This is a genomic window from Methanocorpusculum labreanum Z (assembly GCF_000015765.1).
GTDB lineage: Archaea > Halobacteriota > Methanomicrobia > Methanomicrobiales > Methanocorpusculaceae > Methanocorpusculum > Methanocorpusculum labreanum.
The window spans coordinates 1,079,512-1,136,572 of sequence record NC_008942.1 but is presented as its reverse complement, the minus strand read 5'-3'; the positions used below and the strand labels follow the sequence as shown (position 1 = coordinate 1,136,572).

The window sequence follows — 57,061 nt, the reverse complement described above, 5'->3', positions numbered from 1 at the left end:
CGCCGGTACAGGCACCATCAATGTAGGTCAGAGCTACACCCCGGTCTCCTACACGAACATGGATGTTGTCAGCTACGCAAAGGCTGAAGCAAGCGGAGTCCGCACCACCATCGAATCAGGCGAGATCAAAACGACTGCAACGGTTTCGATCGTGTACACCTACTAAAATCTGCAGAGAAAAATCTCTGCCGCCCCTTTTTTTATGAATATTTAATTGCCGGTCAGTTCCCTGATCACGGCAATAAATGTGTTCACTTCGCTTTCGGTATTATAGAAAGAGATGCACGCACGTGCCGTTCCTTTTTCTGCAGAAAGATACTGCATAAGCGGCTCGGCGCAGTGGAGACCCGATCTGATCTCGATTCCGTGTTCGTCATCCAGCCACTCGGCGATTTCGTGGGGCGCAAAGCCTTCGACCGTGAAGGAGACAACGCCGATACGCTGAGTTTTATCTCGACAGCAGTACAGGGTAACGCCGGGGATCGCGGCAAGTCCGTCGATCAGCATATCGGTGAGTTTTCGTTCATGGGCTTCGATATGGTCCATAACGATGCCGGAAAGAAATTCGACGGCGGCCCCAAGGCCGATACCGCCTGATACGTTGGGCGTGCCGGCTTCATATTTATGATACCCTTCGGCAGGCACATAGCCGTCTTCGGTGACGCTCTCGACCATACCGCCTCCAAGGAGCAGGGGTTCAAGGATCGGTTCCCTCATCCAGAGAACGCCGGTCCCCATGGGACCAAACATCTTGTGTCCTGAGAAAGAGAGGAAATCCACGCCGAGTTTCTCGACATCGACCGGCATTCGCGGGACCGACTGAGCTGCATCGACCGCAAGCAGCGAGCCGTATTTTTTGCACAGCCGTGAGATTTCAGCGATCGGCGTGATCGTCCCCGTAACGTTCGAAGCATGGGTCACGGCAACAAGCCGGACAGACGGATCCATCGCTGCTTCGAATTCATCCATATTCAGCGTCAGATCATCGTTGAGCCCGATGATGCGGAGTGTGACTCCTTTTGCTTCGAGCGCCCGCCAGGGAAGAAGATTCGAGTGGTGCTCGAGGATCGTCGTTACGATCACGTCCACTTCCTTGAACGAAAGACCGCGGGCGATCGTGTTGACCGCTTCGGTGGTGTTTTTCACAAACACGGTCGTTCCCGCAGAGCCGTTGATGAACTCGGCGACCTTTTCGTGAGCATGCCAGTATTTCTGTGTCGCGATCCTCGTCAGCCGGTGAACGCCGCGTCCTACGTTTGCACGATACTCCCGTTCAAATTCGTCCGTCGCCGCAAGAACGCACTCTGGCGACCAGGTCGTCGCTCCGTTGTCGAAGTACATCAGATCCCCCATCATGGGAAACTCGCCGCGAAGTGCGTCCCAGTCAGGTTCCGGTGTTTTTTCCGGCTCCGGCTCCTGCGTAACGCGGTCTTCGACGATGTCTGTTGTTTTGCCGGCCGGCATAAGATGAGCGACCGAGGCGGGCGTACTTCGTCTGATTTTTTTCTCCGTCAGATCGAGGCCCGCTTCTTTGACGAGCTCCTGCATTTTCGGCGGCAGCTCCTTCCAGCGCCAGAGACCCCAGGTAACGAACTCGGGCGGGAGACCGCGTTCCTCCGCCCATCGGGTAAGAAACTCATGCCAGCGGTCCGCCATCTCCGGGTGGGTAACGCGAAGCGTTTCAAGTTCCGACTCAAGCATCGCTGGACAAAGATAGCAGCCGATTCTTTCATACCCGCGTTCGTAAAGCGGATTGTAGGGAAGTTCGCGGAGCCACAGATAGAAGAAAACGTCCAGAGCCCGCCAGGATCTGATCGGCGAGAGGTTCAGCTGCAGAGGGTTCGTCGGATTCTGACTGAGAGCTTCGAGCGACGCCCGGCTCCATGATTCATACCAGCGGTTTCCCTGGATCGTCAGACACTCTCCTGTATCGTTGAGATGGACTTTCAGCGGGTTGAGTTTCAAGAGTTTGCAGCACCACCGGTGATCTTTTCCCGGAGGGCCGGCTTTTTCCACTGCCTGCCAGAAGTCCCCGGCCTTTTGGATGAGTTCGACGTCCTGTGACTTGACGAAATCAATCGTTTCCGGGAACTCGAGGCCGGTATCTATGAAAAACGCCTCGGTCACGCCGGCTTTTTTCGCGATGTTCCAGACGGCCGTGCTGTCTTTCCCGCCGGAGAACGAACAGTTCACCCTTGGTTTGAGCGGTGCATTCTGTCTGATCTCGCGGACGGCATTTCGCTCCATGTTTTTGATGTGGAACGCGTTCTTCTCGACCGCGTCCTCCCACGACGGGTTTGCCTTGGATTTTATCGGTGAAACGCTGATGAGTTCCTTTATTCTGACCGAGCCGTCTTTAAGAATGCCGGTCCCGTATTTATTTTTGTACCGCAGGATGACGACGCCGTCAGAGATCCCGGTCGTAGTGACCTTGACCTTTTTGCCGCCGAGTCTTCCTTCAGGCAGTCCGGGAGCGTCCTTTTCGAGATCGATGATCCCCTTCTCGGCTTTGCCGATCAGATAGGGCAACGCCTCGGCTTCGAGATCGAGATTGAACTTTCGTGCGACCGGATCGAACCAGAGCCAGGCAAACCGTACGCCGTTTGCGATGATGAGATCGTTACGGTCGAGACCTCCGGCTTTGTTGAGAACGAGGATCTTTGGGAGAGTCACCGCATCCCCGAACCGTTGTTTGATGAGGGAAGAGATGAGGTCATGATCGGCCTTCAGGGCCGGACGGACATCGTACGGCTGCTGAAGGGAGATCTTTATGCTCTCGTTCCCGCAGGCACAGGTCTTTGCAAGGAGGGGGATATTGCATGCCGGACACCAGTAGAGAAATTTAGTCACAAAGTCGTCGGTTTCCTTGATATAGTATCCAGGCTTGAGCTCCTTTTTCGGAACCGGTTTTTTCTCTCCACGTATGCGTGCTGGTTTTTCTGCCTTCTTTCGGTAATGCGGTTTCTTATATTCGTGCGGCACGATGCGTACCTATTTGTTTTCCGTGGTGAAAAAGAACTGCCCCGGGGACATTCCCAGCGTTTCTATTCTACAGGACAAACTCATAACCAAAGAAAACCAATACTAGTTTTACTATGGCAATACATCCGATAGATTTCCGGTACGGAACTCCTGAAATGAAACGTGTGTGGAGTGAAGACAACCGGTTTACCTGCATTGTCAGGGCCGAGGTTGCTCTGGCCCATGCTCAGGGAGTCGTCGGGATGATCCCGGCGGAGGATGCGGCGATCATCGAGAAAAACGCTCTTTCGGCTTCACGCGTCCGTGCAAAAGAGATCGAGGCGGAGATCAGCCACGATACGATGGCAATAACCCGGGCAATTTCGGAGGTCTGCGGGGATGCGGGACGCTGGATCCATTACGGGGCCACCTCGAACGATATTCTGGATACGGCGACCGGTCTTCAGCTCAAAGAGGCGTATGATCTCTTAGAGAAAAAACTATCAACGCTGATGGGTGTGTTGTTGAAACGTGCCGAGGAGACCAAAAATCTGATCTGCATTGCCCGGACCCACGGTCAGCAGGGTGTGCCGACGACCTACGGCCTTCGGTTTGCGATCTGGGCGTCCGAGGTCTCACGGCATCTCATAAGACTAAGAGAGAGCCGGCCGCGTGTGGTCGTCGGGCAGATGACCGGAGCGGTTGGAACGATGGCTGCCATGGGCGAACACGGCATTGAAGTCCAGGCTGAGATGATGAAGTATCTGGGCATTGGATCAGTGGATGTCTCGTCCCAGGTCATCTCACGCGACCGGTATGCCGAGTACATCTTCCTGCTCGCAAACATCGCAACGACGCTGGACAAAGTGGGAATTGAGGTCAGGACCCTGCAGCGGACGGAGATCGGCGAGGTCGAAGAGTCCTTCTCCAAAAAGCAGGTAGGATCTTCCACGATGCCGCATAAAAGAAATCCGATCAAGAGCGAGCAGGTCTGCGGTCTTGCACGGATCGTCCGCAGTATGGTCGAGCCGGCTCTTTTGAACAATACGCTCTGGGACGAACGGGATCTGACGAACTCGTCGGCCGAGCGTATCACCTTCCTCGAGACCAGCATTCTGTGCGATCACTGTCTGCAGGTGATGACGGGCGTCATCGAAAATCTGACCATCAACACGGAAGCGGTCGAACGAAACCTCAGATATCTGCACGGCATCAATCTTGCCGAGTCGGTGATGATCGAGCTGACGAAACGCGGGATGAAGCGCGAGGATGCGCACGAGACCATCCGCGAGGCAAGCATGGAGGCGCTTTCTGCAAAGATGCCGCTTGCCGAGATCCTTGCGGCAAAGCCGGAGGTCACTGAGTATGTCTCGGCTGAAGAGATCGCAAAACTGCTCAAGCCCGAAAGCTACGCCGGGCTTGCGGGCGTTCAGGTGGAAAATCTGATCCGAAAACTTGCGCCGTACTGCACGCTGTAATCGTGTCCTGAAAACAAGCGGGAAGTATTATTCCTCTCTTCTTTTTTTATCACTTAACCGGTATGTCCCAGTCTCTTCTCTCACGAAAAACCCTTCGGCCGTCATTTTATCCATGATCCTCCTGACTCGTGACGGATCCTCAGTCATCTCTTTTGCAAACATCTCCGGGTCACCGTTTTTTTGTTCGAGCATTTTTTTCAAAACATTGCCTCGTATCTTCCGGTCGGAGCCTTCGAAGGTCTTCTGTTTCGTGTAATGACGGCTTCGCTGATTCGGGTTCTGCACCGATGCTTTCAGCGCCGTTCCAAGATCCATCAAAGCCCAGTACCATTCACGGGAATACTCGGGAAGCATGGCCGCAACGAGTGGCAGCAGTTCTCTGTCGTCCACGACTTGGTCGTCTTCGAAAAAGTAATGGATGAACACTCTTCTTATGTTCGTTTCGATGAATACGACAGGCCGGTTGAAGGCGAATGCTGCGATCGAACAGGATGTGGCAGGCCCTATTCCCGGGAGATTCTTCAGGACGAGCGGATCCTCAGGCACCGTGCCGTTGTATTCATTCACGATAACGCCGGCAAGTTTCTGGAGATTCAAAGCCCGGCGGTTATAGCCCATTCCCTGCCATGCGGCGAGAACATCGGTCTGCTCCGCTTTTGCAAGCGCAATAAAATCGGGAAACCGTTCGATGAACTTTGGAAAGATCACTGCGACCCGCGGGACCTGAGTCTGCTGGAGCATGATCTCGGAGACGACGATTTTATACGGGTCGCTCGTATGCCGCCATTCCATATCATGCCTGCCTTTCGCTGCGTAAAACTCCATGACATGACGCTGGAAATCCGCAACAAGAGAGGGGGTGATTCCCTCTTCCCGGAAACGGGTCCGAAGATCGGTGACCAGCATATTTACTGCGAGACCATGCGGTTGATCAGGATCTCGGCGATATCGGAACTGTATTCGGTAATTCGGTGAAGGCTTTGGGTGATCTGCGTGACTGCCACTGCCTCGGGGACCCGCATTTTACGAATCGAGTCCGCCAGGCCGTGATACGCCGCTTCCATCTCTTCCACTTCGGTGATGATCTTGTTTGCTCCCGGAATGCTGCCAGAGTAGATAGCCTGTATGCTTTTATTGAAGATGTTCAGGGAAAACTCGCTCAGGCCCGTCAGTTTCGCAACGAGCGTCCGGTCAACGCCTTTTTCGATAAGGGTCGCGGCCGCCTCGGCAATGAGAACCGTGTGGTCCCCGACCCGTTCGATGATCCGGGAAATCTGGTAGTAGGTCGCAGCGATCCCTGGAGTGATCCCCATCTTTAAAGAGAGTGATGGATTATCGACGATCAGGGAAAACTGGCGGTGGACCAGCCAGTGAAGGCGGTCGACATCCGTGTCTCTTGCAATAACGTCTTCGGCGAGATCGAGTCTTCCCTGCTCGAGAGCATTCATTGCATCCTCGTGCATACCTTTCACGATCACGTACATCCTGCGAATGGTATTTTCAAACGGCATCTCTGTTGGGTTCAGGATGTCTTTGAGAACGATACTGTTGTCAGCCTCTTCCGAAACTTCCTGCCCGATCGTCATCTGGGAGAATTTGCGAACGACCATACGCACCTTTGGCGGGATCCTGCCGGCTGATGTGATTTTTATCGTCGTGAATCCGGATATGTATGCGCCGATAAGGGATCTAAGAAGCGTCGTCGGATCAGGATAATCCTTAAGACCGAACTCCTTCGTCCTTGACGTGCTGTCGTAATGCAGATTCGGTGTGATAAGCAGGGTTCCGTCTGCCTGTGAAACCACGCCGAGGGGATCGTTTTTCTGAATATTTCTCTCACGTATCCATCCTTTTGGAAGAGACAATACATAGGATGACCCGCCCGTCATCTGAACTTTCCGGATTTCCATTTATAGTATATTCGCCGGCACGGTATTTAACTTCTATGAAAAAACTATAGAGACATCATAGTTCAATTGAAATTATGAGTGCGTATAGTTAAATCATAATTTCCTCAATCTATGTCGAATATCACTATACCCGACAGTTTCCTATTCAGTTATGGTTATGAAACGAAAGACCATGAGTATTGTTGGAGCTGCGGCAATTCTTTTTGCTGTGTTCCTTGTGTTTGCTTCCGGCTGTGTAAGCCAAGGAGAAGAACCGGAGACCCTTACCTTAGCGGGATCCACAACCGTTCTACCGGTCGCCCAAACCGTTGCAGAAATTTACATGGATGAGCACGCGACTGCCGACATCCAGGTCAGCGGCGGCGGATCAAGCGTCGGCGCGACGGCAGCAAAAGAAGGCACGGCTGACATAGGCATGCTTTCGCGTGAACTCAAAGACTCTGAAAAAGAAGGAAGCGACCTGAAAGAATACGTCATTGCAAAAGACGGAATCGCTCTGATCGCCCACCCGTCGAACACGGTTTCGGACCTGACCCTTGAACAGATCAAAGACATTTATCAGGGAAAGATCACAAACTGGAAAGAACTTGGCGGAGCCGACATGAAAATTGTCCTGATCGGTCGTGACAGTGCATCGGGCACCCGGGAATTCTTTACCGAGTTTGTTCTGAAGAAGGAGGATGCAGCAAGCACCATGCAGGAGTTCAGTTCAAACGGAGCCGTGCAGCAGGCCGTAGCCCAGACACCCGGAGCTATAGGTTATGTGTCTCTCGAGTTCGTTGATGATTCCGTCAAAGCATTTACGCTCTCCGGCGTTGCCCCGACGGTTGAGAACGTTATCAACGGCAGTTACTCGATCAACCGTCCTCTTCTGATGATCACGAACGGTGAACCGACCGGCCTTGCAAAGAAGTTCCTTGAGTTCATTCTCTCGGATGAAGGTCAGACGATCATCGCAGAAAACGGTTTTGTTCCGGTTAACGCATGAACGTAAGGATTACAGCGGGATGGAAAGAGACAGGTATCAAATCGGTGTGGCTGGCAGCCGCACTGATCGCCGCCTCGGCAGTGGTGTTCATTCTCGGATACCTTGTCCTGACTTCTCTCCCGATTTTTTTTGAAACTGGTATCTCCGGATTTTTCTTTAATACAGTCTGGAATCCGACAGGCAGTACTCCGTCATATGGAATTGCCACTCTTATTATCGACACGCTTCTGGTAACATTCGGAGCGATGATTTTTGCCGTACCTCTTGGTATCATCAGTGCCGTTTTTCTTGCCTATCTTGCCCCGCAAAAGGTCCGTGATATCGTCAAGCCGGCAATAGAACTTCTTGCAGGAATCCCGTCGGTAGTCTACGGATTTTTCGGCATGGTCGTTCTCTGCAGTTTCCTGCAGAGTACTTTGAATATTCCAAGCGGTTTTTCCTGGCTTGCCGCCTCGATCCTTCTAGGAATCATGGCACTGCCGACGATCGTATCCGTCTCCGAAGATGCTCTCTATGTGGTTCCAAAGGATTACAAAGAGGCGTCGCTTGGTCTTGGAGCCACGAAATGGCAGACCATTTCGCGTGTGCTGATACCTGCCGCCGCATCGGGCATCTCGGCTGCGGTGATTCTTGGAATCGGCCGTGCGATCGGCGAAACAATGGCCGTGATGATGGTCGCCGGAAATGCGGCAGTGATTCCGTCACCAATTTGGGATGTCCTCTCCCCGGTCAGAACGCTGACGGCGACGCTTGGTATAGAGCTTGGCGAAGTCGCGACGGGCTCAATGCATTATTACGCTCTCTTCGGCGTTGCAGCTGTGCTCCTGTTGATCACTCTTCTGATCAACCTCCTCTCAGGCAGGATCACAAAAAAGATCCAGAGCGGCAGACCCGTCTTCAGCGTACCTGCCAAAATCAAAACATTCCTTAAGCTTTGCGGGGCGATACTTCTCATCAGCTTCCTGATGTATGCAATCGGGATCCTGCCGACGATCGTTCTGATGGCGATAGCCGGAGGACTGTTCTTCGTTCGGGGAGTTTTATCCCACAAATCGATCGAGCGAACAGCGTTTGGCCTAATTTATGCGGGAACGTTCATCGTTATCGGAATCCTGGTCCTTATTCTTGGAAACATTTTCATAAACGGGATCCCGGCAATTTCGTGGGAATTTCTGACGACTTCGCCGAGCAATATGGGACTGGAAGGAGGGATTTTCCCTGCGATCATCGGAACGCTCCAGCTGGTCGGCGGCGCTATTCTTATAGCCCTCCCAATTGGAATCGGATCTGCGATCTATCTGCATGAATACTCCAGAGATAACATCCTGACCCGCCTTCTTAGGACAGGGAACGATCTGCTTGCCGGCACGCCGTCAATCGTTTTCGGCGTGTTCGGGTTTGCCTTCCTTGTTATATTCCTCGGATGGGGTGTCTGTCTTCTTGCAGGTATGGTCTGTCTTGCTTTGATGATCCTCCCAACGATCATAAAAACAACAGAAGAAGCCCTCAAATCGGTTCCAAACTCTCTGCGGGAGGCATCGCTTGGACTTGGTGCGACCAAATGGCAGACCCTGAAAAATGTGGTCTTACCCTCGGCGGCCCCCGGAATTCTTACCGGAACGATCCTTTCGATCGGAAGAGCAGCCGGCGAAACAGCCCCGATCATGTTCACTGCAGTGGTGTTTTCCAAACGGTTCATCAGTATGGATCTCTTTGATCCGGTGATGGCGCTTCCCTTCCATCTGTATGTCCTCGCAACAAGTGTGCCCGGGTCACAAACCCAGCAGTATGGGACCGCCGTCGTTCTTATATCCCTTGTTATGGCGATATACCTCGTTGCGATCGTGATTCGAAAACGTTTCCAGAAGAGATTAATATGACATCCATTCTATCCACAAAAAACCTGAATCTTTCCTATGGATCGAAACAGACACTCTATGATATCGATTTTTCCTTTGAGGAAAAATCCGTAACAGCACTGATAGGTCCATCCGGGTGCGGGAAATCGACGCTGCTTCGGTGCATGAACCGCATGAACGACCTGATTCCCGACTGTAAAATAACCGGCGACATATCGTACCGCGGGGAAAACATAATGACAAGCGATCCGGTCCTTCTCCGGCGAAAGATCGGGATGGTCTTCCAGCGTCCAAACCCGTTTCCAAAATCCATCTACGACAACATCGCCTACGGCCCCCGTGCCCACGGAGAGAAGGACAAAAAAACGCTGGACGCGGTCGTCGAAAAAAGTCTGAAAGGCGCCGTTCTCTGGGATGAAGTAAAAGATCGTCTGCATGAGTCGGCCCTTGGACTTTCCGGCGGCCAGCAGCAGAGATTATGCATCGCCCGAACGTTGGCCGTAAATCCCGATGTGATCCTTATGGACGAACCTTGCTCAGCTCTCGACCCGATCGCCACCGCAAAGATCGAGAATCTGATCATGGATCTGAAAAAGGATTATACGGTCATCATCGTGACCCACAATATGCAGCAGGCTGCACGGGTAAGCGACATCACCGGATTCATGTATCTGGGAAAAATGATCGAAGCAGACAAGACCACGACGATCTTTTCCAACCCGCACGAAGAGCTTACAGAACGCTATATTACAGGACGATTCGGATGAACACCTATTTCCACGTTGAACTTGATTCATACAAAAGCGAAGTGACCTGGTATGGGAGATTTGCCCTTACCATGCTGAAAAACTCCCTGCTGGCATATGAGTCGGCCGATCTCATGATCGCCGCCGATATCATCCGGCAGAAGGAGTATGTGAACAATCAGTACGAGATGCTGAATGAACGGGGTCTTCTTTTGATAGCCCTGAACCAGCCGATGGCAAAGGATCTGCGCATGATCTCAAGCTGCATGGACATCGTTACCTCTTCAGAAAGGATCGGCCGTTATGCAAAAGACATTACTGAGTTAGTCGCTGCAAGCGTCCCCGATAAGATCCCGCCGGCCCTTCATAGAGAAGGCGAGGCCACCGTCTCGATCCTCAATGAAGTGTATACAGCGTTCGAGTCAGGAGACGTTTCCCGCCTGCAGGGTTGTGCAGATATCGAAGGCGAGATCGATACGCTGTATGCCTCCCTCTACAAAGAGATCGTAACGGCGATGGAAGGCGGCAGTATGACGATCCCCTTTGGGAGCGCCTGCCATCTCGTGAACAGGTATCTGGAACGCTGCGGCGATCATGCCTGCAGAATGGCTGAAAAGGTGTATTATCTCCAGACCGGCAAACGCGTGCCCCTGGAAGAGATCAGCCAGCAATGATCTCATTGAATACCCTTTTTATCACTCCCGTGTAATAGAATTCATAATTCATGAACCAGATCACCGGTTCTGCAAAATGCAGTTCATACGATCGGGAAGAGGTCTGTCGGGCAGTGGAGAACGCGATCGAAGCTGCCGGCGGACTCCCCCCGCTAGCAGGAAAGAAGGTACTTCTCAAACCAAATCTTCTCTCGGATGCCGGATATGAAAAGGCGGTAAGTACACAGCCTGAAGTACTCTATGCCGTTGGGAAACTGGTTCTGGAAGCAGGCGGCGTTCCATTGATTGCCGACAGTTCCGGGGCGGGAATATTATATACGCCCCGCGTGATGAAACGCGTCTATCAGAAATGCGGGATCACCCGTATCGCGGGTGATCTGGGCATCACTTTGTCAAACGAAACGGGATCCCAAGACCGTGCATTTCCCGAAGGAAAGGTGATGAAACATTTCACGGTCATCGATCAGGCGTGCGAAGCCGATGTCATCATATCGGTCTGTAAATTAAAGACCCACATGTTCACTCAGTATTCCGGTGCGGTGAAAAATACGTTTGGAGTCGTGCCTGGACTCGACAAACCGGTGTTTCATTCCAGGTTTCCGGATCCTGCTGATTTTTCCGAGATGCTGGTGGACTTAAACGAACTGATCCGGCCAGATTTTGTTGTAATGGATGCGGTCGTCGGCATGGAGGGGAGCGGGCCGATGAGCGGCGATCCAAGACACGTCGGCTATATTCTTGCATCAAAGTCGGTGTATACGCTGGACGTCACCGCACAAAGACTCATCTCTATGGATCCTCTGCGGATCCCAACAACAGCGGCTGCCGCCGCCCGCGGTCTCGTGGATCCGGAAAGCGTCGTAACGGCCGGCGATGCTATTATTCCGCTCACCGATTTTGTGCTGCCTTCGACATACAGTTCTCCTTCACGAAATACCTGGTTCCGGCGAAATGTACTGCGCAGGTTCCAGACGATGGGGAAGTATTATGCTCCCGCTCCTGTTGTAAAAAAGGAGATATGCGTGGGCTGCGGGCAGTGCGTGAGGATATGCCCAGTGGGAGCCGCCGCGATGAAAGGACAAAAAGCGTCCTTCGACCATAGAAAATGCATACGATGCTACTGCTGTCATGAGATGTGCCAGTATCACGCGATCGAAATGAAAAGAAGTATGGCAGGAAGATTCCTGCATATGTTTCTCAGGTGAGCCGACCCGTTCGGCTCACGTTTTTCTGCGGCAGAAGAACGTGCATGTATCGCGGTTACATCTTCCGTCGCAGGGGTCGAGGTGCACGATCACCGTGACCCGCGGGATCTCTGCTTTGAGTTCATCCTCGACCTCCTGCAAAACCTTGTGAGCATCTGAAAGGGGTGTTGCATGCGGCATCATGAGATGGAACTCGACGAACTTGTCGGGTCCGGCTTTTCGCGTTTTGAGACTGTGATAGTTGGTATATTCATCCTGATGTCTGCAGATGATCTCGCATATCTTTTCAACTTCTTCTTCATCGAGACTCTGATCCATGAGATCGCTGAACGAGCGCCGGATGAGTGAATATGCTTCACGCAGGATCAGCAGCGCAACGAGTATGGCGATGACCGAATCGAGGAACGTGAGTCCGGTGATCCTGATCAGAATAAGTCCGGCCACGACCCCGACCGAGGTGAAGACATCAGTCCGTAAATGCCAGGCATCACTTTCAAGGGCGATGGAATCCGTCGCTTTAGCTACTTTCATCAGTTTCTGCGACACGAAGAAGTTCAGACAGGCTGAAACTCCCATCACGATCATACCGATGAAGAGAAGATTGGTAGAGAGGGTGTCGCCTCCGTAAATCAGTTTGGTCACCGCTTCCCAGATGATGATGCCTGCTGCAAGGATGATCAGCAGAGCTTCGATGAGACCCGATGCGTCTTCATATTTGCCGTGACCGAACGCATGGTCGGTGTCAGGAGGCATCGCGGATTTTCGAACGGAGAAGTAGGCGATGAATGAGGCGAACAGGTCCATTCCCGAGTGAATGGCCTCGGATATTATACTGACCGATCCTATGCTGAGGCCGACGATCAGCTTAGCTATCGTAAGAAATGCATTCGAGAGTATGGAGAGGCGTGCAACGTTTTTTTTGGCAGTATTATCTGACACGATTACGGTATAATTGTTGAACTGAAGTACCCAAAAGGTATTCGTATGATGTCTTGGGCGTTTTCCAGTCCCGTTATGAAGAATGGCTCTCAGAGGACGATAAACCCTTCATTAATCTGAAAAAAAGAACAAAGCCTGAGAATTTAGGTTCTCAGCTTTTTATCGATCGCGACGGCCGCTTCTTTCGCGGTCCCCATTGCGAGAATCACGGTGGCCGCGCCGGTTGCAACATCCCCGCCGGCGTAGACTTTTTGAATGCTCGTTTCGCCAAGACAGTTCACGGCAACGCTGCCGTTTCTGTTTCTGGTAAGTTCGGGCAGCATTCTGAGGAGAAGCGGGTTTGGTCCCTGACCGATTGCTTCGATCACGACATCCGCCTCGACCACGAACTCGCTTCCTTCTACGGGATAGAAGGAGCAGCGTCCGTCGTCTCCGGGCGTGCCGAGTTCCATTTTGATGGCCTTGACGCCGGAGACGGCGTTGTTCTCGCCGAGGATCGCGATCGGGTTGGTCGCGGTCATGAAGAAGACACCTTCCTCCTTTGCATGACGGACCTCATCGAGTCTTGCCGGCATATCTGCCTCGCCTCTGCGGTACATCAGCGTTACGTCTGCGCCCATACGCCGGGCGACACGCGCCGCATCCATCGCGACGTTCCCGCCGCCGACGACGACCACTTTTTTGCCGACTTTTACCGGGGTGTCGTTTTCAGGGAACTTGTTTGCTCCCATCAGATTCACGCGGGTAAGGAACTCGTTTGCCGAGTACACGCCGGGCAGATTCTCTCCCTGAATGCCCATGAAGTACGGCAGGCCGGCGCCTGTTCCAAGGAAAACGGCGCTGTAGGAGAGAAGCTCTTCGACCGAGACCGACCGACCGACGATATGGTTCGTTTTGATCTCGACACCGAGCTTTTTCACCTGATTGATCTCGTACTGGACGATGTCTTTGGGCATACGGAACGCCGGGATACCGTACATCAGCACGCCTCCCGCCTCATGCAGGGATTCGAAGATCGTCACCGAATGACCGCGGCGTGCAAGCTCGGCTGCACAGGCAAGACCTGCCGGACCCGAGCCGACGACCGCCACTTTTTTATTGGTCGGCTGGGCGCACTTCGGGCACTTCGCTCCCTTCTTTCGTTCGATGTCGGCAACGTACCTTTCGAGCTGACCGATCGCGATCGGCGTGCCCTTTATGCCGAGGACACAGACTCCCTGACACTGGGTTTCCTGCGGGCAGACCCGTCCGCAGACGGCAGGAAGCATGTTGTCTTTTTTGATGATGTCCACGGCATCCTGGAGCTTTTCATCGGCGATCGCCTGGATGAATGCCGGAATGTCGATTCCGACCGGGCATCCGCTGATGCATTTCGGTTTTTTACACTGGATACACCGTTTTGCCTCGGCAATGACCTGCTCTTTGGTGAGTCCGAGATCCACTTCTTCAAAGTCGGCTACTCTGAGATCTGCATCGCGGTCCATTTACTCCACCTTCCTGCAGCGGCATTCATGATGTTCTTCACGGAAATCCATCGACTGTTTCTCTTCGGCAAGGTACATTCTCTGTCTGGTCATAAGATCGTTCCAGTCAACTTCGTGCGCATCGAACTCGGGTCCGTCTACACAGGCGAACTTCATCTCGCCGCCGACGGTCACTCTGCAGCTCCCGCACATCCCGGTTCCGTCCACCATCACCGGGTTGAGGGAAACATAAGTCTTGATGCCGAAGGGACGGGTCACTTCGCTGGTGACCTTCATCATCATGCCCGGGCCGATGATCCAGACCTTGTCGATTTTGCGCCCTGATTCGCAGAGATCTTTTAAGGGGCCGCTTGCGAACCCTTTGATCCCGTATGAACCGTCATCCGTCGTTACATAAAGTTCATCGCAGATCGCCCGCATATCGTCCTCGAAGATCAGAAGATCCCGGTTTCTTGCCCCGATGATGCCGATGACATAGTTGCCGGCGTCCTTTGCCGCCTGGGCAAGGATCGGTGTACAGGCAACACCGACTCCTCCTCCGACGATGATAACGGTCTCAGGACCTTCGGTGATGTCGCTTGGCATCCCAAGTGGGCCCGCCACATCACGGAGTTCGTCACCCGTTTTCAGGGTTGCGAGCAGTTTCGTCGTCGTTCCTACAGCCATGAAAGCGATCCTGATATTGTCTCCGTTTGTTGCGGAGATAGTCAAAGGAACCCGTTCTCCCGCTCCGTCAGCGTGGATGATACAAAACTGGCCGGCCTTTGCATGGCGTGCGACCTGAGGTGCATGGATCCACATCTCGAATACGGCCTCCGATAAGGCTCGTGCCTGAACAATCGTGTAGTTTCCCATAATATGTTCCTTTGAGGTATGTGCTTGTACATTTGATCTGACAGACATTAATAATGACGCTTGGCCCGCGTTTTGGTCGCCAGATTCATCACTCTTGAGTACAAAATCATACATCAGATGAGTAACGACTTCGAGCGGGAGATGGTCGTCTGCATGAACCGGTTCTTCACCGAAAACAGGATGAAAGGGTTTGCCTACCGGCTCAAACAGTCTCACTTCAACACGCAGTATGTGGACATCATCGTCGACTCGCTGGATCCTGCCTATTATCTCGCGATCGAGTGCAAATCCCTGAACGGAAAACGGCTCTACTTTACCAGCAACTTCCATAAAGACAAGGACGGGGTGCATCAGGTCGACAACATCTCCGGGTTCGTCAAATACACCGGCCGCCGCGGCTATCTCGCGGTCGAGTTCCGGGGCCAGGGTGCAAAAAACGAAGCATATCTTATGCCCTGGACGAAAGTTCTGGAGTTTTTCGAAACATCCCCCGGGATATCTATTGAGGAGTTTAGAAGATGCATTCCGCTCGAACGGGTCTCTGGCGGGTACCGTCTTTCCTGTCTCAATCCATCAGAGTAATTAGGAGTGAAAACCAAATAATATAAAATTCATGACGGCAGCTACAAGATTCATATCAATAAACGGAAGGCCTGTCAAAACCCCCATCGTGATCGCTTCAATGGCCGGAATAACCGATGCGGAGTTTGTTCTTGCCCGCAGTAAACATGCCGGTGTTGCTTTTATTGGCGGATACAATACAGATGAACCAAGCAGGAAAGCCTCTGTTGCTATGGAAGCAGCGGGCCGGACCGAGTTCAATGCCGATTTCGACGAAATAGCAACCGAGATCGACATTCTGGAAGGGGCGGATATCATCATCGGTCTCAATCTGAGAGGGGCGACGCCGGAAGCATTCGTTTCTGCCGCAAAACGGTTTGGACCTTCTGTAATATACGAGATCGATGCCCACTGCCGTCAGCAGCCCATGATCGACGCAGGATGCGGAGAGTATCTCCTTCACAATCCTGAGAAACTCTGTGCCATCGTTTCTGCGCTTGCAGCCGAAGGCATGACCGTCTCCGTCAAGACCCGTGCCGGCGTGGTTGATGACCGCCAGCTTGCACGCATGCTCTGGAAAGCCGGAGCTTCGATTCTCCATGTCGATCTGATGGATACCGGACACACGAAGATCAGACAGATTCGAAACAGCTGCCCCTTAATCATCATCGCAAACAACGGTGTTTCCAGTCCCGACAAAATGATGGACTATTTTGCCCACGGGGCCGATCTCGTCTCGGTCGCACGAAGTGCAAGTCTCAGCGTTCTTCAGACACTTGACCGGTATATCCGGGCGGTCGCCGAAGAGATCGGCTGGTATAATGCCCCCAAACAGCTGTGCCGCGGAGGAGATCTCCGTTCGCTCACGTTCTGCTGCATGCCGGTGAAACAGTGCCCGCTTCTTCCCTCTCTCGAGTCGCTTGGGATGAGCCGGGAGGAGTATCTCGCATTGAAAAAGGAAATGACTGCCGAGACTCCTCTTTCCATGGGCAGCCACACCTGTTTCGGCAGTCTTGCCTACTGCTGTAAGTCTTCGACCCCCTGTATGTTCCGGGATATGACGCTGAAGTCGATCGATCTCCCGATGAATGAATATATGGCTCTGAAACGTACGCTTTCTGAGAAGATCGTGAAGAAAATCTTTGAAAATGTCTAAGCTGTCTCTTGCCGAAACCGCCGAACTTTCGATGCTCCTTGAGGTGAGCGCCAATATCAAACCGGGAAATATCGACCGGTTCCATGATTACGAGGATACGAAGTTCCGGCATTTTCTGGCATCGGCGGTACTTGCCCGCGACGTTTTTGAACGCGTTCCGCAGATGACGCTTGGTGAAGCGATGTATGCGGCCGTCGAGCATACGAACGGCCATACGGGAGGGAATACGCATTTTGGGGCGTTCATTCTTCTTCTGCCGCTTATCAAAGGCAAAGGCATCGCCGGGGCGTGCGAGGCCGTTCTTCGAACAACGGTCGAAGACGCCGTTCGTTTTTATCAGGCTTTCGGGAAAACCCAAGTTCGGGTCAACAGGGAGGATGAGATGGATGTCAATGATCCCGCTTCGATCACGATGCTTCGCGAGAAGCAGATGACCATGCTCGATGTGATGAGGTATTCGAGCGAGACCGATATGGTCGCCCGCGAATGGACGAACGGATTTGCCCTGACCCGGAAAGCCGCCGATATCCTCAAAGAAAAGGACGGGGCCGATCAGATCCAGGAGATGTTTCTGCGCCTTATGGCCGCGTATCCGGATACGTTTATTGCAAAGAAGTTCGGGTATGCCAGGGCGGTTTCCGTGATGGAACGTGCTCAGCTGGTTCGTGCCGGCGGACTTTCACTGAGCAGGTTCGACGAGGAGTGTATCCTCGGCGGGGTGAATCCGGGTTCCCTTGCGGACATCTGCATCGCGGGGATATTCACCGCACTTCTGGAGGGGTGGCAGTGGGACTGTTAGGCGAAGGGATCACCGAAGTGATCGCGGTCACTAAGGATAATGCGGCCCCTATCGGGATCATCGTGCGGTCCGGTCAGGCACCGAAGATGATCCTTTTCAAGGGGTCGAAGACGGCGGAGAATGTGGAAAAGTACGGCTGGGTAACGGCGAACTTCGTGAGTGACTCGTATCTCTATCCTCTGTATGCGTTTTCCGACGTGGCAAAGTCGGATCTGAGAAAGGTGTTTGTCGGTGAGATGGTCATGCAGCTGCTTCGCGATGCTGATGCATGGATGGCGTTTACCGCCCAGATCGTCAACGAGACGAAGGATGCGTATTTTGTGGAGCTTGAACCGGTGGGATCTGAGTACTGCCGTGATGAGATGCGGCCGGTGAACCGGGGCTTTAATTCGGTGATCGATGCGACGGTCCATGCAACACGGTATGTGATGAATCATGATCCAGAGCTTCGTGAACTGATCGAGTATCATCTGGGAATCGTTCGAAAGTGCGGGGGACCGAGGGATATTGAGGCGGCGGCACTGATTAAAGAGGTCTGCGGGTTTTAAGCAGATCATTTCAAAAGAGATTGACTGTCTTCATTTAACGTTGTGTTAAATTCATCTCCCCATTTTTACAACATACGAAAGACGTATGCCGAGAATACCCAAAACGATCACAAGCAGATCATACAGGATGAGCATCCCAAGAACCAGATACCAGATCATACCCTCGGCCGGGACTACACCTGAGGCAAGCCCGCTCACGACAGCAAGTATCTGAGCTCCGAAAAGCAGTATTAATGTGGCCACTCCGGTGATTACCACCGGGATTTTCCATTTCCCTGAAAATACTGAACCAACGATCAGCAGGATCCATCCAGCCAAAACAAGGAAAAACAGTTCAGCAGGCATCAGATAATCCATCAGCAGTTTTCCGGCGAAAATTGATCCGACGACACCGGTCACTAGCGTTAAAGCGATAGGGATCCACAGTAAAACCGTGCCTATCACCGAACACACAAACGCTGCTTTTTTATGATCCTTCATGTCTGTCCCTCTTCTGATGATTCAGGATAGAGCCGTGTATGTATTAATATTTGAGTTTGGGGACTTTTTTAAAATCTCACGCGATATGCAGCAGAACAAGCTCCCAGGCATGCCCCGTTCCTCTAAGCACTGCCGTAAAACGCCTGGCAGTTTTACAGTATATACATTCGCCCGACACCCAGGCGATAACTCCCTCGCCCTTCACTTCCATCCCGCCAAATTTCAGCGGGCCAAGAGACAAACCCTCGCGTCCGTGATGATCCAGACCCGGCGCAAATACAGTGATGTCAGGCGCGATGATCTTCTCGGATCCGGCAAAACTTCCCTCAAGAGAACATACCTCCACCTTTGCGAGAAGTGCGAGTATCTGATCTTTGGTCTGGGTCGAAAGAGGCATGCTTAATAGATTTGGGTCCAGACAAATAATACATTACGAATGGCAGACACAGCTGACTTTTTTCCCTATCAAACCTACCGGAAAAACCAAAAGGAAATGCTCGAAGAGGTAGAAAAAACCGCCGAAGAAAACGGCATCCTCTTAATTGACGCACCGACCGGCAGCGGGAAATCCAGCGTGATCGCAAGTCTCCTTGCTAAAGCCAACGGACGAAAGATCCTCGTCGCCGTCAGAACCATATCCCAGCTCCAGATCTTCATTCGGGAACTCGACCTCATCAGGCAGAAAAAACAGCCGACCCTTAAATTCGTTTACCTTATTGGAAAGGGAAACATGTGCCCTCTCGGAGGATACGGGGATGTCTACCGAAGATGCGAAGGCGTCAAAGCATTCACCTCGGCACTTATGCAGCAGAGGGCAGACCGCGGTTCATTCGATCCGGCAACCGACAAACAGATTCTCGAGCAGATCAGAAAGCAGGATCGGGAACATCCTCTCATTTGTCCCTACTTCGTCAACAGCCGGGTCTTTGTCCAGAGCGAAGAGGGCGGGCGGCGCATGATCCCTTCCCCGGAACTCAGACGCAAATCCGATATTGCTCAGAAACAGATCGTCCGACCAAACGAACTTCTGAATTTCGCGGGCAAGGTCTGTCCCTACGACCTCATGCTCTCGGCCGCCAAGGGAGCTGATGTGATCATCTGTAACTACTATCACCTCTTCAACGACGATATCAGAGAGCAGCTGTACGTCAATCTTCAGTGCGAGGAGCACAACGTCATGCTCCTCCTTGATGAAGCCCACAACTTAGGCGACGTCATTCAGACGATCCAGAGCATTCGGATACGGGACACCGACATCGAAGCCGCGGCAAACGAAGTCGCTTCACTCCGCGATAAGGTCCGCGGTTCCGAAGCGGTCCGCCATATCCTCCCGAGAATTGCCGAGTTCATCGACGGGCTCCAGCGTTCGAACGAGGCAGAGGACTGGTTTGACCCGCAGATCTTCAACCGGTTCATCATCAAAGGTTCTCTGTATGGAAAACCCGAGGCGATGCTCGAAGATATCATTTCCATCAAAGAGGCTATGCGCGAACGCGGCATCGAACGGGGCGACTACCGCGAATCGGCGATCGAAAAACTCTGCGAATTTTTGATCCGGCTCTACCGCTCTTCCACCGACCCGTCGTTTCTGACCGTTTACACCAAAGACGCCGAGACCATCACGCTTGAGGTCAGAAACATCGATCCGGCCGATCGGCTCCAAGAGCTCGTCTCCAAACATGCAGCAACCATTCTGATCAGCGGAACGCTGTCGCCGGTCGATTCCTACAGGAAATACTACTTCGGCAGCATGCCTGTCAAAACCCTCTCGCTTGCCAACTCGTTTCCCAAAGAAAACCGCCTGGTTCTTGGGACCCGGGACATCACCACGGCATTTTCCAAACGCCAGAACGCCGAGAACACTCAGGCAATTGTGGAGTATATTCTTGCCTTTGCCAAACTCCCAGGAAACATCGCGGTCTACTTCCCTTCCTATCAGTTGCAGAACCGTTTTGCCGAAGCATGCGTAAGCAAGATTCGAAACAAACAGGTATTCATTGAGCCGCGTGAATCAGACGAGGCAAACGAAGCGCTGAAGGAGTTCATCTCGCTCCCGGGAAAACATAAATCCGGGATACTTTTCGCCGTCTGCGGCGGGAAATGGAGCGAAGGTCTGGATTACCGGGGCGATCAACTGACCGCGGCCCTCGTGATAGGTCTCCCGCTCGCTCCGTTCACCCCCGTTCGTCGGATGGTCAACAGTTATTACCGGCGCAAGTTTGGGGCCGAAGGAGAGTTCATCGCCTACACGCTTCCTGCGATCAACAAATCTATGCAGGCCCTCGGTCGTGTCCTTCGAACCGAAAACGACCGGGGTGTTTTGATTCTCGGCGACCAAAGATTCCTTGAAGGCGAGATTTTCGGCGGTTTATCTCCCTGGATGCAGGATGAACTTATGGAATGCGATGTGGACACGGTAAAAAGTAAGCTTGAAAAGTGGGGACGTGATGCGTCAGGGCGCCTGTAGTTTCGGACTCTGGAAGGTCGCTGTCGATTATGACGATATGGTAGTCCACCGGGTCAGGTTCATGAGAACGGCACCGGACGGGCCGGTTCCGATAGAGTTCACCCGATTTCTTGCGGGAAAAGGGACCGGCTTTGCTCCGCTGACCTCTGCGGCTCTGGGTGGTGATGGGACATATGCAGAAATCTATCGTGCCGTATCAAGGATCCCATACGGAGAAACGCAAAGTTACGGCGAGATTGCCAAGGCAGCAGAAACACACCCGCGGGTGGTCGGAAATGCTATGGCACGAAACCCCACACCTTTAATTGTCCCGTGCCATCGGGTCATCTCATCCGACGGAAGTCTTGGCGGTTTCTCACCGGACCTTGAAATCAAAAAATCTCTTTTACAGCTCGAAAAAAGCTCGTTACGACGGCATATTTCGTAATTATTTTGCATCACCTGCTGGTTTAATCCATGTGAACAGCAAATAATAAGGGACTGAAATGGACCTTCGTCTGCTCATATTTCCCCTCCTTGTCTTCCTTGGCGGCTGTTGTTACGGACCTTCATCGCCCACAATAAAACTAGCGTATGCTGCCGGCTATTCCTGGACGGATGTGGTCATGAGTCAGTATTTTTACGGATGGCTGATACTGTTCGTTATCTTTGTTGGTCTTTTCCTTCTTCGCTTGATTCGAAAACAACAGACCATTCCTGCAAAAAATCCCCGTCCCCTCCTGCGCCGCATACCAGGTCTTGCACTTGCCGGAACCTGCATCTCTCTTGTTACCGTGACGTATTGTCTTTCTCTGCAGAGCGTTCCTGCATACATCTCGGTGATTCTTCTCTTTCAGTTTACCTGGATGGGGGTTTTGATTCAGGCAATAACCGAACAGCGGCTTCCGGAGCCGAAGATGATTCTCGCGGTTGTTATTCTCGTGATCGGCACCTTCCTTGCGGCGGGTTTTGCCGGACTGGACGGGCCGCTTGACCCGTCTGGTGTGATCTTTGGACTTCTTTCCGCTCTTCTGTATGCAATGTATATGTTCATGCTCGGCCGGTTCGAGATTGGAATGCATCCGTTGAACAGAAGTTTTCTTATTCTCAGCTGCGCTCTCCTGCTCCTGACATTCCTCTTTACCCCCGCCTACTTCATGCAGGGCACGTTCGTCACCGGCATTTGGCAGTATGGAATCATTCTGGGATCGATTGGGTGTATTCTCCCGATGTGCCTCTTCGCGATAGCCGCACCGAGGATCTCGACTGGAGCAACAACGATCCTCAGTTCATCGGAACTGCCGGCATCCATCATCTGCGCCGTGCTTTTTCTTGGCGAAACAGTATCATGGATCCAGTATGCAGGAATGGTTCTACTAACTATCGGCATCGCGTATCCTCAATACCACCCGCATCCAAGACAAAAACAGATCCGGAAAGGTGTGGGCATGCAAAGATTTCTGCATCCTCACGCCCGTGCAAAAATAAGATGAGTGAGTCTTGAATAGTATATGAATGAAATGCGGGTTACTGGAATTTAAGAGAGAATTGTCTCTTCAAGAATATCATCTTCGATAAACCGTTTGCCGCCGTTTCGTTCAGCTTCGATCATCGCGTCCAGCGATTCTCCTGTTTCCCAGTCTTCATCCTGTTCCCAGCAGAGCCAGCATGCCGCCTCACGGCTTGCCCCTTTCTCGGCTGGGTGCGATGTAGTCATACGCTGGATCATGTCGCTGACATCCGAAAAATTTTCCGGCGTACAAAAGAGTATGATCTCTGTTTGTCTGTTTCCCCGAACGATTATCTGCTGATCGCCACATATCACCTCAGTGATCTTTTGCCAGAGAAGAGCCTTTCTGCCTTGTATCTGTGCGAGATAATCAGCTCCTTTTACTTTGTTTTTCCCGGCCCTGAACCCCCATAACTGGGCGGTCGTCCCGCTCTTCTTTGATCGTTTCTCGATTTTTGCAAAGATGCCGAGATCATTGATAACATAATCGACTGCTGTATACCATGATCCTTTCTCAGGAGGGAGCTCGGCAGTCCAAATAATTTCATCCATATGCATACATGGAATTCGAAAAAAATAATTGTTGGCCATATTGATTCTGACGAATCAGAGGGATTTTGGCGTGACGCTGATAACCGAGGTGTTGCCGAGATCTAAGATCTCGCCGCATTTGTATGGGACCGGAGCGTGAAAAATCGGTCCGCCTACGGTGACTGTATGATACTCGCCGTTCTCCCCGCATACATCGATTCCCAGCTCCTTCATGTATGCGACCATCTCATGATCCAGAACTTTGCCGAGCAGATCCTGTGGGAGATCCGCGTTTCTGACACATTTTATCACGCACTGGTATCCAAGATCAATGAGCTCTTTCGTATTTTCCTCACGGTTTCGGTGCCAGAGGGGATAATACGGGATCAGGCCGACGGCGTTGCATCTTGCCATTCCCCATTCCATGTGCTCTTCGATGTCGATGTCTCCAAAAACACAGAGTTCAGCTCCGAGCTCCTTTGCACGGCGAAGTCCCTCTTCGAGTTCGAGATGATACTCCTCCCCGCCCGATACGCATTTGATCAGAGGTATTTCCAGTGATTCCGATATCTGTTCAAGCAGACCAAGGTCAACCCCGTGGAACCAGGAAAGTTTTTCATCCTTGTTTACCATGACGAGCAGGCCGACAGGCGTATGGCCGGCGACGATCATCTTGTGGAGAGAAAGCGTGCTGTCTTTCCCGCAGCTGTATGATATAACGAATTTCATGATTGTTCCTCCAGGATTTGGTACACCGCATCCATGTCGAGTGCTTCCCGTAAAGCGTCGGCTAGCAGATCAAGCTGATGTTCGCGGTAGGCTTTGTCTTCGAGCAGGCTGTTGTCGCGTGGGATCGGTCCGGGGATGTCTTCCTCCTGAAGATGGATGTCAAGTTTCGGGACGACGCCGAGAACCGGTATCCCGGTCAGATCGGTGAGGCGTTCAGGTCCGGTTCCCAGGTGATTCGGGTCGCCGCAGAGCCGGTTTATGACAAAACCGCGAACCAGCTTTTTGGCTGCATCGTCGAAGAGCCCGAAGGTCCCGTACAGTGAAGCAAATACTCCGCCGCGTTCGATATCGCCTACGACGATGACCGGAGCGCCGATCTCTTTTGCAAAACCCATGTTGGAGATGTCACGATCCATGAGGTTGAGTTCTGCCGCCGCTCCCGCACCCTCGATGATGATAACGTCATACTCTTCCTCGAGACTACGGAATGCTGAAAGGACTTCGGGCATCAACTGGACCATCTCGCCATACTTTTTGATTCCCGGGACCGGTTTTCCTCTGATGCATACCTCAGTTCCTACGCCGCACGGTTTAACGAGCACGGGATTCATTCGCCCATCCGGTTCGATCCCTGCCGCCTCGGCCTGGACAGCCTGTCCGATACCGATCCGGTCACCGGATTTGGTGACATAGGCAGCTGAAGCGAGATTCTGCGGTTTGAACGGAGCGACACGGTGCCCGTCCTGAGCCAGGATCCGGCAAAGACCGGCGGTCAGGGTGGTTTTTCCGACGTTGGACGTTGTCCCCTGTATCATGAGTGTTTTTGCCATTTCTGTCTCCAAATTTGACCGATAACGTTTTTGATACAAATAGTATTGCTTTACTACTAAATATTTTTATGAGTTCTGTTTTCCAGGGAGACACAGCTGGTGATAACAGTGATTATTCTTTTTTTACCGCACCATATTTTTCGCGTGATATTTTTCGTTTCGGCGAGATGATGACCGCCACTAAAAAGCCAAATGCGAACAGTACTGCAGAAAGCGGCGCTATGGGCAGATTAAATGTAAAGGCGAGCCATGTTCCGAGAAGACTTATACTGCCTGCAATAATCGGCGATGCGATCATCATCTGTTTGAGCGTCCCGCAGAACTGATATGCTATAGCAGCAGGCGTCACGAGCCAGACGTATAATAACAGTCCCCCAACTATGGGCATGGTCAGAGCTACCATCAGTGCGATCATAAAAAGCAGGACATACATCATCGGACGTGTTTTTATTCCGGATATCTCTGCAATTTTCATATGGAAAATCATGGAAGAGATCTCCTTGTAAAATACAATTACAAAACCGATAACGAGGAGCATGATCAGAGCAAGTCCATAGATCTCTTCCCTGTAGAGTGAAAGGACACTGCCGAACATAAGTGCCGAAGCGTCGTATCCCATGCCGAGCTGGACCATCCATGCATAGAAAAAAATGGCTACTGCCATCATTGCGCCGAACAGTACGCCAAGAATAGTGTCGACCGGCATACGCGCTTTGTCGGAAAGCGGCCCGAGCAGAAATGCTATCAGAATGCTGCCGACAACTGCGGCGAGCGTGATGTTCAGTCCGAAAAACATTCCGACCGCTGCTCCGGCAAATGCCCCGTGCGCCATTGTAAATCCGATAGATGAGATCTTCATCTGAGTAATCAGGACCGCCAGTATCCCGCACCCGACCGAAGCAAAAAGCATGGCTTCTGTTGCGTGACAGACCATATTGTTTGGAATAAGAAACTCAAGCATGGGTAATATCTATGATTCGGAGGTGAGTCTGACGATCTGCTGAACACATTCCGGAGGAGTTATTTTGTTCAGAACGATTTCTCCGGACTTCATCACGACCACGCGGACATCTCTTTTCGGCAGTGCATCGAATGCATGGGATACAATGATGATCGTGACTCCAAGATCTGCGATTCTGCAGAGAACATCGCAGACATGTTCACGGGTCGCAAGATCCAGATTACTGAATGGTTCATCGAGAAGAAGAATCTCCGGCTTCTTTGCGAGATTATGGGCAATGAGGACTTTCTGCTGCTGCCCACCGGAGAGTTTACCTATGTGGCTTTTTCTGAGATCGGCAATCCCAAGCGTCGAAAGAGCAGTATCCACCGCAGCATGATCCTCCTCGCCCGGACGTTTAAAAAGACCGAGCAGACCGAATCTTGCCATGATCAGGACCTCTTCAACGGTAAACGGTGTGTAGGCATCGAAGTCGAAGTTCTGAATGACATATCCGAGTTTTTTCCGGAGTTTGTTCTTTTTCTTCAGAATATCTTCGCCGCAGATCTCTACGGATCCATTCACCACCGGTAAGAGCCCGGCAATCGTTTCAAGAAGCGTAGTTTTTCCTGCGCCGTTTGGTCCCCCGACGATGACGAACTCCCCTGGATTTACGGCGAGATTGATGTCGTGAATCACCGGATGGGCTGCTCCCTCGTATGTAGTGGTTACATTCGTCAGTCTGACGATTGCTTCACTCATCGTAATTCCGTGACGACAAACAGATCCGTATCTTCCATTGAATACATGGCCTCGGCAAAATGTTCAAGAGCAAGCTCCGGGTCAAGAGAATCATAATCTGATTTGTATTTCATGTAGTCGCCTGGTTTTATCAGAATAGCACGCCCGTCCGCATGCCGGAACATGACTTCTGCCGTTTGAGACGGAACGAGTTCGATGTTTCGTTTTCCAAGCGTGCACCCGCTGCCTATCTGAACCCCATCCATTAAACAGGATTCCGGCGTTGTCCCGGAACAATAGACCGTGGCAAAAATGGAGAACGGGTCATTGTCAAAATATTGTAGTGCATATTTGCCCATCCGATATCCAAGAACGATAAAGGGACCAAGATGTCCGTGAAATTTTGCCAGTTCCTCGCTTGTATATTCCCGCGGGAGTTCCATATATCTGCAGTTTTCATGCCACTTCATACATACCAATATAATTTTAAAGTTAATAAAATATGTCGTTATTATAAATTGGTACTACTTGGGGTGGTAAAAAAGAGAAGAGTTAGTTCCTTCTGGTAAGGAAAAGTACCGCACAGGCAAGAGCCCCGATGATCGGAACGACAGCCAGCGGTGACTGGGTTTGCGTCTCGTCGTTTATGCTGTCTAAAATGAGATCTTTGTTGTATGTGTAGTAGTCGAGAATCGAGTTGATTCCATCAGCCGATTTCGGGAGGTTCAGGAAAACCACACGTTCGCATGGTATTTTTTCATCGGTCAATGCTTCGTGGATCGGTTTTCCAATATCCTGACCTGCGACAATGTTTTCGACCACGAATATTTTTCCGCATTTTGCATCTTCAGCAATCTTTGAATACTTGGCTGGATCTGCGTGGATGTCGTCAACGATGGCCTGAACCGTTTCCGGGCTGGGGTATGAGGTAATAACATGCATACCAAGCCAGGTTTCAGCCTGATTTTTGATACGGAATTGACATATGATCGGAACATCCGAGAGCGCTTCCTTTTCAGCAGGCGTAAGAGTAGTTACCGTCGAGATTTTTTTCAGATATGTTTCAAGATTTGCAGCATACGTGCCGGCATTTGCTGGATCCGCAGTTTCCAGAATATAAGCTATCGTCTGTGCATAGCCGATAAGACTTGTCGGGTTATCATACACGTTCGTCGCGTTGGGTAATGCTGAAGTTGGAACTTCGTTCATCAGCTTCCAATCCGTATCTTTTCCGAAGTTGGTCTTTCTGAATTCTGTGACTTTAGTGATCGGTGTTCCATCCATCCCGCCGCCCTGACCGATGAAAAGATCGGCAGTATTAATGAAATCGCTGTTCTTCTGCAGAACTGCATCGATGGTGTCACTCGAGATATGTACCGCGGTTGGGGGAGCGACGTAAATCACGGTGACTTTGTCACCGCCGATTTCCTGAGTAACATCCCAGATATTCGGCATAGTTGTTACAACATTCAGAGCAGATGCGCCTGAAATCAGCATGCTGCAGATCAAAAACAAGGTAAGAATAATTCCAATCGTTTTTTTCATACATCTTAATTATATCCACACTCGTGTAATTAAATCTAACGTATATTAAATAATGTATTACCAATGATGATATTTAATCATAGAATATGCAGCCAGACATCCGGACTCATCTGACGCATCTCATTTTAAATGTCAAGGCAGAAATGAAAAGTTATTAAAATAATAGTAAGAAAATGCGGATTAAAAATGGGGAAACACCGGAGTTTGAAATGGAATCCAAACTCCGGGCAATCATTTGAAACAGAAATTTCAAATGTGGGTTTATTCATGTGTGTGGATTCGGTACATGAATATGTATGAGTGCAACTACCCGATATCCCTATGATACTTTGCCAATTGAATCTCGGCTCATCTTCCTGTGTTTTTTCGTAATTCGTGCATTGTGCCCTACTCTTCCGCATTAAGGCACTGGGTCTGGCGTTAGTATTACACTAACACAATTATGTATCACTTATTGTGATATATACTTTGTTGTGTGTGTTAAATTTACTTTCTTAAACAGGGAATGCAGACATGCTTTCCATCAATAACCGGCGCCAATCCCTCGGCAACCTGCTCACCGCAGACAGAACAGGTCACATTATTATAGATCCGTGCATGACCTGGGAGGGGTTCGGTTGCTTCCTTAACGAGATACATCTTCTCTGCCGGCATGTTGAGAATTTCATCAATCCACATATGGGAAAGGGTATGGAACCGATCAATTTCTTCCTGGGTTGCCGCTCCGGAGAATACCTTCGGACGAAGTTCTGCCATCTCTGGATTTACATTCATAAATTCAGGATTGGCGACCAGACGAATTGACGTGTCATTGTCGCGCCGGTAAAACGAGAAGGCATTTTTTCCCCAATTATTGATGAACAAATTTCCTTTGCCGGCAGTGCAGCCAAGCACCACCTGAATTGCATCAACCGTGCACGAATCCGTTTCTGTGATACAGACAACTTCTTCATCCTCGGAGAAGGAGAGTCCAAGCTTTTCAATGGCAAGTTCGCAGGCTTTGTATCCCATGGCAAGTCCGCCGCAGGTGTGACCGTGGAAAGCAACTGCTTCGTTAAAATCTTTCATATTAATATTATATGCCTTATCCGATATAATAATCATACGAAAATATACATTGCATGTTTTAATTATGGGGAAAATAGAAATACATATTACCTATTGTGACAAAACTCTAGAATGTTAATACTATGAGGAAAATTGTTACTGTACTTTTACTGCTTGCTCTGACTCTCGTTTGTATGTCTGCAGGCTGCGTAAGCACCTCTGAAGAAACCGGTGGTGGTACCATCACCATAACCGACTCGGGTGGTCGAGTGGTCGTTGTTCCCGACAATCCTGAAAGAATCGCCGTCAGCGGCTCGGGCTCGACACGTTATTTTGCCTATCTCAACGTGACCGACAGGCTCGTTGCTATTGATTATCAGGACAGCAATCTTCTTAACTTCCCTAATGATGTTCGTCCCTACATGCTCGCCCATCCAGAAATCAAAGACCTCCCGGCTCTTGGAACCGCAAAAGGTGTCGTTGATGCAGAGAAACTTCTGTCAATCAATCCCGATATTTTGTTCATGGCGGGATACAGTGATACCGCAATCCAGTCGGCAAACGAGATTCAGGAAAAAACCGGGATCCCTGTGGTTCTTTTCTACGCGGGAGATTATGTCACCAACGGAGACAAAGTAGCCTCATCCCTGAAAATGATTGGTAATATTCTCCACGTGGATAAACGTGCGGATGATGTCATACAATACTTTGCTGATGTGCGTGCCGATTTGGAAACCCGAACTGCGGGCATTCCCGATGCAGAAAAACCATCCGTCTATGTTGGCGGGATTTCCTATAGCGGGGCACATGGTCTCGATGGAACTGATCCAACATATTATCCGTTCACTGTCCTTCATGCAATGAATGTTGCCTCGGTAATAAATGCAACAACGAGTACCGGATATGCGGCGATCTCAAAGGAACAGATTCTTGGATGGGATCCTGATATCATCTTTGTTGACCTAGGTACTATGAATGCTGCCGGAGGCGGAGCAATTATAGAATTGCAGACCGATCCATCCTATCAGGAACTGACAGCGGTAAAGACCGGTGAAGTGTATGCGGTCAATCCCCACACCTCAATGGGTACGAACCATGAAACAAGTATGGCAAATGCCTACTACATCGGCACGATTCTTTATCCAGAACAGTTTGCCGATATTAACCCGGCAGAAAAAGCAAATGAGATTTACACGTTTATTGACGGAGCTCCAGTCTACGAACAACTGAAAGCAAACCTGAACAATCTCTCCTATACGAAACTCGTAGTGTAACTATGAACAAAAAAATTATCTCCTTATTTTTTGCAGGTCTTTGTGTGCTTGCATTATGCATGTGCGCAGGTTGTGTTGGCGGTACCCCTGATGCAGGAGATGGGACAATTAACATCACCGACTCCTTTGGTCGCGTGGTAACCATTCCCGACAACCCGGATAAAATTGCCGTCAGCGGTTCAGGGTCCATGAGATATTTTGTCTATCTCGATGTTGATTTAGATCGTGTAGTTGCGGTTGATTATTCTGACAGTGCTCTTAACATTTATCCAGAAGACCCGCGCCCGTATATGCTTGCAAATCCTGAAATCCTCAACATTTCAGCGGTTGGTGCATCACGAGGCGTTGTCGACGGGGAAAAACTTCTGACATCCGGTGCCGAGATCCTGTTTATTGCTGCATCAAGTGAAGCGAGTATAGAATCAGCTAATGAGATTCAAGATAAAACAGGCATTCCGGTTGTTCTCTTCTATACTGGAGACTATGTGACGCAGAAAGAAAAAGTCTGCGACTCCCTGGAAATGCTTGCTGAAATCATGCATAAAGAAACCAGATATCAGGACCTGCTTACCTACTTCACATCAGTTGAAAATGACCTTACCTCCCGTGTCGCAAATGTTCCAACATCTGATGAACGTGCCTATGTTGGCGGCATATCGTACAGGGGAGAACATGGACTTGATGGTACAAATCCCACCTATTATCCGTTCACCGTTCTTCATGCAAACAATGTTGCATCTAACCTATCCAATGTCGGTCAGACCGAATATGCACAGGTTTCAAAAGAACAGATTCTTGCCTGGGATCCGGAAATCATCTTCGTCGGACTGGGTACGCTCAATGCTGCAGGAGGGGGAGCAATCTATGAACTCAAAAACGACGTCTCATACAAGACGTTGACTGCAGTGAAGACTGGAGAGGTCTACACAGTAAACCCCGACATCTCAGCAGGGGCAAACTATGAAACGCAACTGGTCAACGCATACTATATAGGAACAGTGCTCTATCCGAAACAATTTGCAGATGTTGATCTCGCCAAAAAAGCTGATGAGATCTACAACAAAGTTGTTGGCGGAGATGTGTATGAAGAATTGAAAGAGCACATGAATGGGCTCTCTTATCAGAAAATCGGGTTGTGATTCATGAACAAAAAATTATCCCCTTATTTTTCGCAGGTCTCTGTGTGCTTGCATTATGCATGTGCGCAGGTTGTGTTGCAAATGGAACGGAATCGGGAACCATTATGATAACCGATTCAGCCGGAAGAGAAGTGATTCTCCCAGATAATATCACAACGGTCGGGACATATGGATCTGCATCCACGAGATTCATCACATATCTTGATGCCGTCGATATGCTGGTGGGGGTCAGTTCAAATGATAAGACGGTAGATGTCGATACCGAAGGTCGTCCGTATATGCTGGCGCATCCTGAAATTGTCGATCTTGCATTAATCGGAACAGCAGACAGCTTTGATGCAGAACTTGCCTTAACAATCAATCCTGATGTTATCTTTTTAACAACGGAAGACGCAGCCGCTGCCAACGAAGCATATGAAAAAGCAGGAATCCCGATCGTCTGCTTCTACCCATATGATCCTGTAACCCAGTTTGACAAATTCTCTCAAAGTATTCTTATGATGGGCAAGGTCCTTGGAAAAGAGGATCGTGCAAATGAAGTTATAGAATATTTTGCTGGAATCAAAGCAGATCTTATTGCACGAACCCCGGATATTCCTCAGGATGAAAAACCAGTTGTCTATATAGGCGGAGTCGGCAACCGTGGTCCGCATGGTCTGCAGTCTACTAAACCCGAGTTTATCGGATTCACGCTTCTCTCTGCAAACCAGAAAGCAGCTGGTATTGCAAGTAATGATGCGGCCACAATCGCCAAAGAAAAAATTCTTGAATGGAATCCCGAGATTCTCTTCATCGACCTTGATACATCGGGTGCCGCCGGCGGCGGTGCACTGCTTGAACTGAAAAATGATCCCTCGTATCAGGAACTTGCAGCAGTCAAGACAGGAAATATCTATGCAATTCCTCCGGACACAAGAAGTTGGACGAATTACGGAACCAGCTTTGCAAATGCCTACTTTGTTGGAACCGTCCTTTATCCGGAACAGTTCAAAGATATCGATGCTAAATTGAAAGCAGATGAAATCTATACCTTCCTTGTTGGAGATCCTGTCTTTAATCAGTTGTATAAGAACACCGGCTCACTCGCCTATCAGAAAGTGGATCTTTCCACCATTTGATTTTTGGAGATATATTATGGCTGAATTATGTATGAATTGTGTTCCTATCGGTTTCGTCTCATCCCCGTTTAAAACACGCGAAGACGCTCCCAAACAGGGAAGACATACCGATGAACTGAGTATCATCACACTTGAACCTGCATATCAGGAGGCAGCAGAAGGACTTTGCATCGGTGACGATCTGTTTGTCTTTTGCTGGTTCGACCGGTCCGATCGAACGGTTTTGAAGTCGCGAAGACCCGGAGAGGAACAAAAACCGCCCCGCGGCATATTCTCGAACCGCTCACCGAATCGTCCGAATCCGATTGCATTAACACTGGTGAAATTAGTGAATATTGAGGGCAGTATTCTGACAGTTCAGGGACTGGAAGCATTGGATCAGACACCAGTTGTTGACATCAAACCTTATTCAGAAGGAATCGATACGCCGCGAAATGGATAAAAAATGACAAAAGAAGAGAAAAAACCAACGGACTACAAAGCCTACGTCGGCAGAAAAGTAACGATAATTGTAATCGGAATCATTGCAACTGTCGTTATGTTTCTCGTATCGGTTTCGGTAGGTGCTGTATCTATTCCAATTCCCGATATTATCACAACGATTTTTGGCGGCGGCGGCACAAGTCTTTATGAAAGAATTATCTGGAATATCAGGATTCCTCAGGCTTTGACGGCTATTGTGGCCGGCGCTGGACTAGCAATTGCCGGCGTTTCCATGCAGTCCGTTTTGCGTAATCCGCTTGCCTCTCCGTTTACCCTTGGTTTATCCAGTGCCGCTGCCTTTGGAGCTGCTGTCGGTATTCTGCTTTTTGGAGCAGGAACGACTGGAAGCAGCATCGCCGATGCAGTTGTAATTAACAACCCGTATCTGACTACAATCTCGGCGTTCGTCTTCTCTATTCTGACAACAGTAATTATTCTGTTCATTGCAAAGATTCGCTCTGCAACGCCCGAAACGATGATTCTGGCAGGTGTTGCCATAAGTTCGCTCTTTAGCGCCGGATTAATGGCAATTCAGTACTTCGTTGATGACACCCGTCTTGCCTCAATCGTTTTCTGGCAGTTTGGAGATGTTGCAAGAGCAAGCTGGACAGAGTTAGGACTGATTACGCTGATGACCGTCATTTGCTTTATCTATTTCATCTATAAACGCTGGGATTATAACTCGATAGATGCCGGAGAAGAAACTGCAAAAGGTCTGGGTGTCAATGTTGAGAGGACACGCCTCCTTGGTATGATCGCTGCATCCTTGATCAGCGCTGTAATCGTGGCATTTCTTGGGATCATCGGCTTTGTCGGTCTCGTTTGTCCGCATATGATGCGGCGTGTCATCGGCGACGATCACCGATTTTTGATTCCGGCAAGTTTTGTCTGCGGAGCAGTGCTTTTACTTGTTTCCGATACTATCGCAAGAACCTTGATCGCTCCGCATGTTTTGCCCGTAGCAGTTTTGACTGCATTCCTCGGGGCGCCCGTGTTCCTGTATCTCATTATCAGGGGGAGACGAACATGACTGACGACATATCTCACGAAGAGCACAACCACGATGAAAAAATGCATGTACACCCTCATGTTCATTCAGAAGGATATGTCCATACGCATGAACATCTTCACGGTGTTCCACACGATCATCACACCGATTCTCCGGCACCGGCGCTGCTGAATGTTGACGGAGTTAATTTTGAGTACAAAACAGACAGAGTCCTCAACGAGATCTGTGTCGGTGTTGCCCGCGGTGAAATCCTTGCGATTCTTGGTCCAAACGGTGTCGGGAAATCAACGCTTCTCAAGTGTATGAACCTGATCCTCCAGCCGAAAACCGGGACAATCATGCTTGGCGAGCTGAACCTGACGAAGATGAGCGGCAATGATATTGCAAAAAATGTAGGGTATGTTGCCCAGAGGAATGACTCGGCACGTATGACGGTTTTTGATTCGGTCCTTCTCGGACGAAAACCGCATATCGGCTGGCGGGTCACGGACAATGATTATAGCATCGTGGAAAGGGCAATAGACCAATTTGGGCTTGCCGACATGCAGCTCAGATACATCGACGAGCTCTCCGGCGGTGAACTGCAGAGAGTCTGTCTTTGCCGGGCAATTGTTCAGGAACCCTCCGTCCTTCTTCTGGATGAACCGACAAGCGCTCTTGATCTGTGCAGACAGATGGAAATATTACGGGCCATTCGAAATGTAGTTGATCATCATGATGTGGCAACCGTAATGACTATGCACGATCTGAATCTGGCTCTCCGGTTTGCCGATCGGTTTATCTTTATGAAAGATGGGAAAATTTACGCAATGTGCGATAAATCCGGGGTGACTGCAGAGATGATCGAGGCAGTATACGGCATCCCTGTAGATGTGATCTACCACAACCACATGCCGATCGTTGTGCCATGTGAATAACCAATCATGCAAACATCTTTACTCTACAAAAAACAGGAATTATTATGGCCGGACAATTTGAGTGTAAACCCATAGGATTCGTATTATCTCCGTTTAAGGAAAAGGGGGATGCCCCATCACAGGGGCGTGAAAATGAACAAAGCAGTCAAATCGTCATCTTTCCGGAGTATGCCAAAGGACTTGATGGTCTCTCCCCCGGCAGACAGATATTTGTTATCTGCTGGTTCGACCGTTCAGATCGAAATGTGATAGAGGTCCACCCGCGGGGTAATCCCGCAGCCCCACTGACCGGAGTATTTAACACTCGTTCACCTGCCCGTCCAAATCCTGTTTCGCTGACATTGGTGATTATAGAATCCATCAAAGATAATGTGATAACGGTATGTGGTTTGGACGCCTTGAATGAAACACCGGTCATCGACATCAAACCGTATTCCCGAGGTATTGATGAGTCAAAACAGTTTCTCAAAACAGAATGAGACTGCAAACATAAAACCAACTTGATTTATAGTAAGTGAATCATACCATATGTATGCGCAAACACGGTTTACTTCTGATAGGTCATGGAAGCAGACTCAATTATAATAAAGAGCTCATCACTTCAACCGCTGAATTGATGACCAAGAAGACGGATGAATATCTGATAAAAACATGTTTTATGGAAAACTGTTCCCCGACAGTTCTGGAAGGACTGGATTCCATGAAAACCGAGGATATCGATCGACTGGTTGTTGTTCCGCTGTTCCTTGCCAAAGGCGTTCACGTACTTATGGACATTCCCGAGCTTCTCGATTTGAAATCAGGTGAGTCGCGTGGAAGTTTTGTTCTTGCAGACGGAACAAAAATTCCTCTCGTGTATGCCGAACCTATTGGCAAAGATCCGCTTCTCGCCGACATAATGCTGAAAAACGCCAATGCCGCGCTGAATACCCATCTCTGATTCACCCATTCACACTTTTTTGCAATCCAACCATGTTAACAAATAAATTTTCCAATTGTAAATAAAAATCAAGTACTCATCAATTATATATTTGTTAAGACAATTTTTATTATGCATATTATGGAGGGGTATTTACCCATCGGCTGGTGTATATTCTGGGCTGTTCTTTCAGCTCCGTTTGTCATCTACGGCATCTGGAAAATGACTAAAATGATTCAGGAGGATCGGCGTGTCCTCCCGTTGATGGCAGTGTGCGGAGCATTTGTCTTTGTACTTTCTGCCCTCAAAATCCCGTCAGTAACGGGAAGCTGTTCTCACCCGACGGGAACCGGTCTTTCAGCTGCGTTCTTTGGACCGTTCATCACATCGGTTCTCGGCACGATCGTTCTGTTATTTCAAGCCCTGCTGCTGGCACACGGCGGACTGACGACACTTGGAGCAAACGTCTTTTCCATGGCCATTGCTGGTCCTTTTATTGCCTGGCTCGTCTTTGTAGGTCTTAGAAAAACCGGCAAGGTCGGCATCGGAGTTGCCGTGTTTATCACCGCAGCTGTCGCAAATTTAGTTACCTACACCGTCACCTCACTGCAGCTCGCATTAGTGTTTCCGGTCGAAGGAAGTATTCTCAATGCATTCATCGCATTCGCAGGTATCTTTGCCGTAACCCAGATTCCTCTCGCTATTATCGAGGGTATCATCTGTGCACTCGTCGCAAAGTACATCGTCCGCGTAAAGCCGGAGATCTTAAAGAAACTCGGTATTATTCAGGATGAAGAGATCGCAAAAATCCAGGGAGAAGCAGTATGAAAAAATCACATCTTGAAATTCTTGTGGGTGTCCTTGTCATCGTTCTGCTCGTTGTTGCCACACTTGCCATAGTTCAATCCGGTACTGGTGATGAAGAAGGCTGGGGAGGAGCAGACAGCGGTGCTGCTGAAATGATCGATGCAACCGGTTATACCCCGTGGTTTGAATCGATCTGGGCACCACCAAGCGGAGAAATTGAATCACTGTTCTTCTGTATCCAGACTGCAATTGGAGCAATAATTATTGGTTATTTCTTCGGTTACTGGAACGCTTCGGCAAAAGCACGAAGAGGGAAAAAGGAAGAAGAGTAATCTTCTTTTTGTGACCGAAACCACATCTCACTTTTTTATTGTTCATTGTATCCTGCAACGATGCAGAAGAGTTTACTTAATACTTTAGGAGGATTTTTCGCCGTTCCTTCTGCGATCCTCTCGTAAGGGTATCCGAGATCCTCGCAGACTGCGATAGTTACAGATTCGGGAAGAGAACGGGCAAGTTCCTCCACAGAAAAATCAGGGTCAGCGATTAGAAACACCGAGTGCCCGGCAGCAATGTCATGAACGACCCGGTACACGGCATCCTGATGATTTTTTCCATGAGCATTCACCACTGCTACATTGGTCCAGGGAGCATGAAGACGTGCAAACGCCGCCTGCATCGATGAAATTCCGCTGATGATCTCGCCCGGCAAATAGCCAAGCCCGGCCATCAAAGGATCTCCTGTCGAAAGAACCACCGCATCGTCGGGAAGTGTACGAAGCGCCTTGTAGTCCGTTATCTCGAATACCTCCGCCTCAGCAGGGATAAACGCTCTGACCAGATCTATCGAACGCCCCGAGCCGTAAATAACTTTAGCTTTTGCCAAAACACGTTCACCCTCCTCTGTGAGCATTCCCTCACCACAACCTACACCGACTATTTTCATTCTGTATCTCCTATAACTTGACCATCACGGTTTATTATCACAATACGAAGCCAGGGGTATTTCTGCTTTACTGCATTCAGCTCCTCGGCAAGAACAGATTTGCCTTCGGGTCCGGCGATCAGTTCCTCGACAGTTGGAAATCCTCGCGAGGTAGCGACGTCCGGATGGAAAAATCGCAGGATCAAACCGGGCAAACCGCATATGACAGCATTTTCGCATAGTTTAGCCGCTTCAAGAGCCTCAGAGATTTTCGATCCGGCAAGAACTACTTCATACTCCGGGAAAAGAAGTCTTGAATAACGAAGCCCGATCCTGCCGGTTGTTATTACCACATTTTTTGCTCCGGCTATTCGTTCGCTTACCGTTTCCGACAGGTGATCATCCCAAGGTTCAACAAACCCGGTCGTTCCTACAACAGAAATACCTCCCTCAATCCCGACCTTCGGATTCAGCGTCAGTGCCCCGATCCTTCGACCGTCGGGAATCGTGAGTAAAACTGCGGCACCGGAAATTCCTGCCACACGGCATGCAGAAGAGATCGCAGTGAGGATCTCTTTTTTCGCAGGCGGGCTTACGGCGGCAGTGCCTTTTGAGTAACGTGGAGTATCCCGAACAAACCTGCCGACCCCTTCACCTGTTTCCAGAGAAATTTCATCAGAAGGGGTCGCTTTCGCACAGATCAGGATCCCGGCCGTGATATCGTTTGGATAGTCTCCAGAATATTTTTTGGAATATCCCTCACCGTTTTTTCCGACGGCAGGGATCACTGCGAGGATCCCGCAGGGGAGCAGGATCGGCGCAGTATCAACGGGAACCGAGAGGGAAGCGACCGCAGCATAACACGCAGCTGCGGCTGTTGAACCCGTGGTGAACCCCCTTCGTAAAACAGAACCGGTAGAAGTCAGCACACCAAAACCGCTTTTTGCAGCTGCCAATGCTTCTGCATCGCGGCATTTTGCCGTCCAGGACTCGGGATATGCAAAACCAGTAACCGGGTCGATCATTTTTTCAGTTCGGTAAACATCGTAATGATTTCATTCAGCGAAGCGACGGCAATCGGCGTGCCTCCGCGGGTCCCGATATTGGATATCGACGAAACATTTTTCGTGCGAAGAACTTCCTTCGACTCGGCCGCATTGACAAAACCAACCGGTGTTCCGATCACGAGCGCCGGACGGATACCTTCATCCACAAATGAACAAACCGTTAAGAGAGCACTCGGCGCATTTCCGATCACAATGATGGAACCATCAAGCCGTTCTTTCAGGGCTATGAACCCTGCTGAACTTCGGGTGATCCCCAAATCTTTGGAAATATCGGCACCATAATCCAAGGCACACTCGACCGCTGAAGAGTGACCTTTCTTCTGGATTCCGGTCAGGACCATGCGGATGTCGGTGAATATTGGAGCCCCCTCTTCGAGTGCCTGGAGTCCTGCCGTCACCGGGTCGTGGGAAAAACGGAGAAGATCCGCCATCGCCCAGTCGCCTACAGCGATCGAGCATCTCTGCCTGATACGATCCTCAGGAGTTGCATTGCCGACAGCTTCTCTTGCAAGGCTTCGGCTTCTCGACGAGATCGAAAAACCTTCGGGTGTGTCTGCTCCGATATCAGTATACGTATTTTCTGTGGTAACCGCGGGGTGTAATGATTCCTTTGACATCTTCGTCCTCCTTCCAGATTCTGCTTTCTTCACCGCCAATGATTAATATCGAGTGCATATCCACAATCTCATCGTTTTCGGCGAGCTCACCAAGCGTTGTTATATGAGTCTCTTCACCTTCCCGAAACACATTCTTTACGATGCCGACCGGGGTCTCCGGATCCCGGCAGGTAAGAACGATTTTCAATGCTTTGGCAAGATTCAGCGGACGACCACGGCTCTTTGGATTATAAAGAGCGATCGGGGTTCCCATCTGTGCGGCAAGACCCAGTCGTTTTTCAATAACGTCCCAGGGCGTCAGGAGATCGGAGAGGCTTAAGGTCACGTAGTCGCCCGAGAGCGGGGACCCGAGTCTGCTCGCCGCCGCGGTGGCCGCAGTGACGCCGGGAAGCACGATTACTTTCTGGGAAGGGAATTCATGTTCGACCATCTCGAGAACGATGCTCGCCATACCGTAGACGCCGGCATCTCCTCCCGAAACCATGGCCACATTGTGATCGGCCGCCATACGTGCCGCTTCACGGGCACGGTCGACCTCTTTACCCATCGCACTTCGGATGACCTGTTTGTTTTTCAACAACGGTTCAAGCATATCCAGATAGAATGCATTGCCGATTATGACATCAGCAGAGGCGATTGCCTTCATTGCGGCGGGGGTAAGCTGCTGTGTGCTTCCCGGGCCTGAACTTACGATCCATAAAATACCCATATTATCTTCCTATAGCAATGGTTACACGCCCGTATACGGTTTTTTTCAGTATGAGAGTGCCTGTTTTCGAGAGGGCGAGGGCACACGGTTCTGCAACCCCGCAAAGCCCAATCATCCCTGCACGTGATGAAGTGAGCGGTATCTGTTTGTTAATAGTTTCATCATCCAGAAAGATGAGGTTGCCGGCGAGGGTCGCAATGCCTTCATGAAGTCCCTTTTCATGGAACTTTTTGATGGTTGTTGCGAATAATGTTACTGAGTTCTCCGGGATACCCGCATCTTTGCATGCTGCAGAGATCGCAGAGCGGATCTCATCGGCAGTGGTTCCAAGCCGGCACCCGATCCCGATGACATACGGTGAATCGGTCACGAGAACCGAAACTCCAGGATCCGCCACAACGATCTTTGGTCCCGGTACGCGAACAATCGGCACATCGCCGTCAAGAATTGCGCCGTTCACTTCTCTCGTCGAAGATCGGTTGACAATCGTCAGCCCGCCGAATTTTGCAGTCTCTTCGACTGACGGCCTGCCCATCACTTCCGTCGCGGTCGAAATAACCGGCTCGATTCCAAGATCTGCAAGACGTTTCGAAACGTCATTTGCTCCGTGATGGCCCCCGAGAACGGGTATGGCATACCGCATATCGGGCGTGACGACGATGACTGCCGGATCATGCCACTTGTCGGTCAGAAGAGGAGCACAGCCGCGAACCGCGATCCCTGCCGACATAACGCAGACGATCGCGTCGTACGTCCCATAAAGTTCAGAGAATATTTCCGGCGAATAGGGAAGAAGCTCAGCATCCAGAAACGCTGCGATGCGCATTCCAGCTTCCTGGAATCTTGGCAGAGTGACGACGACGATCTTCATCCGTAGAGGTGGGAGTTGGTATATGCCGCGTGGATTCCGGCAACAATGTCGCCGACGATAATCAGTGCCGAGCGTGATATTTCAGCATCGTGCACCTTTTCGGCGATGGTCTCGATCGTTCCTTTTATGATCTTCTGGTCAGGCCATGAGGCATGATAGACCACGGCGACCGGTGTTTCGGGCGTGCGCTGCAGTTTTTTCATCACGGTGTCGATATGTCCCGTCGATAAAAAGATGACCATCGTCGTACCGTGGGCAGAGAGTTCGGGGATCTGGTCAGCGTCGAGAGTCTCCCCTGCAGATCGGGTCACGATGACCGATTCTGAGACTCCACGAAGGGTGTATTCAGTCTGCAGTGCTGCTGCCGCCCCAAACATCGATGAAACGCCCGGAACGATTTCTGCATGGATCCCTTTTGCCTCAAGAGGAGCGATCTGCTCAACGATCGAGCCGTAGATTGCCGGGTCGCCGGAGTGAAGACGAACGACGAACTTCCCGGCCCGTACTCCTTCTTCGATAACACTTGTAATCTCTTCGAGTTTCATTCCCCACGAGTCAAGCTTTATGGACGCTGGAGATGCGGCGACGAGTTCAGGATTTACGAGCGAGCCGGCATAAATGAGGATATCGGCACGTTTCAAAATATCCATGCCTTTCACGGTGATAAGTCCTGGATCCCCGCATCCCGCACCAACGATATAATATTTCATAGCTTCCTCGCGATCATAATGCTGAAGTAGTTGGTCTTTTCGGGAAGAACATTACGATAAATCTTCTCGCCTTCCATATACATCCGCTCAACGACAATGAAATCATTGTAGCCGGCGGATTTCAGCTGTTCAGCGGTATTTCTTGGCTGTGTGACCTTCATCATTATCTTTGTCGAGGGAGAGGTTGGTCCATCCGTCACCAGAAATGCTCCGTTCACCGGTATTTTCGCGTGCGATGCCACCGCGGTGATCGAACTAATTCCTGGAATCGTTTCCACGATCAGATCAGGCACGAGTGCTTTCACCATCTCAGCCAGGCGTGAGAATGTGGAGTAATAATTCGGGTCACCAATCAGGCCGAACACTGCATTGCCGCTTTTTGCCGCAGGCAAAATCTTTTCAGCATTTCGCTGCATGCATTTAGTGATCTCATTCTCATTCCGGGTCATAGGGAATTCGAGCGTGACGATGTTTTTTGCATAGGGTTTGACTAATTCAAGAGCAATGCCTCCAGGTACAAAAACCGTGTCTGCTTCTTTTAATATTCGAACTGCTTTGAGGGTCAGAAGTTCGGCATCGCCCGGGCCTAAGCCCACTGCGGTCAGCATGTTCTGCCTCCGTGTATGATATAGACGGGATTGATTGGTTGAAACATAATACGCTCCACAAGATCATGGGATCTGGAGACCTGCAGATGGACGGCTTCGATGAAGATACCCAGTTCTTTCATCGCGTGGATGGTTTCAACGGCGGTTTCCAGCAGTACGGCATTCACTACGATGCTTCGCGTCCCTTCCTTTTGAAGATGGGGAAGTATCTCACGGATATCGCGGCTACCGCCGAGAAACGCACAATCGATCGGTTTATGCGGCGAGGCAAGAAAATCAAGAGCTTCACCTGCGACGATCTCAACATCTACATCCCGGCAGGTTTCCTGCGTACATTCAATGGCCTGATGTCTCCGGTCAACGGCATAGACATATCCCTCTTTTCCTGCGAGTTTCGCCATCTCGAGCGTGACCGTTCCGGTCCCGCAGCCGATGTCAACGACCGTGTCGCCCGGGCGAATGGCAAGTTTTGCAAGGGAAACGGCCATGACTTCCGGCTGAGTGGGTCCTCCGGGTAAATCCATTCTGTAATCTCCTAGGTAAAACTATTTTCAATAGAGAAAATGTACTAGTGAATTATTTGCTGTAAGCAGTTATAGAATAACTGGTTTGCATGGCAAAATCACGGGGTTGATGAAAGTTTATCTTCCCAATATTTACAATCAGCTTTTGCAGGAAAAATAAGGAAAAATATCGTTATTATTTTTTGACCAGCATCATACGCATATTTCGAATCCACCGATAATGGAGAATTAGATGAATTGCAACGAGGACAACAAATAGGGTACTTGTATAGAAATGGAGATCATACCAGACTTGATAACTGACGTCAAGGAAATTCATTGCCCCCCTTCCCGATCCCAGAGGGAAAAATGCCCAGAGAACATAACCGGTCACACATGTGGCTACTGCTGCAATGAACGCAGCGAGATCGACCCACGCATTCATCCTGGCGTTTTTCATCGGACCCTCCGTAGCCCCGCCGCAACGGTATTTTTCCATTGAATGCTTGTATTCATGAATTAACAATGGGTTTTTTGCCTGAAATATATTTGTATGGGGGCATTATCCAAAGAATCCGTGTATGATTACCGACTATCTGGTGAATGCTGTTTTAGATTCGGATGACCTGTACCTCGATCCCGCTTTCTTTTGAGAATGTGGCCGCCCGAAGTTCCACCCGGTCAAGCATCCCGCCGCAGGTCAGAATCAGAGTATCTTCTCCGCTCATGACGGAAAGAAGACACTTGTCCACAACGCCGTGCGTATATTCAAGCGAAATCTCCGAGAGATAACAGAACTTCTTTGCTCTCGTTCCCATAGCACCCGTGTGCCAGGCCGGGTGTTCTGCCTGCATCTGCTGTGCCAAAGAAGGAGTCAGAGAATCAGTATCAGCGAGATAGATTGTCCCGGTCACGATAGGACAGGATCCTTCGATAAGTCGGGTCATCTCCGGGATACCTTTCGGGGGGATACCCTGCGCAAGGATATTTCTTCTCACAAGCTCCATGTAGAGATCCAGCAGGACCGGCGGGGTCATCCTCGCTTTTGTCATCAATTCATAGCTGGTGAAGACCTCGGCAGGTTCTCCCTGATGAAGGACCATGCCTTCGGCAAGAAGAATCACCTCGTCTGCCCATGCGTAGGCAAGTTCAACATCATGGGTCGAGAGCAGGATCGTCGTCCCGTCTTCATGGAGTTCGTCCAAAAGATCCATGATCTCGGCGGCCGTTGCCGGATCAAGTGACGCAGTTGGTTCGTCAGCTACCAGAATGTCGGGCCGCATGGCAAGAATCCCCGCGATCGCGACACGTTTCTTTTCACCACCCGACAAGTGATGAGGCGGACGCTTGTCATAATCCACAAGGCCAACGGCAAACAGCGAATCAGAAACACGTTCCAGTATCTCTTCTTCGGAGAGATGCAGATTCATCGGTCCAAATGCCACGTCGGCATAGACGCTCGGGGCAAATATCTGGGAATCTGAGTTCTGAAACACGAGGCCCACCCTGGTCCGAACGTCCCGAAGCGAAACTCTATCGTATGCGATCTCCTCGCCGTTTACCAGAATTTTTCCGCTTTCCGGCACCAGCGTACCATTGCACATCAGAAGGAGCGTGGTCTTTCCAGCTCCGTTAGGTCCGACAACAGCAACTTTCTTTCCTCTCTTAATCGAAAAGGATATTCCATTCAGCGATGCGGGGCGGCCCGGATACGAGAACCGGACATCTTCAAAAGTAAGTACATTATCGTTCATAATAACAGCATCTCCGCACATAACAGACCAAATATTAACGCAATAAAGAGAAACACAGCCATCGCTGAAAGCGGAGTGACATGACCCTCTTCTTCTGGAAGAGCCATGCATCCGTCATAACAGCGTGAGTCCATGGAAACAAAGATTGCCTCTCCTTTTTCCCAGGTTCTGATAAAAAGCATCGAGGCAAGCATGGAAAACGAAGTGAGATAATTTTTCCACGTGCCATATCCTCCCCGCATAATCTGTGCATTGTGGATCGCGATCGCCTCGCCGATGAAGACGAAGATATACCGGTAAATCAGCATGGACAAATCGATGAATGCCTGAGGCATCCGCATCTTCTGGAGAACGGAAAACAGTGATGTTATCGGCGTGGTTAGAGTAAGGAAGTAGAGCGAACACATACCTGCCAGCGTCCTGGATAATACCAGTGCCGCCAGTTCAAGCGAAGTCGTGGTTATCTGGAAATGAAATGCTCCGATACGGAAAAAGTCGATAAGTGTTTCCCCGCCGCCGGTGATGAGTAAAATCACCGCAGCTCCCGTTCCGGCAAACACCAGAGGGATCGTCAGGAGAGATCCGTAAAGACGCGGACTGACTTTCGCGATGATGAGTGCTGCAAAGATCATGACCCCCGCAATAAATAATGGGAGATACGGGAGCGGCGAGGTCACGCCGATTATGATCGCTGACAGACAGAACAGCAGTTTAAGCCATGCTGAAACCTGCCGAAGAGGACTTGCGATCGCCACATCATCGAGAATATGTTCATCAAAGATGGTGTGAGGTTTTTTTCCAAAACCTCGGGATGCCGATCTGATTCTCAGCAGATAGAGACAGAAAACAAGGACTGCAGCCCCGATACCGGCCTGAAGAGCAAACAGCCAGCCGTGCATATCCTCGGAGACAAGATTCAGCGGATCAAAGACCGGAAGATTTCCCAGATCTATCAGCGTTTCTGCGACCAGATCATCAGATCCGGACTGGAGTCCGAGTCCTGCAAGCAGGAATGCAAGGGAGGCTGTAAGCAGCACGACAATGATTCCGGCAATAATCCATTTGTTTTTCGATATTGGGGATAAGTTCTGATCGGAACTCGGAAGAAGTATGCGTGTCTCTTTTTTCGACAGAATGTCGAGGGAGACAAAGATATCCGGGCGTATCCTGATCACAAATCTCATCATAAGAACAATGAGTATGCCCTCAAGAACAGCAAGGGGAACCTGCGTTATGCTGAAAATCCCAAGGTAGACCACAAAAGAGGCAAGCACCCCTCCTTCAGCCGCCGGGTAGGCAAGTGCGAGTTGAAGGGAGGTCATCATGTAAGTGACTAAATCTGCCGCAGCAGCAGCACAAAACACGGTGACCGAAAAACTCCTGATACTAAATTCGGGTCGAATCAGATGGCCGATTTTAAAAATAATACAGGCGGCAAGCGGGCCTGCAACACCCATCGAGATGATGTTTGCGCCAAGTGTGGTGATCCCTCCATGTGCAAGAAGAAGTGCCTGAAATACTAATACTATTGTGCAGAACACTGAACACACCGCAGGTCCGAATAGTATCGCGCCAAATCCCGTGCCGGTTGCATGCGATGAGGATCCTACGGAAGGGAGTTTCAGGGATGAAAGGATAAAAACACATGCTCCCGCAAGTCCGAGAAGCGGCAGTGACTCAGGATTTCTCTTGACGAGTCTGATAAGCGCGGCCATGCCTGCCAAAACACAAACCACAGCGAGGAGTGCCCAAAACTGCCACCACGGGCTTGGCAGAAACCCTTCCATAATATGCATAAAACACCTAGTATCTATCGATAAGATATAATTCTATAAAATTAAACTCAAACTGATATAAGGTAAACGATTATGATTAGACAAAGCACCAGCATCCCCCGTATCGTGATCGCCGGCACTCACAGCGGATGCGGAAAAACAACCACTGCGTCCGGGATCATGGCGGCACTTCGGGCGAGGGGTCTCGTGGTCCAGCCGTTCAAAGTCGGACCGGATTTTATCGACCCGTCCCATCATTCGGTCGTTTGCGGGAGAAGTTCGCGCAATCTCGATCCGTTCATGATGGGTGAAGAGTCGGTCCGCCGTTCGTTTGTTTCTGCATGCGAGGGGGCAGACATTGCTGTAATCGAGGGTGTGATGGGGTTGTATGACGGCGTGGATGGGGGGGACTGCGCGAGCACGGCGCATGTCGCACGCATTCTCGATGCTCCTGTTGTTTTGGTTACAGACATCAAAGGCATGAGCCGGAGTGTGGCCGCTTTGATCAAGGGGTACACGGAATTTGATTCCAGAGTCCGGTTTGCCGGCGTAATTATGACGAAAGGGGGCAGTGAGAAGCATAAAGCGATGACGACCACGGATATTTCCGTCCCTCTTCTCGGATGGATCCCGCGAAGCGATGCACTCGCCGTTGAAAGCCGGCACTTGGGTTTGAAGATGGCGGATGAGGATGCTCGGATGAAAGATACCGGAGCATTCATCGAAGAACACTGCCTGCTTGACGCCCTTTTGGCCGCTGCTGCCGATACAGCAGTGATCACGGCAGAGACGAACATGCCCCCTGCAGAAAACAAAATCAGAATAGGTATCGCGCTGGACGAGGCGTTCTGTTTTTATTATCAGGACAACTTCGATCATCTCAGAAAGAAAGGAGCCGAACTGATTTTCTTTTCTCCCATTCACGACACTCTTCCTGAAGCAGATGCCTATTACTTCGGCGGGGGTTATCCGGAACTCTATGCCGAAGAACTGGCGAAATCCCGGTGCAGGTCTGAGCTGAAATGGGCTGCCGATTCAGGTAAATCGATTTTTGGCGAGTGCGGCGGTCTGATGTGGCTGAATCGTTCGATAACTACACTGGAAGGGCGTAATTATAAAATGACTGGGCTTCTTGATGCTGACTGTCAGATGGAAAAACGGTTCGTCGCTTTGAATTATGTTGTTGGTAAAGTGACGGCCCCCTCATTTTTCCCTGAGGGGATGGATATTCGCGGTCATGAGTTCCACTACTCGCGAACCATACCCGATTCAGACGTACGATATGCGCTCACCCTGACCCGCGGTGAAGGGGTCGGTAATGGAAAAGACGGGATTATGGCTGGTTCAGTGATCGGTGCATATACACACATGTACTTCGGCGCAGTCAATAAGTAAAATTGATTCTTGGCGAAGAACGAAAATAGTATAGATCTTAATATCTGGTGTTATTTTGCATCCCGGAGAAGAACGAATATCATTTAAAAAAACCCTGTTGATCGGGGTAAGTATCGGCATAATATCCGGATTCGGGACGCTTTTGTTTTTCACGGCTCTCGAATACTGTATCAATCTAATTATGGGAATCTTCTACGGCGGTGCGTTCCCTACACCTGGTCAGTCCTGCACAGGGATCACCTGCTGGACACCCCCGCCGATAATCTGGCTCATTCTCCCTATCATCTGCGGCGGCGCACTCCTTTCCGGGCTGATCGTCTATAAATTTGCACCGGAAGCCGAAGGTCATGGTACAGATGCGGCGTTAAAAGCGTATCACGGGGATGGAAAAATTCGCTGGCGCGTCCCGTTCGTTAAAGCAGTTGCATCTTTGATCACTATTTCAACGGGGGGCAGTGCCGGACGCGAAGGTCCTACTGCCCAGATCGCTGCAGGATTTGGCGCAATTATCTCTGATGTTTTTCAGCTTTCGCCGCGTGAACGAAAAATCGCGATCGCGACAGGAATCGGGGCAGGTATCGGTACGATTTTTAAGGCTCCCTTGGGAGGAGCCGTGCTGGCAGCAGAGATCCTCTATCTTAGGGACGTTGATGCCGATGTTTTAATCCCGTCTTTTCTTGCGTCGGTCATCAGTTACTCGATTTTCGGATTTTTCATGGGGTATGATGCCATATTCGGCACGACGGAAATGACCTGGTCCGTTGTTCAGGTTCCCTTTTTCCTCGCTCTGGGTCCTCTGTGTGCATTTATTGGGATCATGTACATCAAATCGTTTTATGGAACCAAGACCCTCTTCGATAAATTCTTTCGAACATATGGACTGCCGACATATCTTAAACCAGTTCTGGGAGCATTTATCATCGGCATCTTTGTGATCGTCTTTGCCTATATCTCACCGGACACTCTTATGGTAGCGCTCGGAAGTCTCGGATCGGGTTATGGATTTGTGCAGCTTGCTCTTTACAACATGCTTCCCCTCACTGTTTTGATCCTTCTTCCTTTCGCCAAGACTCTCACGACATCTCTGACCATAGGGTCGGGCGGGAGCGGCGGTGTATTTGCACCGGGCATCTCGATCGGAGGATTTACCGGCGGAGCATTCGGCATGATTCTGCATATCCTTTTCCCGACAATCATACCTCTTACAACGGTTCCTATATTCGTCATCATAGGCATGATCGCACTATTCGGCAGTATCGCTCATGCGCCGATTGCGGTCATGATCATGGTGCTCGAGATGACCGGGGACTTTGGGATCCTCATCCCTGCTATGGCCGCACTTGTTCTGGCCTGTCTTATCATGGGTAAGAACACCATCTTCAGGGAGCAGAGGGAAAGACGCGAGGATATTTTACTTCCTCATAATTAGCAGCATGAGAGGGTCAGCCTCTCATCACTTTTTCATCAACCAGATCCAGTTTGCCTGCCACATGGATCATATCCACAGGCACGGCCACCATGTTCAGTGATGTACTCAGGAAGTCCAGCACGATCTCCAAAACCACAGCGATACCAAGCGCTTCTACAGGTATTCCCAACTGAAGGAATAGAATCGAGTAACAGGCGATCCCTCCTCCGGGCACCGGAGGGACGGCCAAAGCAAGAAGGCCGCAGGTCAGTATGGCGGCAAATATCCAGGAAAAGGTGATCGGAACGCCGTAGGTATCGGCCATAAATAAACAGACGCAGAAAAATACCGCGGCATGCCCCGGTCTCGAGAAGGCGGTTCCAAGAGGAACGCCGAAGTTCACGAGTTTACGCTGTATGCCCAGTTTTTTCTCGCAGCACTCCATGTTCGTCGAGAAGGTAGCCGCTGATGAAGCGGTCGTAAGAGCCACCAGAAATGAGGGGAGCAGTTTTTTTACCAGAATGATCGGGGAGATTTTTCTTCGAATCGAAACACTCATGATCATCAGGACAAGGTTTGCACCTACACAGAGGAAGATGATTACAAAAAGTTTCACGAGACCTGCCATATCTGAAAGCATATCCGTCAGCATCAACTGAAGAATGCTGATGAAGATGATCACTGGAAGGAGTGACGTGATCCATTCCATGATCAGCTGGATGATGTTGTTTGCCTGTCCAACGAACTGTATGATCACCGGGATCTTTTTGTTCAGGATAAGCATGGCAAGACCAAAAGTCACTGCCAGAAAGATGATCTGAAGAGAGTTTCCTTCGACGAACGGAGAGATGAGATTGGATGGAATGATATCGAGGATCATGGAAAAAATCGCCGTGAACTCCCCGCCGTTCACTATTGTCCCGCCGGCCGCATACGTAAAAAACGGAATACAGACCAGTGTGCAGATGACCAACGTGAAGTAGATTCTTCCAAGGTATCTGCCTATAACACGTTTGCCGATATTTCCGAGTGTAGCCGTATCGCCAATACTGTAAATACCCCAGATAAGGGATAAAAACATCATGGGAAGGGCCGCCGCGATTAAAAGTCCAATGAAGGTGTCGAACAGCGGGACAACAACGACCTCGGAGACTGCGTGTCTGATGTCATACGGTAGTTCACGGCACAATAGTCCAACGAATACTCCTGCAAAAATCGAGCAGAAAAGATAAATCAGCGGATTGATCTTTTTCCGCTTCGGCATGAGCGATATCTGATTTTCGCCGTTTACGTAATGATACGACGGGGTAAGTCCGATATTTGCAAGCAGTGTCTGGACCGAATTGCCCCCGTTTAAAACACAGTCCCCTCCGTCTTCACCGAACGGATTTACTCTTGGTCCTATAACCGAGAGGTTAATGTACTGACGGCCCAGACGTTTGCCGCTCCGGTATGTTCCTTCGATTCCTTCTCCGAGAACAGCGAGCCATTTCAACAGGACCTGTTCGACGGCAAGATGCAAACGCTCAATGTCGTATTCTTCAATATTTCCTTCTTTGAGTGCTTCGGCTGTTAAAGAACTGATCTGCCCGACCGCATCTTCCGAGAGATGAAATGTAAGTGTTTTTGAGGATACTGCCATACTAATATGTCCCAAGCCTGTGACCGATATCCTCACAGGTTGTTTCTCAGAACATATAATTGCTCTATTTCTTTTTGGGCACCTGTGTTCAAACCGAACGTCACAATATATTCAGCAGAGATAGAAATAGGCTGAAAGCGAATATTTATTCAGGAATGTTCTTATGGCAGACAAATTCATCCCCTCCGCAAAACTCGACCGTTTTCAACGCAAATTCAATGACAACCGATTCTATTTCATCTCACTTCATCTGGAGCTTAATGGATATATCGATCTTAACCGCCTGGAAAAGGCAATTACAAAAGTTGCAGATGCAGTCAAAATTCTCAGGTGTTATTATACCGGCAGTTATGAGGACGAGAACAGCGGGTGGGTGCTGCTGACCAGAGAACCAAAATGGCTGAGCGTGGCCAGTTCCGACCCCGCGAGTGTGACGGCCATTCTGGATAATCTGCCAACTGAACATCCCCCCCTGCATGTGACGGCGGATCAGAATGGGCCGCAATGCACGCTGGTTTTCTCGATAGATCACACAGTAACCGATGCACATGGCTTGTGGGATATTGTCGGGATGATTTCGGCATGTTATGTAAATCTTGCGTGGGATCCGGATTATACTCCTGCTCCAGTCAGGGAATGCAACACCCGATCTCTGGATCCGCTTCTTGATTCTTATTCCCGTGAAGCATGCGCCGCAATGTGCCGTGCCGAAGCGGTAAAACGGATTCCTGTCCAGCAATATCAGAAATTGTTTCTATTCCCGCAGGAAAAGCGTGGAAAGCCTCAGCTTCTTGTCGAAAAGATACAGCCTCATACACTGCACTCTATGAAGGAGTTTGCCCGCCGAAATAATGCAACATTGAATGATGTTCTGGTTACAGTGTATGCGGCTGCACTACAGGAGTATGTGTTGGACACGTTCCAGACCTCGATGTCTATAGTGCCGATCCGGGGAGCCGTAGATCTCAGAAGATATCTGCCTCCTTATCTTCGAAACGAAATTAAAAACTATTCAGTTTCCTATTGGTCAAGAGCACCGATCCCGAAGTCCGGGGATATAGTATCAATTCTTCGCGAAGTTACTGCATTATCAAAGACGCACCGTACGACTGCTCCGGGTATAGGCGAACTTTTCGCTATCGAAGAGCCGGAGTCAGAAGCAGCCAAACCGTATCTCGAGCCGGAGTATTACTCAACTCCATTCATGTCGAATACCGGAATCCTTCCGAAAGATATTGTGGATTTCGGCGATGGTATTTCTGTGATAGATGCTTTGAACTATGCAAATATCACTACAGGAAATCCGTTTGTTATCGTGGTTCTCACGTGGAATAATACGATGTCGTTTTCCATATTCACCGATGGTGAGTATGACACAGCGCAACATCTTTTAAAACGGATGAGCGAACTTTTGAGTGAGCTTACCTGATTCATAAGCTCATCAAGAACTCTGAATTGATCATCACTTTTTTTTATGAAATTATCTCTGCTGATTTTTTTTGCAGAACTGTTGAAAAAAGAAAAAAAAGTGAGTGGTTAATGAACCACTTACTGTGCCGGGATGATGAGGGATCTCTCACCAGCAGGCATAAATTCGCGGATTGCTCCTTTGGCGAATTCTGCACGCGGGTGGGCGAAGTCGAACTTCAGGGCCGGGTCTGCGAAACAGATCTTGATCAGCGGGGAGAGCGTCCATGCGTCGCCGCGGCCGAAGTGGGCTGCTGCTCCGATGGCTGCGTATTCTCCCTGGTGACCGACGTTCATTGCATAGTTCGGGTAGTTCGGTCCACGGAACTCGCCGATACAGCCCTCGTCGGGTCTGATGGAGAGTGAGTTTGCGGAACCGCACTGGTCCTGCAGGTCGTAGCCGAAGAAACCAAGTCTGGACCATCCGTCTTTGTGGAGAAGCATGGACAGATACCAGCCGTTGAGACCGGCGTTGGAGTTTCCGGTTGCAATGGAAGTGGTGATACCGGATGCTGCTGCAAGAACTGCTGCACGCTGGGAACCGCCGAAGTGGTCTTCCATCATGGTCGGGAACTGTTCATACTGTTCCATACCGTAAAGGTTGACTTCGGTTGCGATGTCGTTGACAACTTCCTGGGTTGCTTTGACTTTGTCGTTCGGGTTCGGGTTCTTGAGGTCAACCTTGTACTTGTCGTGGATGTAGTCCATTCCGCTGTATACAAAGTCATCAAGGATGTTATCCGTGTATGCTGCAGTTGCGTACTGGGTGAAACCGACACCGCCGGACATATAGGATCCGAGCCAGATCTGGTCGAAGAGCATGGCTCCTGCTGCGACATTTTCCAGGGATGCTTTTGCCGGGTCGTTCGGGTTGACACGGTCTGCCTGGATCATATCGGAGAAGTTACCAAAGAGCATTCCTCCGGGCTCGTTCGGACCGCGTGCACGGCGTGCAGGCAGGTGGTGGGCCATGTTGATGACACCAGCGTGCTTTGCTGCAAAGGACAGGTCAGCAACGGCTGCTTCACCGGCGCACATACGGTATGCGGCAATGAAGGACATACCGATCTGCATGGCGGACCAGCGGGAGGTAGTTCCTCCATCGCAGGTACGGCCGACGATGGTCGGCATGTGGACACACTGCCAGAGGGATTTGCCGACTGCTGCCTGAAGGGCTTCAGCCTGCTTCTTCGGGAAGAGCTTCTCGACGTCGATGACGAACTGGGGCTCGAGGTTGTCGGCGAGTTCCTGGTCACCGGTAAACACACGGACGTAACAGTCGTCGGTAAGTCCCGGGTGGGTCTCGACCATGTGTTCCTGAACGACGGCGCCTCCGGGCATTGCGTGGTTGACGACGTGGAGATACTCGTTGATGGTTTCAGGAGTAACTTCCTTGCCGAGACGCTTCTGCAGGGTCTGGTGGGCCATGTCCATGGACACGATTACGGTTCTGCGGATATCATCCCACATCTGCTGCATGGCAGCATTGTTGACGAAGTGAAGGTCATCACCCTCAACGAAGGTTCCAGTGCCGGAGACTTCGTAGGTCATCAGCTGGCGCTGACCCATCGGGATACCGCCAAGGTGGCAGTGTTCCGGGTCGTACATGGAGATTCCACGTGCAGCTTCGATCTTTTTGTTCTCGGCCATGAACTCTCTCTTACGAGGAGACTGCTGGACGCCGTTAAACTTGTAGAACTCTGTCTGAACAGATGCAACGTCCTGTTTTGGGAACTTCTGCTTGAGTGCATCAAGGAAAAGTTTCTGGGTCTTTTCTACTTTTGCCATATTACTCAGGCCTCCTTGGGCATGAATCCGTATTTGGTACGGAGGGCGTGGATACGCTGAACGTATGCAACATATTCACTGTCGGCACGGAATGGAGTTCCGACAAGGGAGTGGAACATCGGAGTGTTCTCTTTCAGCCAGGCTGCATCCATCGGTTTACCGACAGCAACTTTGCGGTCGAGTGGAATTGCTACCTGATCTTTGACGTACTTTACAACACCGTCGGTGTCAAGGATACATCTCTGAACTGCATCGAACATCATACCGTTCTCTGCGAGACGGAGTGAGTGTCCATGCACGGTTGCACCGCGGATACCGACAGTCGCCGGGTCAAAGAGGCTGCTCTCAACAAGTTCGCGTGCGTATCCTTCAAGATCACGCTCGCGGCACTCGACGATCTGACGGCCGGAGAGAGTTCCCGGGTCGATACCACGGTAGCGGTACATCTCGAGATAGGTTCTCTGGTAAGGCTGACATGGTGCGTTCAGCATAGAGTCAGCGAACTGAATGTATCTGACACGGTCACCGGCTTTTGCGCCTTCGGTCGGCTGAACGAGTTTGCGGATCGGGCAGTCGGGTTCTCCCTGCTCTGCGAGTGGGGGGTGTGCCGACGGGTATGCCTGTCCTGGTGCACGGTGTCCCATGATAAGGACAAGGTCCTCATCGGTAATGTTGCGAATCTTATCGAGCTTTACGTTCGGGTTCATCTGGTTGCGACGAACTTCCGCGACGCGGGAAGTTCCCGGCCCGTATTGTGGTGTATATGCCATTTTTATGTTCCTTCGTGATTGTTTTGGTTATTCACGGATGAAAGTTATGCAACTTTTGCAATTGCCTGGATCGGGTGTGCAAACTCTTCGATCTTACCGAAGGTTTCACCGTAGATCTTTGCGGTTCCTTCCGGAGAGAACATCTGAGTACCTGCATCAAGTGCACATGCTGCAACTGCACAAGGCATTGCGACACCTGCTGCGTGACGGGTAACGACGTGGTTTCCGTTGAAGATACCCGGTCCTCCTCCACCGTAGATGGAGTGGCTGAAGAAGGAGAAACCAACACCGGCTCCCATAACTCTTCCAAAGTCGGATCCCGGAAGTCCGGTTTCGTGCTCAAGAAGGTCGTTGAAGTACAGTAAGGTGGAGGATGCTGCCTGTGCCATTCTTCCTGCTCCTGCGTTGACCATGGTTGCGGCGAGGGTACCGGCGGATGCATAGGCGTTCCAGAGCATCGGGTCCTTGGTCTCGTAGGGCTTGAAGTATCCGCCTTTAGCTGCTGCTGCCTGAGTGATGACGTTGTCTTCCATTGCACGCTCGACTAAGGACTGAACGACAGTACCAACAGTACCGGTCTGACCGTTTGCTTTAACAAGATCGTAGACGATGTTGTTTGCGTTCAGACCCTGGTATGCGAAGAGTAAAAGCTGTGCACGCTCGAATGGACCGATTGCGTTACCCATCTCGAACTGACCTGCATGCTCGAAGGTGGATGCGAGGGCTGCACCCTGCATTGCGTTTCTGTGGGTCATCATTACGGTCTGGTTTGCCGGAATGTTACGAAGTGCATATCCGAGAGACTCGTTGTTCTGGGGGATAGACATGATCATAGAACATGCTCCGCCTGCGAGATCCATCGTGACCGGGTAGGTACCGAATGCTGCTGCTTTGACGGTGTTTGCGTTGAACATGTCAACGTTGAACTGCTCGACAACTGCATAGGTGGTTGCTGCTGCGACAGAGGTGAGGGCTGCATCGTAGGTTGCTGCTGCAGCAATACGTGCTGAGGGGACCTTCACTAACAGAAGTTTTCCGCCGTTGAAGCGTTTGATCTCGGTGTCATCGCCAGATTCTACAGAGACATACTCTTTGATCTTTGCTTCGATTGCGTCGATGTTTCCAAGGATATCAAGGTCAAGTTCACGTCCGAGGATCTGCTGGTGCTTGCCGATCTTACCCGACTTCAGACCATCCTGCATACCGCCGAGGTTGACTGCAACAGAACGTTTCGTGTCGTCGATGATTTTCTTGACTGCCGGGTTTACAAGCGGGCTGATCCGCTCAAGGGATATATTACTCCGTAAGAGTTTACCATAGTCATCATATAAATCGATGACATCCTTGTATTTTGCCATAATGTTTACCTGTTTTTCTTCATGCAAATCGCATGCTTTTTTACCGAACGGAGTCTTATCTAATAGGACAAAATCTGTTCCAAGGAGGTTGGACAGACTTATTTTACTAATATATTTAATTAACACGAAATACTATTAATTAATATATTAGTAGTAAAATAATCTCCAGTTCTCCATCTTTATTTTTTTGTTAAATGATTTATATGTTGCTTTATTTGTCAAACGTACCCCTATCTGAGCACTTCATTGAGACTCGTTAGTGAACATACAAAGAATCGAATCAGGCTAATTTATATCAAATAAAGTGATACGATTAAATACAGAAATGTTACAAAACGGTTGGTTCTAAACTTCCTGCCTGATGTCTTGGTCCCAGAACACGGGACAAAATTCATGCGGCTGGTGTAGATAATTCTCTATAGAATATGTCACGTCCCCTCTCGACTTCACGCCTGCTGTGTGATTTTATTAGCGTCAAAATTGTATATTTCTGGTAATGCTGGAATATTTCCAGCTTTTTTCCAGATTGTCGTATCCTTGGGCAATCTGTGATTCTCTACAAAACTTACATAAAATTTTCGCGCATGCACCATCCAAAAGGGATAAATCATTCGTCACCCCGGAAAATATAGCGTGCCTTCCATGCGCTCTTTGTCCAAATGTGGCTTGAAAGACCCGAACGCGCTGGAAATGCGCACCTGACCTGCTGTGCGAATTGTAGGGGAATGCCTTGAAGATGCGCACACTTCTCTCATTATCTGCTTTTCAGCGTTCTCATCGCGTTCAGTATCGCGATGAATGCGACGCCAACGTCTGCAAAAACTGCTTCCCACATATTTGCAATTCCCAGGGCGGCTAGAAGCAGCACGAAAAACTTTACTCCGAGGGCGAACACGATGTTCTGGAAAACGATATGCATCGTCTTGTGTGAGATATGTACCGCAGATATGATTTTCATTGGGTCATCATCCATCAGGACAATATCGGCCGCTTCGATAGCTGCATCGGATCCAAGAGATCCCATCGCAATACCGAGATCGGCACGCATAATGACCGGAGCATCATT

Annotated in this window: 59 protein-coding genes (2 of these 59 running past the window's edge); 27 read left to right on the top strand and 32 right to left on the bottom strand. The window is 50.1% G+C overall.

Annotation, left to right across the window (positions count from 1 at the left end; all coding sequences use genetic code 11):
- On the top strand, positions 1-166 hold the end of the coding sequence (locus MLAB_RS05930; protein ID WP_011833495.1) for an SIMPL domain-containing protein. Its footprint begins 566 nt before the window's first position; 166 of the gene's 732 nt are visible here — the last part of the coding sequence; its start codon lies beyond the left edge, outside the window; the stop codon is at positions 164-166.
- A gap of 44 nt (positions 167-210) precedes the next feature.
- Here the strand turns inward: MLAB_RS05930 and MLAB_RS05925 are convergent, their stop codons facing one another.
- Positions 211-2,982, bottom strand: coding sequence for an aminotransferase class V-fold PLP-dependent enzyme (locus MLAB_RS05925; protein ID WP_245525962.1), 2,772 nt, complete (start codon positions 2,980-2,982; stop codon positions 211-213).
- Between the two features lie 113 nt (positions 2,983-3,095).
- Here MLAB_RS05925 and purB point away from each other — a divergent pair, with 113 nt between their 5' ends.
- On the top strand, positions 3,096-4,439 hold the full coding sequence (gene purB / locus MLAB_RS05920; protein WP_011833493.1) for an adenylosuccinate lyase: 1,344 nt from the start codon (positions 3,096-3,098) through the stop codon (positions 4,437-4,439).
- Between the two features lie 27 nt (positions 4,440-4,466).
- On the opposite strand, the gene MLAB_RS05915 is transcribed toward purB, so the two are convergent.
- Positions 4,467-5,345, bottom strand: a complete 879-nt coding sequence (locus tag MLAB_RS05915) for an endonuclease III (protein ID WP_011833492.1) — start codon at positions 5,343-5,345, stop codon at positions 4,467-4,469.
- Between the two features lie 2 nt (positions 5,346-5,347).
- A complete protein-coding gene (locus tag MLAB_RS05910; protein ID WP_011833491.1) occupies positions 5,348-6,349 on the bottom strand; it encodes a phosphate uptake regulator PhoU in 1,002 nt (333 codons plus the stop codon).
- 157 nt (positions 6,350-6,506) lie between these two features.
- On the opposite strand from MLAB_RS05910, the gene MLAB_RS05905 reads away from it, so the two are divergent.
- The 5 genes from MLAB_RS05905 to MLAB_RS05885 are packed head-to-tail and all read left to right on the top strand — an operon-like array spanning position 6,507 to position 11,821.
- Positions 6,507-7,337: a phosphate ABC transporter substrate-binding protein gene (locus MLAB_RS05905; RefSeq protein WP_245525961.1), complete on the top strand. Its 831-nt coding sequence runs from the start codon at positions 6,507-6,509 to the stop codon at positions 7,335-7,337.
- On the top strand, positions 7,334-9,217 hold the full coding sequence (gene pstA, locus MLAB_RS05900; protein WP_011833489.1) for a phosphate ABC transporter permease PstA: 1,884 nt from the start codon (positions 7,334-7,336) through the stop codon (positions 9,215-9,217). The genes MLAB_RS05905 and pstA overlap by 4 nt, the downstream gene beginning before the upstream one ends.
- Complete coding sequence (pstB, locus tag MLAB_RS05895) at positions 9,214-9,963, top strand: phosphate ABC transporter ATP-binding protein PstB (protein WP_011833488.1); 750 nt, start codon at positions 9,214-9,216, stop codon at positions 9,961-9,963. Before pstA ends, pstB begins: the two co-directional genes overlap by 4 nt.
- Positions 9,960-10,616 carry a phosphate signaling complex protein PhoU gene (phoU, locus tag MLAB_RS05890; RefSeq protein ID WP_011833487.1) on the top strand — a complete coding sequence of 219 codons (657 nt, stop codon included), beginning with the start codon at positions 9,960-9,962 and terminating at the stop codon, positions 10,614-10,616. The genes pstB and phoU overlap by 4 nt, the downstream gene beginning before the upstream one ends.
- Positions 10,617-10,666: 50 nt before the next feature.
- The gene (locus MLAB_RS05885) at positions 10,667-11,821 is read left to right on the top strand and encodes a DUF362 domain-containing protein (protein ID WP_011833486.1); all 1,155 of its coding nucleotides are present in this window, start codon (positions 10,667-10,669) and stop codon (positions 11,819-11,821) included.
- 15 nt (positions 11,822-11,836) lie between these two features.
- On the opposite strand, the gene MLAB_RS05880 is transcribed toward MLAB_RS05885, so the two are convergent.
- From MLAB_RS05880 to MLAB_RS05870, 3 genes are all read right to left on the bottom strand, one after another.
- Complete coding sequence (locus MLAB_RS05880; protein ID WP_011833485.1) at positions 11,837-12,760, bottom strand: cation diffusion facilitator family transporter; 924 nt, start codon at positions 12,758-12,760, stop codon at positions 11,837-11,839.
- 143 nt (positions 12,761-12,903) lie between these two features.
- Positions 12,904-14,244 (bottom strand): NADPH-dependent glutamate synthase, encoded by a 1,341-nt coding sequence (gltA, locus tag MLAB_RS05875; RefSeq protein ID WP_011833484.1) that lies wholly within the window; start codon positions 14,242-14,244, stop codon positions 12,904-12,906.
- Positions 14,245-15,099 (bottom strand): sulfide/dihydroorotate dehydrogenase-like FAD/NAD-binding protein, encoded by an 855-nt coding sequence (locus tag MLAB_RS05870; protein ID WP_011833483.1) that lies wholly within the window; start codon positions 15,097-15,099, stop codon positions 14,245-14,247.
- 117 nt (positions 15,100-15,216) lie between these two features.
- Here MLAB_RS05870 and MLAB_RS05865 point away from each other — a divergent pair, with 117 nt between their 5' ends.
- From MLAB_RS05865 to MLAB_RS05850, 4 genes are read left to right on the top strand one after another with little or no spacing between them, the layout of a single operon-like run.
- Positions 15,217-15,681 (top strand): hypothetical protein, encoded by a 465-nt coding sequence (locus tag MLAB_RS05865; protein ID WP_011833482.1) that lies wholly within the window; start codon positions 15,217-15,219, stop codon positions 15,679-15,681.
- Between the two features lie 31 nt (positions 15,682-15,712).
- Positions 15,713-16,816, top strand: coding sequence for a methanogenesis marker 9 domain-containing protein (locus MLAB_RS05860; protein ID WP_011833481.1), 1,104 nt, complete (start codon positions 15,713-15,715; stop codon positions 16,814-16,816).
- Entirely contained in the window at positions 16,809-17,615 is an 807-nt protein-coding gene (locus MLAB_RS05855; RefSeq protein ID WP_011833480.1) for a triphosphoribosyl-dephospho-CoA synthase, read from the top strand. Before MLAB_RS05860 ends, MLAB_RS05855 begins: the two co-directional genes overlap by 8 nt.
- Entirely contained in the window at positions 17,603-18,163 is a 561-nt protein-coding gene (locus tag MLAB_RS05850; protein ID WP_048062067.1) for a DUF447 domain-containing protein, read from the top strand. The genes MLAB_RS05855 and MLAB_RS05850 overlap by 13 nt, the downstream gene beginning before the upstream one ends.
- 51 nt (positions 18,164-18,214) lie before the next feature.
- On the opposite strand, the gene MLAB_RS05845 is transcribed toward MLAB_RS05850, so the two are convergent.
- Positions 18,215-18,643, bottom strand: a complete 429-nt coding sequence (locus tag MLAB_RS05845) for a hypothetical protein (protein WP_011833478.1) — start codon at positions 18,641-18,643, stop codon at positions 18,215-18,217.
- Between the two features lie 76 nt (positions 18,644-18,719).
- Entirely contained in the window at positions 18,720-19,040 is a 321-nt protein-coding gene (locus tag MLAB_RS05840; protein ID WP_011833477.1) for a hypothetical protein, read from the bottom strand.
- A 39-nt stretch (positions 19,041-19,079) separates the two neighbouring features.
- Between MLAB_RS05840 and MLAB_RS05835 the strand changes: the two genes are divergently transcribed.
- From MLAB_RS05835 to MLAB_RS05825, 3 genes are read left to right on the top strand one after another with little or no spacing between them, the layout of a single operon-like run.
- A complete protein-coding gene (locus MLAB_RS05835) occupies positions 19,080-21,110 on the top strand; it encodes an ATP-dependent DNA helicase (protein WP_011833476.1) in 2,031 nt (676 codons plus the stop codon).
- The gene (locus MLAB_RS05830; protein WP_011833475.1) at positions 21,091-21,537 is read left to right on the top strand and encodes a methylated-DNA--[protein]-cysteine S-methyltransferase; all 447 of its coding nucleotides are present in this window, start codon (positions 21,091-21,093) and stop codon (positions 21,535-21,537) included. The genes MLAB_RS05835 and MLAB_RS05830 overlap by 20 nt, the downstream gene beginning before the upstream one ends.
- A gap of 58 nt (positions 21,538-21,595) precedes the next feature.
- Positions 21,596-22,582, top strand: coding sequence for an EamA family transporter (locus tag MLAB_RS05825; protein ID WP_011833474.1), 987 nt, complete (start codon positions 21,596-21,598; stop codon positions 22,580-22,582).
- Between the two features lie 44 nt (positions 22,583-22,626).
- Here the strand turns inward: MLAB_RS05825 and MLAB_RS05820 are convergent, their stop codons facing one another.
- The 8 genes from MLAB_RS05820 to MLAB_RS05785 all read right to left on the bottom strand — a co-directional run bounded on the left by MLAB_RS05820 (position 22,627) and on the right by MLAB_RS05785 (position 28,983).
- Entirely contained in the window at positions 22,627-23,151 is a 525-nt protein-coding gene (locus tag MLAB_RS05820) for a hypothetical protein (RefSeq protein WP_048062066.1), read from the bottom strand.
- Between the two features lie 54 nt (positions 23,152-23,205).
- The gene (locus MLAB_RS05815) at positions 23,206-23,859 is read right to left on the bottom strand and encodes a Dph6-related ATP pyrophosphatase (RefSeq protein WP_011833472.1); all 654 of its coding nucleotides are present in this window, start codon (positions 23,857-23,859) and stop codon (positions 23,206-23,208) included.
- Positions 23,856-24,689, bottom strand: a complete 834-nt coding sequence (locus tag MLAB_RS05810) for a cobyric acid synthase (RefSeq protein WP_011833471.1) — start codon at positions 24,687-24,689, stop codon at positions 23,856-23,858. The genes MLAB_RS05815 and MLAB_RS05810 overlap by 4 nt, the downstream gene beginning before the upstream one ends.
- A 112-nt stretch (positions 24,690-24,801) precedes the next feature.
- Positions 24,802-25,650 carry a metal ABC transporter permease gene (locus tag MLAB_RS05805; protein WP_011833470.1) on the bottom strand — a complete coding sequence of 283 codons (849 nt, stop codon included), beginning with the start codon at positions 25,648-25,650 and terminating at the stop codon, positions 24,802-24,804.
- 9 nt (positions 25,651-25,659) lie between these two features.
- The gene (locus MLAB_RS05800) at positions 25,660-26,391 is read right to left on the bottom strand and encodes a metal ABC transporter ATP-binding protein (protein WP_011833469.1); all 732 of its coding nucleotides are present in this window, start codon (positions 26,389-26,391) and stop codon (positions 25,660-25,662) included.
- The gene (locus tag MLAB_RS05795; protein WP_011833468.1) at positions 26,388-26,840 is read right to left on the bottom strand and encodes a formylmethanofuran dehydrogenase subunit E family protein; all 453 of its coding nucleotides are present in this window, start codon (positions 26,838-26,840) and stop codon (positions 26,388-26,390) included. Before MLAB_RS05795 ends, MLAB_RS05800 begins: the two co-directional genes overlap by 4 nt.
- Positions 26,841-26,922: 82 nt before the next feature.
- The gene (locus MLAB_RS05790) at positions 26,923-27,915 is read right to left on the bottom strand and encodes a metal ABC transporter substrate-binding protein (RefSeq protein ID WP_011833467.1); all 993 of its coding nucleotides are present in this window, start codon (positions 27,913-27,915) and stop codon (positions 26,923-26,925) included.
- Positions 27,916-28,401: 486 nt separating this feature from the next.
- A complete protein-coding gene (locus tag MLAB_RS05785; RefSeq protein WP_187146103.1) occupies positions 28,402-28,983 on the bottom strand; it encodes an FmdE family protein in 582 nt (193 codons plus the stop codon).
- Positions 28,984-29,105: 122 nt separating this feature from the next.
- On the opposite strand from MLAB_RS05785, the gene MLAB_RS05780 reads away from it, so the two are divergent.
- The 10 genes from MLAB_RS05780 (at position 29,106) to MLAB_RS05735 (ending at position 36,960) form a co-directional block, all read left to right on the top strand.
- Positions 29,106-30,236: an iron ABC transporter substrate-binding protein gene (locus tag MLAB_RS05780; RefSeq protein ID WP_011833465.1), complete on the top strand. Its 1,131-nt coding sequence runs from the start codon at positions 29,106-29,108 to the stop codon at positions 30,234-30,236.
- A 2-nt stretch (positions 30,237-30,238) separates the two neighbouring features.
- A complete protein-coding gene (locus MLAB_RS05775) occupies positions 30,239-31,375 on the top strand; it encodes an ABC transporter substrate-binding protein (protein WP_011833464.1) in 1,137 nt (378 codons plus the stop codon).
- 44 nt (positions 31,376-31,419) lie between these two features.
- Positions 31,420-32,493: an ABC transporter substrate-binding protein gene (locus MLAB_RS05770; protein ID WP_245525960.1), complete on the top strand. Its 1,074-nt coding sequence runs from the start codon at positions 31,420-31,422 to the stop codon at positions 32,491-32,493.
- 16 nt (positions 32,494-32,509) lie between these two features.
- Entirely contained in the window at positions 32,510-32,935 is a 426-nt protein-coding gene (tsaA, locus tag MLAB_RS05765; RefSeq protein ID WP_011833462.1) for a tRNA (N6-threonylcarbamoyladenosine(37)-N6)-methyltransferase TrmO, read from the top strand.
- Between the two features lie 3 nt (positions 32,936-32,938).
- The gene (locus MLAB_RS05760) at positions 32,939-34,006 is read left to right on the top strand and encodes a FecCD family ABC transporter permease (RefSeq protein ID WP_011833461.1); all 1,068 of its coding nucleotides are present in this window, start codon (positions 32,939-32,941) and stop codon (positions 34,004-34,006) included.
- Positions 34,003-34,902: an ABC transporter ATP-binding protein gene (locus MLAB_RS05755; protein WP_011833460.1), complete on the top strand. Its 900-nt coding sequence runs from the start codon at positions 34,003-34,005 to the stop codon at positions 34,900-34,902. The genes MLAB_RS05760 and MLAB_RS05755 overlap by 4 nt, the downstream gene beginning before the upstream one ends.
- A gap of 44 nt (positions 34,903-34,946) precedes the next feature.
- On the top strand, positions 34,947-35,381 hold the full coding sequence (gene tsaA, locus MLAB_RS05750) for a tRNA (N6-threonylcarbamoyladenosine(37)-N6)-methyltransferase TrmO (RefSeq protein WP_011833459.1): 435 nt from the start codon (positions 34,947-34,949) through the stop codon (positions 35,379-35,381).
- A gap of 53 nt (positions 35,382-35,434) precedes the next feature.
- Positions 35,435-35,842, top strand: coding sequence for a sirohydrochlorin nickelochelatase (gene cfbA / locus MLAB_RS05745; protein ID WP_011833458.1), 408 nt, complete (start codon positions 35,435-35,437; stop codon positions 35,840-35,842).
- 111 nt (positions 35,843-35,953) lie between these two features.
- The gene (locus tag MLAB_RS05740; RefSeq protein WP_011833457.1) at positions 35,954-36,649 is read left to right on the top strand and encodes an energy-coupling factor ABC transporter permease; all 696 of its coding nucleotides are present in this window, start codon (positions 35,954-35,956) and stop codon (positions 36,647-36,649) included.
- Entirely contained in the window at positions 36,646-36,960 is a 315-nt protein-coding gene (locus tag MLAB_RS05735) for an energy-coupling factor ABC transporter substrate-binding protein (RefSeq protein ID WP_011833456.1), read from the top strand. Before MLAB_RS05740 ends, MLAB_RS05735 begins: the two co-directional genes overlap by 4 nt.
- A 35-nt stretch (positions 36,961-36,995) precedes the next feature.
- Here the strand turns inward: MLAB_RS05735 and MLAB_RS05730 are convergent, their stop codons facing one another.
- From MLAB_RS05730 to MLAB_RS10045, 11 genes are all read right to left on the bottom strand, one after another.
- Complete coding sequence (locus tag MLAB_RS05730) at positions 36,996-37,574, bottom strand: cobalt-precorrin-7 (C(5))-methyltransferase (RefSeq protein WP_011833455.1); 579 nt, start codon at positions 37,572-37,574, stop codon at positions 36,996-36,998.
- A complete protein-coding gene (locus MLAB_RS05725; RefSeq protein ID WP_011833454.1) occupies positions 37,571-38,578 on the bottom strand; it encodes a cobalt-precorrin-5B (C(1))-methyltransferase in 1,008 nt (335 codons plus the stop codon). The genes MLAB_RS05730 and MLAB_RS05725 overlap by 4 nt, the downstream gene beginning before the upstream one ends.
- Positions 38,575-39,237: a precorrin-8X methylmutase gene (locus MLAB_RS05720; protein WP_011833453.1), complete on the bottom strand. Its 663-nt coding sequence runs from the start codon at positions 39,235-39,237 to the stop codon at positions 38,575-38,577. Before MLAB_RS05720 ends, MLAB_RS05725 begins: the two co-directional genes overlap by 4 nt.
- Positions 39,185-39,946: a precorrin-3B C(17)-methyltransferase gene (gene cobJ, locus MLAB_RS05715; RefSeq protein ID WP_011833452.1), complete on the bottom strand. Its 762-nt coding sequence runs from the start codon at positions 39,944-39,946 to the stop codon at positions 39,185-39,187. Before cobJ ends, MLAB_RS05720 begins: the two co-directional genes overlap by 53 nt.
- Before the next feature lies 1 nt (position 39,947).
- Entirely contained in the window at positions 39,948-40,817 is an 870-nt protein-coding gene (cbiG, locus tag MLAB_RS05710; protein WP_011833451.1) for a cobalt-precorrin 5A hydrolase, read from the bottom strand.
- Positions 40,814-41,527, bottom strand: a complete 714-nt coding sequence (gene cobM / locus MLAB_RS05705) for a precorrin-4 C(11)-methyltransferase (RefSeq protein WP_011833450.1) — start codon at positions 41,525-41,527, stop codon at positions 40,814-40,816. Before cobM ends, cbiG begins: the two co-directional genes overlap by 4 nt.
- Positions 41,524-42,135: a cobalt-factor II C(20)-methyltransferase gene (locus MLAB_RS05700; RefSeq protein WP_011833449.1), complete on the bottom strand. Its 612-nt coding sequence runs from the start codon at positions 42,133-42,135 to the stop codon at positions 41,524-41,526. The genes cobM and MLAB_RS05700 overlap by 4 nt, the downstream gene beginning before the upstream one ends.
- On the bottom strand, positions 42,129-42,659 hold the full coding sequence (gene cbiT / locus MLAB_RS05695; RefSeq protein WP_011833448.1) for a precorrin-6Y C5,15-methyltransferase (decarboxylating) subunit CbiT: 531 nt from the start codon (positions 42,657-42,659) through the stop codon (positions 42,129-42,131). The genes MLAB_RS05700 and cbiT overlap by 7 nt, the downstream gene beginning before the upstream one ends.
- A 175-nt stretch (positions 42,660-42,834) precedes the next feature.
- Complete coding sequence (locus MLAB_RS05690; RefSeq protein WP_187146102.1) at positions 42,835-43,098, bottom strand: DUF4405 domain-containing protein; 264 nt, start codon at positions 43,096-43,098, stop codon at positions 42,835-42,837.
- Positions 43,099-43,249: 151 nt separating this feature from the next.
- Positions 43,250-44,392 (bottom strand): energy-coupling factor ABC transporter ATP-binding protein, encoded by a 1,143-nt coding sequence (locus MLAB_RS05685; protein ID WP_011833446.1) that lies wholly within the window; start codon positions 44,390-44,392, stop codon positions 43,250-43,252.
- The gene (locus MLAB_RS10045; protein WP_011833445.1) at positions 44,389-46,188 is read right to left on the bottom strand and encodes an energy-coupling factor ABC transporter permease; all 1,800 of its coding nucleotides are present in this window, start codon (positions 46,186-46,188) and stop codon (positions 44,389-44,391) included. Before MLAB_RS10045 ends, MLAB_RS05685 begins: the two co-directional genes overlap by 4 nt.
- A 72-nt stretch (positions 46,189-46,260) precedes the next feature.
- On the opposite strand from MLAB_RS10045, the gene MLAB_RS05675 reads away from it, so the two are divergent.
- On the top strand, positions 46,261-47,562 hold the full coding sequence (locus MLAB_RS05675; protein WP_011833444.1) for a cobyrinate a,c-diamide synthase: 1,302 nt from the start codon (positions 46,261-46,263) through the stop codon (positions 47,560-47,562).
- A 181-nt stretch (positions 47,563-47,743) separates the two neighbouring features.
- Positions 47,744-48,991, top strand: a complete 1,248-nt coding sequence (locus tag MLAB_RS05670; protein WP_245525959.1) for a chloride channel protein — start codon at positions 47,744-47,746, stop codon at positions 48,989-48,991.
- Positions 48,992-49,004: 13 nt separating this feature from the next.
- Here the strand turns inward: MLAB_RS05670 and MLAB_RS05665 are convergent, their stop codons facing one another.
- Positions 49,005-50,612: a dicarboxylate/amino acid:cation symporter gene (locus tag MLAB_RS05665; protein WP_011833442.1), complete on the bottom strand. Its 1,608-nt coding sequence runs from the start codon at positions 50,610-50,612 to the stop codon at positions 49,005-49,007.
- A gap of 163 nt (positions 50,613-50,775) precedes the next feature.
- Here MLAB_RS05665 and MLAB_RS05660 point away from each other — a divergent pair, with 163 nt between their 5' ends.
- Positions 50,776-52,041 carry a hypothetical protein gene (locus tag MLAB_RS05660; protein ID WP_011833441.1) on the top strand — a complete coding sequence of 422 codons (1,266 nt, stop codon included), beginning with the start codon at positions 50,776-50,778 and terminating at the stop codon, positions 52,039-52,041.
- Between the two features lie 119 nt (positions 52,042-52,160).
- On the opposite strand, the gene mcrA is transcribed toward MLAB_RS05660, so the two are convergent.
- The 4 genes from mcrA to MLAB_RS05640 form a co-directional block, all read right to left on the bottom strand.
- Complete coding sequence (gene mcrA, locus MLAB_RS05655) at positions 52,161-53,867, bottom strand: coenzyme-B sulfoethylthiotransferase subunit alpha (RefSeq protein ID WP_011833440.1); 1,707 nt, start codon at positions 53,865-53,867, stop codon at positions 52,161-52,163.
- A 5-nt stretch (positions 53,868-53,872) separates the two neighbouring features.
- Positions 53,873-54,637, bottom strand: coding sequence for a coenzyme-B sulfoethylthiotransferase subunit gamma (gene mcrG, locus MLAB_RS05650; protein ID WP_011833439.1), 765 nt, complete (start codon positions 54,635-54,637; stop codon positions 53,873-53,875).
- Positions 54,638-54,681: 44 nt separating this feature from the next.
- Positions 54,682-55,995 (bottom strand): coenzyme-B sulfoethylthiotransferase subunit beta, encoded by a 1,314-nt coding sequence (mcrB, locus tag MLAB_RS05645; RefSeq protein ID WP_011833438.1) that lies wholly within the window; start codon positions 55,993-55,995, stop codon positions 54,682-54,684.
- A 754-nt stretch (positions 55,996-56,749) separates the two neighbouring features.
- Positions 56,750-57,061, bottom strand: the final stretch of a protein-coding gene (locus MLAB_RS05640) for a heavy metal translocating P-type ATPase (protein WP_011833437.1). The gene runs 1,569 nt beyond the window's last position; 312 of the gene's 1,881 nt are visible here — the last part of the coding sequence; its start codon lies off the right edge, out of view; its stop codon occupies positions 56,750-56,752.

Bases quoted from the DNA above. Each gene is read 5' to 3' on its own strand.
- MLAB_RS05805 (WP_011833470.1), bottom strand. From the start codon at position 25,650: ATGCTTGAGTTTCTTATTCCAAACAATATGGTCTGTCACGCAACAGAA.
- MLAB_RS05825 (WP_011833474.1), top strand. From the start codon at position 21,596: ATGGACCTTCGTCTGCTCATATTTCCCCTCCTTGTCTTCCTTGGCGGC.
- gltA (WP_011833484.1), bottom strand. From the start codon at position 14,244: ATGGACCGCGATGCAGATCTCAGAGTAGCCGACTTTGAAGAAGTGGAT.
- MLAB_RS05690 (WP_187146102.1), bottom strand. From the start codon at position 43,098: ATGAAAAACGCCAGGATGAATGCGTGGGTCGATCTCGCTGCGTTCATT.
- tsaA (WP_011833459.1), top strand. From the start codon at position 34,947: ATGGCCGGACAATTTGAGTGTAAACCCATAGGATTCGTATTATCTCCG.
- cobJ (WP_011833452.1), bottom strand. From the start codon at position 39,946: ATGGGTATTTTATGGATCGTAAGTTCAGGCCCGGGAAGCACACAGCAG.
- MLAB_RS05885 (WP_011833486.1), top strand. From the start codon at position 10,667: ATGAACCAGATCACCGGTTCTGCAAAATGCAGTTCATACGATCGGGAA.
- MLAB_RS05775 (WP_011833464.1), top strand. From the start codon at position 30,239: ATGAACAAAAAAATTATCTCCTTATTTTTTGCAGGTCTTTGTGTGCTT.
- MLAB_RS05755 (WP_011833460.1), top strand. From the start codon at position 34,003: ATGACTGACGACATATCTCACGAAGAGCACAACCACGATGAAAAAATG.
- cfbA (WP_011833458.1), top strand. From the start codon at position 35,435: ATGCGCAAACACGGTTTACTTCTGATAGGTCATGGAAGCAGACTCAAT.
- mcrA (WP_011833440.1), bottom strand. From the start codon at position 53,867: ATGGCAAAAGTAGAAAAGACCCAGAAACTTTTCCTTGATGCACTCAAG.
- MLAB_RS05795 (WP_011833468.1), bottom strand. From the start codon at position 26,840: ATGAAGTGGCATGAAAACTGCAGATATATGGAACTCCCGCGGGAATAT.
- MLAB_RS05845 (WP_011833478.1), bottom strand. From the start codon at position 18,643: ATGAAGGATCATAAAAAAGCAGCGTTTGTGTGTTCGGTGATAGGCACG.
- MLAB_RS05780 (WP_011833465.1), top strand. From the start codon at position 29,106: ATGAGGAAAATTGTTACTGTACTTTTACTGCTTGCTCTGACTCTCGTT.
- MLAB_RS05830 (WP_011833475.1), top strand. From the start codon at position 21,091: ATGCGTCAGGGCGCCTGTAGTTTCGGACTCTGGAAGGTCGCTGTCGAT.
- MLAB_RS05785 (WP_187146103.1), bottom strand. From the start codon at position 28,983: ATGAAAGATTTTAACGAAGCAGTTGCTTTCCACGGTCACACCTGCGGC.
- MLAB_RS05725 (WP_011833454.1), bottom strand. From the start codon at position 38,578: ATGATCGACCCGGTTACTGGTTTTGCATATCCCGAGTCCTGGACGGCA.
- MLAB_RS05860 (WP_011833481.1), top strand. From the start codon at position 15,713: ATGACGGCAGCTACAAGATTCATATCAATAAACGGAAGGCCTGTCAAA.
- MLAB_RS05730 (WP_011833455.1), bottom strand. From the start codon at position 37,574: ATGAAAATAGTCGGTGTAGGTTGTGGTGAGGGAATGCTCACAGAGGAG.
- MLAB_RS05760 (WP_011833461.1), top strand. From the start codon at position 32,939: ATGACAAAAGAAGAGAAAAAACCAACGGACTACAAAGCCTACGTCGGC.
- MLAB_RS05855 (WP_011833480.1), top strand. From the start codon at position 16,809: ATGTCTAAGCTGTCTCTTGCCGAAACCGCCGAACTTTCGATGCTCCTT.
- MLAB_RS05910 (WP_011833491.1), bottom strand. From the start codon at position 6,349: ATGGAAATCCGGAAAGTTCAGATGACGGGCGGGTCATCCTATGTATTG.
- mcrG (WP_011833439.1), bottom strand. From the start codon at position 54,637: ATGGCATATACACCACAATACGGGCCGGGAACTTCCCGCGTCGCGGAA.
- MLAB_RS05835 (WP_011833476.1), top strand. From the start codon at position 19,080: ATGGCAGACACAGCTGACTTTTTTCCCTATCAAACCTACCGGAAAAAC.
- cobM (WP_011833450.1), bottom strand. From the start codon at position 41,527: ATGAAATATTATATCGTTGGTGCGGGATGCGGGGATCCAGGACTTATC.
- MLAB_RS05915 (WP_011833492.1), bottom strand. From the start codon at position 5,345: ATGCTGGTCACCGATCTTCGGACCCGTTTCCGGGAAGAGGGAATCACC.
- MLAB_RS05870 (WP_011833483.1), bottom strand. From the start codon at position 15,099: ATGGGAAACTACACGATTGTTCAGGCACGAGCCTTATCGGAGGCCGTA.
- tsaA (WP_011833462.1), top strand. From the start codon at position 32,510: ATGGCTGAATTATGTATGAATTGTGTTCCTATCGGTTTCGTCTCATCC.
- MLAB_RS05660 (WP_011833441.1), top strand. From the start codon at position 50,776: ATGGCAGACAAATTCATCCCCTCCGCAAAACTCGACCGTTTTCAACGC.
- MLAB_RS05905 (WP_245525961.1), top strand. From the start codon at position 6,507: ATGAAACGAAAGACCATGAGTATTGTTGGAGCTGCGGCAATTCTTTTT.
- purB (WP_011833493.1), top strand. From the start codon at position 3,096: ATGGCAATACATCCGATAGATTTCCGGTACGGAACTCCTGAAATGAAA.
- MLAB_RS05670 (WP_245525959.1), top strand. From the start codon at position 47,744: ATGGGAATCTTCTACGGCGGTGCGTTCCCTACACCTGGTCAGTCCTGC.
- MLAB_RS05740 (WP_011833457.1), top strand. From the start codon at position 35,954: ATGCATATTATGGAGGGGTATTTACCCATCGGCTGGTGTATATTCTGG.
- pstB (WP_011833488.1), top strand. From the start codon at position 9,214: ATGACATCCATTCTATCCACAAAAAACCTGAATCTTTCCTATGGATCG.
- cbiT (WP_011833448.1), bottom strand. From the start codon at position 42,659: ATGGATTTACCCGGAGGACCCACTCAGCCGGAAGTCATGGCCGTTTCC.
- MLAB_RS05720 (WP_011833453.1), bottom strand. From the start codon at position 39,237: ATGTCAAAGGAATCATTACACCCCGCGGTTACCACAGAAAATACGTAT.
- MLAB_RS05665 (WP_011833442.1), bottom strand. From the start codon at position 50,612: ATGGCAGTATCCTCAAAAACACTTACATTTCATCTCTCGGAAGATGCG.
- mcrB (WP_011833438.1), bottom strand. From the start codon at position 55,995: ATGGCAAAATACAAGGATGTCATCGATTTATATGATGACTATGGTAAA.
- MLAB_RS10045 (WP_011833445.1), bottom strand. From the start codon at position 46,188: ATGCATATTATGGAAGGGTTTCTGCCAAGCCCGTGGTGGCAGTTTTGG.
- cbiG (WP_011833451.1), bottom strand. From the start codon at position 40,817: ATGAAGATCGTCGTCGTCACTCTGCCAAGATTCCAGGAAGCTGGAATG.
- MLAB_RS05675 (WP_011833444.1), top strand. From the start codon at position 46,261: ATGATTAGACAAAGCACCAGCATCCCCCGTATCGTGATCGCCGGCACT.
- phoU (WP_011833487.1), top strand. From the start codon at position 9,960: ATGAACACCTATTTCCACGTTGAACTTGATTCATACAAAAGCGAAGTG.
- MLAB_RS05820 (WP_048062066.1), bottom strand. From the start codon at position 23,151: ATGGATGAAATTATTTGGACTGCCGAGCTCCCTCCTGAGAAAGGATCA.
- pstA (WP_011833489.1), top strand. From the start codon at position 7,334: ATGAACGTAAGGATTACAGCGGGATGGAAAGAGACAGGTATCAAATCG.
- MLAB_RS05735 (WP_011833456.1), top strand. From the start codon at position 36,646: ATGAAAAAATCACATCTTGAAATTCTTGTGGGTGTCCTTGTCATCGTT.
- MLAB_RS05815 (WP_011833472.1), bottom strand. From the start codon at position 23,859: ATGAAATTCGTTATATCATACAGCTGCGGGAAAGACAGCACGCTTTCT.
- MLAB_RS05810 (WP_011833471.1), bottom strand. From the start codon at position 24,689: ATGGCAAAAACACTCATGATACAGGGGACAACGTCCAACGTCGGAAAA.
- MLAB_RS05800 (WP_011833469.1), bottom strand. From the start codon at position 26,391: ATGAGTGAAGCAATCGTCAGACTGACGAATGTAACCACTACATACGAG.
- MLAB_RS05685 (WP_011833446.1), bottom strand. From the start codon at position 44,392: ATGAACGATAATGTACTTACTTTTGAAGATGTCCGGTTCTCGTATCCG.
- MLAB_RS05700 (WP_011833449.1), bottom strand. From the start codon at position 42,135: ATGCTGACCGCAGTGGGCTTAGGCCCGGGCGATGCCGAACTTCTGACC.
- MLAB_RS05790 (WP_011833467.1), bottom strand. From the start codon at position 27,915: ATGAAAAAAACGATTGGAATTATTCTTACCTTGTTTTTGATCTGCAGC.
- MLAB_RS05865 (WP_011833482.1), top strand. From the start codon at position 15,217: ATGAGTAACGACTTCGAGCGGGAGATGGTCGTCTGCATGAACCGGTTC.
- MLAB_RS05840 (WP_011833477.1), bottom strand. From the start codon at position 19,040: ATGCCTCTTTCGACCCAGACCAAAGATCAGATACTCGCACTTCTCGCA.